This is a genomic window from Actinomadura geliboluensis, assembly GCF_043197915.1.
GTDB lineage: Bacteria > Actinomycetota > Actinomycetes > Streptosporangiales > Streptosporangiaceae > Spirillospora > Spirillospora geliboluensis.
The window spans coordinates 54,131-109,432 of record NZ_JBICUA010000018.1 but is presented as its reverse complement, the minus strand read 5'-3'; the positions used below and the strand labels follow the sequence as shown (position 1 = coordinate 109,432).

The following is a 55,302-nucleotide window of genomic DNA, read 5'->3' as shown; positions in this document are numbered from 1 at the left end:
GGTCGCGCTGCTTGGCGCGCACCAGCAGCGGGACGATGACGCTCGTCAGGATGCCGCCGAGCAGCAGGTCGTAGATCTGGTTGGGGATCGTGTTGGCGGTGTTGTAGGCGTTCGCCAGCAGCCCCGTGCCGAGCGCGGCGACGATGACGGCGGTGCGCAGGAACCCGGTGATGCGGGACGCGAGCGTGCCGATCGCCATGATCGCGCCGGAGCGCAGGATGCCGCCGGACGTGCCCTTCCCGCCGCCGTCCCCGTCGCCCTCACCGGGCGGGGGGACGGGTGTGTCGACGACCGTCTCCGCGACGGGCGCGCCGCCGGGGACGGGAAGGTCAATCGCCGTCTCGGCGGCGACGTTGCCCGCGCCGGGCGGTCTGCCCGTCGGCGGCGGGCTCGGGTATCCCGCCGGGTTCGGCGCGGTCCGCGGCGGCGGACCCTGCGGCCCCGGCCCCTGGGGGCCGTGCGGAGGCGGACCCGGGGGCCGCTGGGGCGGACCCTGGCGGGGCGCCTGCGGCGGACCCTGTGGATATCCCCGGCCCGGCGGCGGGCCCTGAGGTGGGGGGCCCTGAGGTGGGGGGCCCTGAGGCGGGGGACTCTGGGGTGGCGGACCCTGCGGCGGCCGGCCCTGCCCCGGATACCCCGGGGAACTCGGCGGCGGGTACCCCGGCCCCTGGGAACCCGGGACCTGGGAACCCTGTCCCCCGCTCCCCTGGTCCCGCCGATCCCATTCCGGTCGACCCGTCACCGGCTGCCTCCGCTTTCCGGCGGCGCCTCGCTCTGATGGCCCGCACTCCGACGCCCCCGAAGAGTACGGCAAGTCCGCCGCCGGTGATGAGCAGTGCGAGCCGCCCGTAGCCGGTGACGTTCACGGTGATGGACTCGCCGGTCCCGTACGTCCGGCGGGGCGAGCCCGGGGTGCGCAGCTCCAGCTGGACGTGGAAGTTGCCGTTGCCGGCCGCCTGCGCGGGGATCCACCGCTGGGCCTTCTGCCCGGGCTGCAGCTCGATGATCGCGTCCTCGGGCTCCAGCCGGCCGAGCCTGAGCTTGGCGCTGTTCTCCGAGGTGGCGACGAGGTGGACCTTGACGGCCTGGTCGGGCAGCCTGTTCTCGATGAGCACGGGCAGGCGGCCCGAACTGCCGCCCATCAGCACCCGCTTGCTCTTGGCGGTGACGATGCGGACCTGGTTCATGTCCGCCGCGAGCTCGTCCTTCAGCTGGTTGCGGGCCGCCCGCGCGTGCCGGGCCGACGTCCGCCACGCCGCCGACTCCAGGCGCAGCACTGACCGCTCGTAGGAGATCTTGGCCGGGCCGGTCATCACGGCCTGGAACGTCGCGGCCTCCTCGGCGATCTCCTGCACCTGCCGCAGGTGCGCGTCGCCGATCTCGTACTGCTGGTAGTCGTCGGAGTAGCCGTTGAAGACGCGGCCCTGCGGCGCGACCGACTCGATCTTGCTGAGCGGCACCGCGCGCAGCCAGCCGGCCTTCTTGGTGTACCTGAGCAGGTTCTTCGCGACCCCGCCGGCGGGGTTCCAGTAGCGGTCGGGGGCGACGACGAGGGTGCGCTGCCGGTTCGGCGCCTCCGCCGCGATCATCGCGGTCTCGGCCAGGAAGCGCTGCTCGCCGAGCAGCCCCCCGGAGGCCGTCTGGGACCCCTCGCTGACGATCTGGTTGATCTTCTCGTCGTAGAGGAGCGCCTTGCGGTCGCCGTAGTGGGTCGGGAGGGTCGTCGTCGCGTTCGGCAGCGCGCCGGCCGCCGGGTCCTGGAACTGGGAGCTGCTCATCAGGAACGAGCCGCCGTTCTTCAGGGCGTTCTTGGCGAGCTGGTCGACCGTGCCGGGACCGGCGGCGCCGGCCGGCGGCCAGGCGACACGGGCGTTCGCGGCGCGTCCGAGCACCTGCGTCGCGACGCCGGTGTTCCGCTCGGCGAACGCGTCGGCGATGTCGCGGGGCGTCTTGCGGCGGACGAGGGCCACGACGTCCGGGTCGGCGTAGGGGAGGACGAAGTACGGGTCCTTCTTGCTGGCGTTCTTCAGCGCGGTCAGCCAGGCCGCCGCGGCGGCGTTCTTGCCCTTCTGGACGCCCTTCTTCGCACCGGGCGCCCGGACCGTGTAGTCGCCGGCCGCCATCTGCCGGACGTCGTCCAGCAGCGCCGGGTCGATCGCCCAGGTGACGGGCGTGTCGGTGGCGGCCGCCGCGTCGACGAGCCCGTTCAGCCGCCCGCCGGCCGCCACGTCCGCGGCGAGGTCGTCGTCGAGGAACGTCCGGTCGTTGGTGCGGTGCATCTGGTCGGCGAGCGGCAGCACCCAGCCGACCGACACCGGGGTGAACCGGCGGTCCTTCGGCATGAACGTCAGGAAGGTCGTGATGCCGCCGACGACCTGCTGCGCGGAGTTCAGCACCTCGACGCCGACCGGGTAGACGCCGGGCGTGCCCGTCGGGGGGCGGAGGCCCAGCTGCTTGACCGTGGTCTTGAATGTCCAGCTCTGCTTCACGCCGGGCGCGGCGGCGCCGGGGAGCTGCTGGACCGGGCCGACGTTCGGCAGCGCGTTCGGTGCCGCGGCGGCGTACTGGTCGAGCTGGCTGCGGCTGGTGACGGGCTGCGCGCTGTACCGGAGCCGCAGGCTGAGCCCGGGCAGCTGGTGGTCGGTGCGGTTCTTCGCCAGCCCGGAGATCTCGATCCGCGACTTCTCGTTGACGCTCTTGGGGTCGACCTTGCTCAGCGCCATGGCCACCTGCGCGCGCGCCTTGCTCTGCGCGGCCGCCTGTGCGCGCGCCTGCGCAGGGGCGTGCCGGGCGAGGGCCGGGGACGCCAGCGTCGTCGGCGCCGCCATGGCCATACAGGGCAGCAGAGCGGCCAGCGCCACCGCGCGTTTGACCGTCCTCACGCCTTACCGGCCGCCTCAGGACGGCGGGCGAACATTTCCCGCACCACGGCTCGATGGTAGTCCGTCGCCGTGTTCGGTTTCTCCGCTCTCGGCACCGGATGTCGTCGTGCTCAGGCGCCGGAGCGGGCGGTCTCGGGTTCGCCGGCGGGCGGCGCCGCGGGAGCGGGGGCGGGCGGGGCCGCGGGGGACGGGAGGGACGCGGCGGGCAGCAGGTCCATCGGCTTCGCGTGGCACAGGGCGTACAGGGAGCCGCCCCGGATCCCGAGGGCGGTCGACGCCTCTCCGGTCGCGGTGTAGACGACGTCGTCGGTGTCCAGGCCGCCGGCCAGCAGCGGGTCGATGAGGAGCGGCATCGAGTCGGGCAGCAGCAGCGGGCAGACGAGCCCGGCCGCGTATTCGGTGACGGCGTTCACGAGGTCGGGGTGCGCGGGCCGGGCGGCGCGGGCGCCGACCGCGCGCCGGACCGCCTCGGCCGGGAGCCGCCGGCCCGCCGGGACGATCACGCCCGCCAGGAAGCGGCGGCCGCGCCGGCCGCCGTCGCTCGCGTGGGCGCCGTCGCGCCCGAGGACGCCGTCGCCCGCGCGTCCGCCCTCATATGCGTGGACACTCTCGCCCGCCCTGCCGCCCTCGCACGCGTAGACGCGCGTCACCAGGCACCGTTCCGCCGGGAGCCCGAGGGCCTTCGGGAGTTCGTCGGCGGTGGTCATCGCGACGGGCAGCCGCACGATCTCGTGCAGGATCTCCCATTCGAGCAGCGCGCGGTGGATGGCGAGAGCGTCCTTCATGTTGGGCTCCATCCCGCGGGGGTCTCCCCGCTCACCCCCGGAACTGGTTTCGCTGTGTCCCCGTGCTTCGCACTCTGTGGGGGATATCCCCACATACCCGGAACGAGTGGCCTAACTCGCGTCATACGTCACGTAAACCCTTGTGATGCGCCTCAGCCGCACGTGCGGCGGACCGGGGCCCTTGGGATCCCGCTACCGTTGTCGTGCGGGAGGTTCACCGGCGGTCGCGCTGGCGTCATCGGGGTGCCCAGAACGTAACCCGGAGATCGCGGCATGTGAAGGGGCGCGTCCGGCTCCGGCCCCGCAAAGGCTCTCGCGCGGACCCCCGCCGATCGCCATAAAGTCCTTTGTCAGCCCGTCAATCAAGGAAATACGCTCGATGGCCGTGCCCAACCAGAACGTGACCCCAGAGTCCTCGCGGCGCATCGCGATCGCCGAGCTGCTGCGCGGCATCGCGCCCGTCGCCGACGACCTCGGCGCCCTGTTCGCGGCGGCCGGTCACGAACTGGCGCTGGTCGGCGGGCCGGTGCGGGACGCGCTGCTGCGCCGTCCGACCAAGGACGTCGACCTCACCACCGACGCGCCGCCCGAGCGCACCCTGGAGATCATCCGCGACTGGGCGGACGCGCACTGGACGATCGGCATCGAGTTCGGCACGGTCGGCCTCCGCAAGAGCGGCGTCGAGCTGGAGATCACCACCTACCGCAGCGAGTCCTACGACCCGAAGTCCCGCAAGCCGGACGTCTCCTACGGGACGTCCCTCGTCGAGGACCTCCGCCGCCGCGACTTCGCGGTCAACGCGATGGCGGCGCGGCTGCCCGGCCACGAGTTCGTCGACCCGTTCGGCGGCCTCACCGACCTGCAGCGCAAGGTCCTGCGGACGCCCGGCAGGCCCGAGGACTCCTTCAGCGACGACCCGCTGCGGATGCTGCGCGCCGCCCGCTTCGCCTCGCAGCTCGGCTTCACCGTCGCGCCCGACGTCGTCCGCGCGATGAAGGACATGGCTGGCCGCATCGAGATCGTCTCCGCCGAGCGGATCCGGGACGAGCTGTCCAAGCTGATCTGCGGCCGCTACCCGCGGCAGGGCCTGGCGCTGCTGGTCGAGACCGGCCTCGCCGCGCACGTCCTGCCGGAGCTGCCGATGCTGCGCCTGGAGATCGACGAGCACCACCGGCACAAGGACGTCTACGAGCACTCGCTGATCGTCCTGGAGCAGGCGATCGCGCAGGAGCAGGACGGGCCCGACCTCGTGCTGCGCCTCGCGGCGCTGCTGCACGACATCGGCAAGCCGAAGACGCGCCGGTTCGAGGCGGGCGGCCGGGTGTCGTTCCACCACCACGAGGTCGTCGGCGCGAAGATGACCCGCAAGCGGCTGACCGCGCTGCGCTACCCGAAGGACGTCATCAACGAGGTGTCCCGGCTGGTGGAGCTGCACTTGCGCTTCCACGGCTACGGCACCGGCGAGTGGACCGACTCCGCCGTCCGCCGCTACGTCCGCGACGCCGGGCCGCTGCTGTCCCGGCTGCACAAGCTGACCCGCGCCGACTGCACCACCCGCAACAAGCGCAAGGCCGACCGGCTCCGCCGCACCTACGACGACCTGGAGCAGCGGATCGACCGGCTCGCGGAGGAGGAGGAGCTCGCCGCGATCCGGCCGGAGATCGACGGCAACGAGATCCAGGAGATCCTCGGCATCGGGCCGGGCCCGCTCGTGGGCCGGGCGTACAAGTTCCTCCTCGAACTCCGCCTCGACCGCGGCATGGTCGGCAAGGACGCCGCCGCGGCGGAACTCCGCCGCTGGGCCGCCGCCGAGGGCCTCCTCCCGGACGCCGGTGCCGACGCGGACGCGAAGGACGGCGTGACCTCCGACGCCGACGGGCCGCCCCCGTCCTCCGGGTCGGCCGTGAAGGGCGACGCGGACGGAGCGGCTCGCGCGGACGGGGAGGGCGAGGCGTGATTCCGCTGCAACTCGGGCGGATGAGCCCGCGGGAGACCGAGCGGATGCTGGCGTTCGACCAGGAGCACATCTGGCACCCGTACGCGCCGATGCCCGCGCCGGCGCCCGCGCTGCCGGTCGTGTCGGCGGACGGGGTGCGGCTGACGCTCGCCGACGGCACCGAGCTGATCGACGGGATGTCGTCGTGGTGGGCGGCCGTGCACGGGTACAACCACCCGAAGCTGAACGCGGCCGTGACCGGGCAGCTCGGCAAGATGGCGCACGTGATGTTCGGCGGGCTCACGCACCCGCCGGCCGTGCGGCTCGCGGAGCGCCTCGTCGAGCTCACGCCGGAGCCGCTGACGAAGGTGTTCTTCGCCGACTCCGGGTCGGTCGCGGTCGAGGTCGCGATCAAGATGGCGCTGCAGTACTGGCGGTCGCAGGGGCGCCCGGAGCGGCACCGGCTCCTCACCGTCCGGGGCGGCTACCACGGCGACACGTTCGGCGACATGGCCGTCTGCGACCCGGTCACCGGGATGCACCACCTGTTCGGCGACGTCCTGGCGAAGCACGTGTTCGCACCGCCGCCCCCGCTCGGCTACTCCGCCGAGCCCGACGAGGCGTACCTGGACGAGCTGTCCCGGCTCGCCGAGGAGCACACGGGCGAGCTGGCCGGGATCATCGTCGAGCCGATCGTGCAGGGCGCGGGCGGCATGCGCTTCTACGCGCCGGAGTACCTGCGGGCGCTGCGCGACGTCGCCGACGAGCACGGCCTGCTGCTGATCCTGGACGAGATCGCCACCGGGTTCGGCCGGACGGGCGAGCTGTGGGGTTGCGACCACGCGGAGGTCGCCCCGGACATCATGTGCGTTGGCAAGGCCCTGACCGGCGGATACATGACGATGGCCGCCACCCTGTGCACCGACGGCGTCGCGGAGGGCATCTCGTCCGGGGAGGCGGGCGTGCTGATGCACGGCCCCACCTACATGGCGAATCCGCTGGCCGCGGCCGTCGCGTCCGCGTCCATCGACCTGCTGCTGTCCCGCGACTGGCGTGACGAGGTCGACACCATCGAGGCGGTCCTGACCAGCGAGCTGCACGACGCCGCCGACTTCCCGGGGGTCGCGGACGTCCGCGTCCTCGGCGCGATCGGCGTCGTGGAGGCGCGGGAGCCGGTGGACGTCGCGGCCGTGCAGGAGATCGCCATGGCGCACGGTGTGTGGCTGCGCCCGTTCGGCAAGCTCGTCTACACGATGCCGCCGTACGTCTGCACGGAGGACGAGGTGCTGCACATCGCCGCCGCGATGCACGCCATCGCGGAATCCCTCTGACCGACGTCGGCTCCGGTCAGCGGAGGGCGTGCGCGGGCCGGCGGATGCGGGACGCCGCCGTCCGGTAGGCGACCGCCCCTGCGGCGTAGGCGGCGATCACCATGAGCAGCGTCGGTACGGCACGGCCATCGGACGGCAGCCAGGCGGCTGCGGCCGCCGCAGCGGCGGCGAACGTCGCGTTGAACAGCATGTCGTAGACGGCGAACACCCGGCCTCGGTACTCGTCGTCGATCAGCTCCTGCAGCGTCGTGTCGACGCACAGCTTGACGCCCTGCGACACGACGCCCAGCAGGAACGCGCCGGCCGCCCACGGGCGCTCCGTGAACGGCGTCCCGAGCAGGAGGAGGCTGAGCGCCGCCCCGGCGAGCAGCCACGCCGTCCACGCCTGCTTGCTGATCCGCCGCACCACCGCCGGGGTGATCAGCGCCGCCGCGAAGTATCCGGCGCCGGACACCCCGAGCATGAGCGCGAACACCTCCAGGCCCCGGTCGGGGTCGTCGGCGAAGTGGTTGCGGCACAGCAGCAGCGTCATGATCAGGATGACGCCGTACAGGAACCGGTGGAAGGAGATCGCGCCGAGCGCGAGCGCGGCCTGCGGGCGCCGCGCGATGTGCCTGCCCCCGGCCACCAGGCCGTGCAGGACGCCGCCGAGCGCGTCCCGGACGCCCGGCGCCGCCTCAGGCCGCTCGCCCGCCGCTGTGTGCGGCCCGAGCAGGCCCTTCGGCAGCGTCGTCGCGATCAGCCCGGCCAGCAGGAACAGCGCCGCCGCGGCCACCAGGATCAGCGCGGTGCCCTCGTGCCCCGCCCCGAACAGCCTGCGCAGCAGGTAGCCGATCCCCGCGCCGGCGAACGAGATGATCGTCCCGGACGTGACCGAGAAGGCGTTCGCCGTCACCAGCTGCTCGCGCCGCACCACGTGCGGCAGCGCCGCCGACAGCGCCGCGAGGAAGAACCGGTTGACGCCCAGCACGACGAGGACGCCGAGGAAGAAGCCGAGACCGTCCTGCCCGGCCGCGACCAGGGCCGCGACGAGCAGCACCAGCACGGCCCGCAGCACCGGCGTCCAGACGAGGATCTGCCGGCGCCGCCACCGGTCGATGAACACCCCGGCGAAGGGCCCGAGCACCGAGTACGGCAGCAGCGTCACCGCGAACGCGGCCGCGGCCTTGCCGGCCGTCGTCTGCCGTTCGGGGGAGAAGAACACGTAGCCGGCGAGGGCCACCTGGAACACGCCGTCGGTGAGCTGCGAGGCCAGCCGCGTCGCGTACAGCCGCTGGAAATCCCGTCCACGCAGGATCCCCCGCAACTCGCCCGCACGCATCTGATCAGGGTATGCGCTGCCACCACCCACCACGCCCTACCGTCGCGACGTCCTCGGCCCCGGGCGCTTCACCACTGAGCGAGTCGGCGAACGGCGCTGGACGCCGCCACCGTCCTCGATGGGGGCGTGGCGTCGGTCATTCGGAGTGGGAGGTGCTGCGTTCCAGGCCGTCGAGGAGGGCCTGGAGGCCGAACTCGAAGGTCTGGTCGGGGGACGCGGCGTAGCCCGTCGCCGCCGCGGTGTCCAGGCGGGCGCGCAGGCGCGGGAAGCGTTCGGCGATCTCCCTGGCCTGCGCCATGGCCGCGTCGACCTGCTCGCGGGCGCCGCCGTCCAGGTCGAGGCTGCGGGTGAGCGAGGCGGTCGCGGCGACGCCGGCAGCGTTGCCGAGGACGTAGGTGAACACCGCGGCGGCGGCCCGGTCGGCGTCCGCGCCGGTGAATCCCCCGGCCTCGTACACGGCGAGCTGGTGCTCGTCGTGGCGCGCCTTGCTCTCGCCGTAGACGAGGTGCGCGGCGAAGACCTGCACGAGCCAGGGGTGCCGCGTGAACATCCGGTACAGGTCGGCGGCCATGGCGGTGGCGGCGGCGCGCCAGCCGACGGCGTCCGGGTCGGGCAGGGTGAGCTCGCCCCAGACCTGGTCGGTGGCCAGCAGGACCAGGTTGTCCTTGCTCTTGACGTGCCAGTACACGGCGGTGGCGGCGGAGTCGAGCCGCTTGCCCAGGGCGCGCATGTTGAGGCCTTCGAGCCCTTCGTCGTCCAGCAGGGCGATGGCCGTGCGGACGATCTGGTCGCGGGAGAGGGTGTCGCGAGGCATGGACTCCACCGTAGGCACCACTTGCACATTGTTCAAGTCGTGGTTAGCGTTCTCCTCGTCCGCACTTGAACTAAGTGCAAGTATCTACGGGAGAGCCCCATGAGCACCTTCGCCGCCGTCATGCAGCTGCTGGTCGCCGCCGCGTTCGTCAGCATCCCGCTCGTCCGCCACCGCTACGGCCCCGCCGCCAAGGCCGCCGCCGTCGCCGAACTGCGCCGGCAGGGCGTCCGGCCCGAGGTGCTGGAGGAGAACCGGCTCCGCTTCGACGCGGGCGGCCACGAGACCGCCGCGCCGGCCGCCGTCGCCGCGGCCATGGCCGCCACCGCCGCCGCCAACCTCGCGGGCGCCGACCTCGCCAGGCCGCTGACCTGGGTCTTCTGCTCGCTGGTGCTGCTGATGAACGCCGCGATCGTCTACAGCAACCTCACCGCGGTGACATCCGTGCAGGCCGCCTTCCGCCGGAAGGGCGACCCGGAACTCGCGCGCGTCCGCGTCGCCCCTTTCCTCAAGGCCGCCGAGGACGCCTTCCCGAGCTGGGTGCGCCTCCAGACCTACGTCCGCAACACGGTGGTCTTCGGCGGGTCCGCCCTCGCCCTGGCCGCCGTCTCCTTCGGCTGACCTCAGTTGAGCCAGAGGCGGGTGTAGTCGTAGCCGGCCGTGGTGGGCAGGTAGAGGGCGCCGTGGACGCGGGACGAGTGGAAGAGCGTCTGGGACCGGTCGAGCAGCGGGACGATCGCCGCGTCCTCCATGATCTTCTGGTCGGCCTGCTGCCAGTACCCCGCCGCGCGGCCCGCGTCCGGAGCGGTCAGCGCCGCGTCGATGAGGGCGTTGACCTGCGGGTTGTCGTAACCGCCGTAGTTGGTGGAGTTCTGCCCGTAGGTGCGGCCGTCGAACAGCGGCTGGATGATCGAGCGGCCGTTGTTGCCGTACCAGTCCGGCACCCAGCCGGGGGCGGCGATGTCCCAGTCGCCCGCCCGGCCGCGCGCGGGCGTGCCGAGGGTGCCGGCGTAGAAGGAGCCGCCGGAGTCGGCGATGAGCTCGGCCTCGACCCCGCAGGCGTCGAGGTTCTGCGCGATCGACTGGGCGATGAGCTTGTGGACGCTGTTCGTCCGGTACGGGAACTTCAGCTTGAGCTCGGCGTGGCCCGTCCGGCCGAGCAGCTCCCGGCACTTGGCGGCATCGCCGGACTCGCCCGGCGTCGCGTAGTGCTCGATCGCGGCGTAGCCGGAGTTGCCCGGCGGGATCACCGTGTGCAGGGGCCGCGCCACCGACGGACCGCCGACGATCTTGATGAGGGCGCTGCGGTCGACCGCGTACTCCAGCGCCTGCCTGACCTCCCGCTTGCCGAGCGCGCCGCCGTTGTTGGGGCTGCGCGTGTTGAACACCAGGTACGGGCTGTTGTTCGGCGTCTCCCTGATCGCGAAGCGCGGGTCGTCGCGGAGCCGGGGGATCGCGGACGTCGGGACGGGCTGGTCCCAGGCGAGGTCGGCGGTGCCCTGCTCCAGCTGCTGCTGGACGGCCTCCGGCGAGTCCTGCCCGAGCGTGATCCGGATCTTGGCGACGTGCCGCTCGCGCAGCGGGTCTCCCGCCGCCCGCCACGCCGGGTTGCGGGAGAGCAGGTACGACAGGCCCGGCCGGTACTCGGTGATCTGGTACGGGCCGTTGGAGATCGTGTGCTGCCGGAGCTGCGGGCCGTCCGGGACGTAGGCGTCGTACTCCTTCGGCGCTGCGGCGGTGTACGGCAGCGCCAGCAGGTTGAGGAAGTCGCTGGCGGGGCGCCGCAGCTCGAACACGAGCGTCCGGTCGTCCTTGGCGCGCACGCCCGCTATCGCGTGGTCGCGCTGGTAGGCCGCCATCGCCGCCGGGTCCTTGGGGTCGACGTCGGCGAAGCCGCGGCAGAACTCGTCCATCCCCTTGATCGTCGAGGTGAAGTAGCCCTTGCCGGACGACGGTGCCGCCGGGTTGCAGAGCCGCTCGAACCCGCGGACGAAGTCCTGCGCGGTCACCGGGCGCGGCGGCTCGGTGTTCCACAGCACGCCCGTGCGCAGCCGCACCGTGTAGGTGCGGCGGTCCTTGGCGATGTCGCCGTTCTCGCGGGTCGGGAGGCGCTCGGCCACGTCCGGCCGGACGGGCACCGTCTCCTGGAAGTCGTTGGACGCCCGCGTGCCGAACAGCGTGCGGGCGAAGGTGCGGGCGAGCCCGTACGCGCCGACGCTCGCCACGGACGCCGGGTCGAGGTGCTCGACATCGGACGACCCGATGATCCGCAGCGTCCCGCCCTCGCGGACCTGCCCCGCGGCGGACGCGTCGTCACCTCCCCCGGCGCATCCGGCGAGGCCCACCATCAGCCCCGTCAGCCCCACTGTCACCTTGTACATCTGGCGTGCCGTCACGTTCTCACCTCGGACACTCGGAACCTGGCGCGCAGTCACCGGCGGTGTCACAGTAGGGCCACAGAGTGACAAAGGGCCGGTACATCACCGTTTTCTCTCTAGAAGTAAGGACGCCCTGACAGTGGAGTGTCCACTCTCAGGGCGTCCCTTGGGGATTTTGTGATCGGACTCTCAGGGAGTCGCGATCAGCGCCTCGGCGGGCCGTCGGGCCTGCTCGGCGGCCGGTCTCCCGGCTCGGCTCAGCGCTCGACCTCGCCGCGGATGAACTTCTCCACCGCGTCGTGCGCCTGGTCGTCGTTGTACTGCTCCGGCGGCGACTTCATGAAGTAGGAGCTGGCGGACAGGATCGGGCCGCCGATGCCGCGGTCCTTGGCGATCTTCGCGGCGCGCACCGCGTCGATGATCACGCCGGCGGAGTTCGGGGAGTCCCAGACCTCCAGCTTGTACTCCAGGTTGAGGGGCGTGTCGCCGAACGACTTGCCCTCCAGCCGGACGTAGGCCCACTTGCGGTCGTCCAGCCACGGCACGTGGTCGGACGGGCCGATGTGCACGTCGGCCTTCGCCATCTCGTGCGGGATCTGCGAGGTGACCGACTGCGTCTTGGAGATCTTCTTGGACTGGAGCCGCTTGCGCTCCAGCATGTTCATGAAGTCCATGTTGCCGCCGAAGTTGAGCTGGTAGGTGCGCAGCAGCTCAACGCCGCGGTCCTCGAAGAGGCGGGCCATGACGCGGTGCGTGATGGTGGCGCCGACCTGCGACTTGATGTCGTCGCCGACGATCGGGACGCCCGCGTCGGTGAACTTCTGCGCCCACTCGGGGTCGCTCGCGATGAACACCGGCAGCGCGTTCACGAACGCGACCTTGGCGTCGATCGCGCACTGGGCGTAGAAGCGGTCGGCCTCCTCCGAGCCCACCGGCAGGTACGACACCAGGACGTCGACCTCGGCGTCCTTCAGCGCCTGGACCACGTCGACCGGCTCGGCGTCCGACTCCTCGACCATGTCGAGGTAGTACTCGCCGAGGCCGTCGAAGGTGGGGCCGCGCTGGACGGTCACGCCGGTCGGCGGGACGTCGGCGAACTTGATCGTGTTGTTCTCGCTGGCGTGGATGGCCTCGGACAGGTCCATCCCGACCTTCTTGGCGTCCACGTCGAACGCCGCGACGAACTCGACGTCGCCCACGTGGTACTCGCCGAACTGGACGTGCATCAAGCCGGGGACTCGCGTCTCGGGGGCCGCGTCCTTGTAGAACTCGACACCTTGGACGAGTGAAGAGGCGCAGTTGCCCACACCCACGATGGCTACGCGCACCGAACCCATCCGGTTGCTCCTTCTCTCTAGCGGAACATGTGGTGTTTCACCCGCCCCCGAAGGCGGCGGGCCGCGGATCAGCGGCCCTCGTCCCGAGGCATGTCCTGATCAATTCGCTTGGCTGACTGTGCTTGCTGCTCCTGCTCGGCCCGCTCGCGTCCGATGAGCTCGTTGAGCCACCTGACCTCGCGCTCGACCGACTCCAGCCCGTGGTTCTGCAGCTCCAGGGTGTAGGAGTCGACGCGCTCGCGGGTCCGCGCCAGGGCGGCGCGGACGCTCTCCAGGCGCTCCTCCAGCCGGCTGCGCCGGCCTTCGAGGATCCGCAGCCGGACGTCGGCGCGGGTGTGCGAGAAGAAAGCGAAGTGAACGCCGAACCCCTCGTCCTCCCACGACGCCGGACCGGCCTCGGTCAGGAGCTGCTGGAGGCGCTCCTTGCCGTCGGCGGTGAGCTTATAAACGATCTTCGACCGGCGGCTCTGCAGTGCCAGCGGAGCGTTCGCCTCGTCGGGACGGTCCTCGACGATCATCCCGTCCGTGAGAAGCTGCTTCAGGCATGGATAGAGGGATCCGTAGGAGAACGCCCGGAACATCCCCAGCAGGGCGTTGAGCCGCTTGCGCAGCTCGTAGCCGTGCATGGGGGCCTCGTGCAGCAGGCCGAGCACGGCGAGCTCCAGCACGCCCGCGCCCTTCCTGGCCGCCATCCGGTTCCCTCTCTCGCAGAGACCGATGTCTCGATCCGATGTATCGAGCGAATGTATCGGCTCGATACATCGACAAGATACGTACGAGGCCCCGTCCTGGCAAGTGGAAGTCTTCGGCCGGTGTGATCGGGGCGGCCGTTGGGGCCGCGGTGACGATGCCTTGGGCCCGCCTCTGGCTCGGCTTGGGCCGCATCGAGCCGCGGGGATGCGGGAGGCGTACTGCACGGCATGACCGCCTGTCCCGCCCGCTCGCCGCCCGTCCGCCATCAGGGTGTCCGACCGTGAAGGTGATCTTGCGGGAGGCCAGGCCGGCGCGGCCGCCGAGGTCGGACGCCGAATACGCCGAATTCAGGGTGTATGCGGCGGAAATATGTCAAAGTTGCGCCAGGATCCACCTGGCCCGTCACACGGTCCCGGGCGGCGGACAGCACGGAAGGAGAACCCGGCCGCCTTCGTCGGAAGGGGCGTTGACCAGCCGGGATGGAACTTCACCATGCATGCGCTCCCCCCGCTCACCAGCCCGCACAGTACTCTTCGGACGGCGCACGAGTCGCAACAAGGGCCGGAGGCCGCCCCGGGCCACTGGCAACAACCGTTGTCCCCTGTCGATGAGGTCGCGTGAGTAATCCAAGCCAGCCCCGACCGGAACCCGGGTCGCAGTGGCCGGGCGGGCAGCAGAACCCCCGTCCCGGCGATCCCGGGCGTCCGGGTACCGATGACGCCCCCGGCGCGCCGCAGAGCCCCGGCTCCGCGGACGGTCCGGGCTTCCCGGGCGGCCACGCCGCCCCCGGCGGAGGAGCCCCCGCGCCGCTCGGCGGTGCCGCGCCGACCGCGCCGACTCCCGCGATCCCGCCGGCGCCGCCCGCCGGGGGCCGCCACGCGTCCCCGCCCTCTGGGCCGGCCGCGCTCGGCCAGCCCGCGACGGGCCAGCCCATGCCGGGCGGGCCGGTGGGCTCCGGTGCTTTCCCCGCGTCCGGCGGTCCGTCCGGTCCCGGTGGAGGCGCGCCCAGCGGATCTCCCGGGCAGGGCGGGTTCCCCAGCTCGGGCCCGCAGTACGGGACGGGCGGTCCCCTCGGCCAGGGCGGGTCCCCCGGGCCGGGCGCGCCCGGCGGGTTCGGAGCGTCCAGTGGCCCTTCGGGGCCCGGCGGTCTTCCCGCACAGCGCGGGGCGGGGCAGCAGGGCGGGTTCCCCATGGGCGGTGCGCAGCCCCCGCAGGGTGGACCGATGCAGCCTCCACAGGCCGGGCCGATGCAGTCGCCGCAGGGTGGACCGATGCAGCCGGGTGGGCCGTCCGGGCCCAACGGCGGTGCGCCGGGACGACCCTTCGGGCCCAGCGGGCCGGGGCCGATGAACGGGCCGCCCGGCATGGGCGGTCCCCCAGGGATGGGCGGTCCCCCCGGGATGGGCGCCGCGGCCGGAATGGGCATGGCGGGCGCGGCCGGTGCCGCGCCGAAGCCCGGCGTCAAGGACAAGCTCGGCGAGCTCGGGAAGGCCGGGCAGGAGCTCGGGGCGAAGCTCACCGCGAAGTTCCAGGGGAAGGGCGTCCGCGCGGCGAACCGGTCCGGCGGACCGGTCGGCCCCGCTGGACCCGGCGGCCCCGGATGGCCGGGAGGACCCGGCGGCCCCGGTGGTCCCGGTGGTCCGGGCGGGCCCGGGCGGCATGGGACGCCGCCGCCCCCGGGAAAGAAGGGGTTCCTCGGCCACCTGCGGTCCCGGGAGACCGGCTGGCGGCGGTTCATCCCGTCCTGGAAGATCGTGGCCGGCGTCTGCGGGCTCGGCTTCGCCGCGTTCATCACGCTGATCTGGGTCGCCTACACGAACACGCCCACGCCCGCCGAGCCGACGGTCGCGGGCGTCGAGGACCAGGCGTCGATCTTCTACTACACCGACGGCACCGAGATCGGACGGATCGGCAAGAAGCGGCAGAGCGTCGAGCTGAAGCAGGTCCCGACCTTCGTCCAGGACGCGGTCCTCGCCGCCGAGAACCGCAGCTTCCGCACCGACCCCGGCTTCTCGGTCAAGGGCACGACCCGCGCGGTCTGGGACAACCTGACCGGCGGTTCCGGCGGCGGTTCCACGATCACGCAGCAGCTCGCGAAGAACTACTACTCCGACCCGAACAACCGGACGGTCAACCGCAAGTTCAAAGAGCTGTTCATCTCGGTGAAGCTCGAGGACAAGTACACCAAGGACGAGATCCTCAAGCTCTACCTGAACACGATCTACCTCGGCCGCGACACCTACGGGATCCAGGCGGCCTCGCGCGAGTACTTCGGCAAGAACGTCTGGGAGCTGACGCCCGACCAGGCGGCCGTCCTCGGCGGCATCATCCAGAACCCGAACCGGGACGCGGGGGACGCGAAGAACAAGGCGTGGGTGACCGCGCGCTACCAGTACACGCTCAAGGGCATGGTCTCGATGGGCAAGCTGAGCGAGGCCGACGCCGCGAAGTACATGCAGCGGCTGCCGAAGATCAGCAAGCCGGGCAGCGACAAGCAGCTGTACGGCGGCCAGCGCGGCTACATGCTGACGCGCGCGATGGAGGAGCTGCGCCGGCAGGGCATCGACCGCAAGGAGCTCACGACCGAGGGCCTGCGCGTCTACACGACGTTCGACCGCAAGCGGATGGCGATGGCCAAGAAGGCGGCCGAGCAGACCGTCCCGCAGGTCGACCCGAAGAAGCTCGCGAAGAAGAAGATCCGCGTCGGGCTGGTGTCGGTGAACTCCGCCAACGGCGAGGTGGTCGCCTTCTACGGCGGCCCCGACTACCTGGACCAGTCGTTCAACAACGTGTGGCAGGGCTCGGCGCAGGCCGGGTCGGCGATGAAGCCGTACGTGCTGGCGACCGCCCTGAAGCAGAACTACAGCCTGAAGAGCCTGGTCGAGGGACGGTCGAAGACCCCGATCGGCCCGGACGGCAGCGTGGTCTCCAAGGGCGACCCGAACGCCGTGATCGTCCCGAACAGCCATGACGTCGGCCCGGCGATCGACCTGATCACCGCGACGAAGGACTCGGTGAACACCGCCTTCATCCAGCTGATGGGCAAGGTCGGCATCGAAGAGGCGATCAAGACCGAGACGGACGCCGGCATCGCGTCCGACCTGCTGACGCCGCACAAGTGCTGCCTGAACCTGGCGCTGGGCGTCAACAACATCCGGCCGATCGAGCAGGCCGCCGGGTACGCGGTGTTCGCCAACGGCGGCGTGTACTACCAGCCGCACGTGATCCGCGTCGTCCGCTACAGCGACAACAAGCGGGTCCGGCTGAAGCCGAAGGTCGAGAAGCACCGGGTGTTCAGCGCGAAGGTCGCGGCGGACGCCACGTACGCGATGCAGCAGGTCATCAAGAGCGGTACCGCGACGGCGGCGGCGCTACCGGACGGACGGCAGGCGGCCGGCAAGACCGGCACCACCGACCGGAACGTCTCGTCGTGGTTCGTCGGGTACGTCCCGCAGATCTCGACCGCCGTGACGATCTACAACGACGCGGTCGGCCCCGACGGCAAGAAGAAGTCGGTGATCCTGCCGGGAATCGGCGAGGTCGAGGGCGGCACGATCCCCGCCCGCATCTGGCGGTCCTACATGTCGAACGCGGTGCGCGGCATGGAGGCCGAGGCGTTCCCGCCGCCCGCGTGGGGCGGGATCGTGCAGAAGTGGGCGAAGCCGCCGGAGAAGAAAAAGAAGGACCGCCGGCCGCCGTGGTGCGACAACCCGATCGGCCAGCACGATCCGCGCTGCCAGGGCGACGGCGGCGACGGCCCCGGCGGGGACCTCCCGCCGTGCCAGTCGCCGTTCTCCAACGGCAACTGCGACCCGAACAAGCCGCCGAGCAACCCCCCGCCGCGCTGGTGGTGCCAGATGCACCGCGGCGATCCGGCCTGCCGCCGCGGCGGAGGCCGCACCTTCAGCACCGGGGAGTCGGAGCGCATCGCGCTCCTGGCGCCACTGGTCCCACTGGGACGGCCGCCGGAATGAACCGGCCGGCCGTCCGCACCCGAACCGTCCACTGGAAACGTGGGGGTGTGACATGAAGCATGATCGCGAATTGCCGCACGCCAGCGGCCCCGATCCCGCGCGCCCGGCAGGCCGGAGGAAGGGCAGCCTCGCCTCACCGGCCACCGCAGCCGCGGGTGCACAGTACGCTCGGACGACGCATAGCCGTCCCCCAGTTGATGAGGCCGCGTGAGTAACCCAAGCCGATACGGACCGGACCACGGAGAGAACGCCGGCCGGAGGGGCTCCCCCCGCCCCGGCTCCGCGGGCACGCCGTCCGGCGGGCAGCGCGGCGGGCCCCCCGGCCCGCCCACGCCCGGCAGGACGCCGCCCGGCAGGACGCCGCGTCCCGGTGGCAGGTCGGGCGGGCAGCGCGGCGGGCCTCCCCGGACGGGCGCGCCCGGCGGCGGGCGGCGCCGCGGGGCGCCGGCGGCGTCGCGGTCGGGGCCCGGCGGTCCGCCGCCGGTGCGCCGCGGTCCCGGCGGCCCGGGCGGCCCCGGTGGGCCGGGCGGCCCCGGAGGCCCGGGTGGCCCCGGCGGTCCCGGCGGGCGCGGTCCCGGTGGGCCCGGCGGTCCGGGCGGCCCCGGCGGCTTCTGGGACGACGAGGAGCGCGGCCGCGGCCGCGGCCGTCCCCGGCGCGAGAAGCGCCCGGGCGAACAGGAGAAGACCGGCTGGCGGCGCTACGTCCCGTCCTGGAAGATCATGGTCGCGGTCGTCAGCGTGATGATCCTCGGCATGGCCGTCCTCGTCGTGGTCGCCTATGCCAACACGCCGCTCCCGACCAAGGCGCAGCAGGACGCGCTCCGCCAGGAATCGGTGATCACCTACAGCGACGGGTCGACGCTCGCCCGGATCGGCACCCACCGCGAGGACATAGCGCTCGACAAGGTGCCCGACTTCGTGGTGAACGCGGTGCTCGCCGCGGAGGACCGCAACTTCTGGAGCGAGCCGGGCATCTCCCCGACCGGCATCGCGGGCGCGGTGTTCCGCGCCGCGACCGGCGGCGAGGTCGCCGGCGCCTCGACGATCACCCAGCAGCTGGCCCGCAACTACTGGGCGAACCTCAGCCAGGACCGCACGGTCAGCCGCAAGCTCAAGGAAATCCTCATCTCCATCCGGATGGGCAAGGAGATGGACAAGAAGAAGATCCTTGAGCTGTACCTCAACGTCGTCCCGTTCGGGCGCGACTCGTACGGCATCCAGGCGGCGTCCCGCGCCTACTTCCACAAGCCCGTCACCGAGATCAACGAGTACCAGGCGGCGATGCTCGCCGCGCTGATCCAGCGGCCCGGCTACTTCGCCACCTACGGCCCGACGTCCAACCCGGCCAAGCAGGCGCTGGTCAACCGCTGGAACTACGTCCTCGACGGGATGGTCGAGAAGGGCTGGCTCGACCAGACCAAGCGCTCCGCGGCGAAGTTCCCGCAGACGCAGAAGGAGTGGAGCGACGCGCCGGACGACCCGAACGCCGGCTACCTCCAGGCGCGCGTGGTCAACGAGCTGGAGTCGCTCGGCATCGACCGGCAGCGGCTCGCCACCGGCGGCCTCCGGATCAAGACCACATTCGACAAGGAACTGCAGGACTACACCAACAAGCTCGTCAAGCAGATCAAGAAGGAGAACAACCTCAAGTCGGACATCTGGTTCGGGCTCGCGTCGATCGACCCGAAGACGGGCGGCGTCGTCGCCGCCTACGGCGGTCCCGACTTCCGCAAGCAGGCGTTCGACAACTCCTTCCAGGGCAAGGTGCAGCCGGGTTCGTCCTTCAAGCCGATCGTGCTGGCGACCGCGCTCGACCAGGGCATCAGCCTGAAGACGACGATGGACGGCCGCTACAAGCGGACGATCAACGGCGCGACGTTCACCAACGACAGCACGTCCGAGAACGGCATCTACAACCTCAAGCAGATGACCGCGATGTCGATCAACACCGCGTACGTCGAGCTGGGGCAGAAGGTCCAGCTGTCGAACGTGATCGACATGGCCAAGAAGATGGGCATCCCGGAGAAGACCCCGAGCCTCGACCCGACCTACACCTCGCTGCCGCTCGGCGTCATCGACGCCAGCGCGGTCACGATGGCGTCGGTCTACTCGACGTTCGCGTCCGGCGGCGAGCACCGCGCCGCGCACGTGATCGCGAAGATCACGGACGCCAAGGGCCACACGGTCGTGAACAACGAGAACAAGCCGCTCGACAAGCTGCCCTGGCAGAAGCCGACGCGGGCCTTCTCCGAGGGCGTGGCCGCGGACGCCACGTCCGCGATGCAGGCGGTCGTCCAGACCGGCGGTACCGGTACCCGGGCGAGCCTCGGCTCCCGTCCGGTCGCCGGTAAGACCGGTACTACGGACGAGAACAAGTCCGCCTGGTTCGTCGGCTACACGCCGGAGCTGGCGACGTCGGCGGCGATGTGGCGGCAGGACAAGAACGGCAACCGCAAGTCGCTGATCGGCGTCGGCGGCTACAACCAGGTCTACGGTGGTACGGTCCCGGCCGAGCTGTTCAAGCGCTTCATGCTGAAGGCGCTCGAGGGCAAGGAGATCAGCCAGTTCCCGCCGCCCGCCAACGTGGGCCAGCTCGCCCCGTGGGCGAAGGCCAAGCCGGCCCCGTCCCCGACGAACTCGCCGAGCCCGACGACCTCGCCGAGCTGCCGGCCCGGGCAGCCGAACCAGCTGCCGGGCTGCCCGTCGTCCACGCCGTCCACGCCGACCTCTCCGACGCCGCCGGCGCCCGAGAACCAGCCCTGCGACATGTTCGGCAGGCCGGACGGCTGCAACCCGAACCTGCCGCCCGAGGGCGACAAGGGCTGGTGGTGCGCGAAACCGCAGAACCGCAACCACCCGGCCTGCCGGGACCAGGAACCCCCGAACCCGGAGACCGAGAGCGGCGCGTAGCATCGCCCGACACCGGGCGGACGGCCCGGAGCCCTCGCGGCTCCGGGCCGTCCCCTTTTCTCCGGCGGGCATCCCCTTTTCTCCGGTCGGCATCCGGTCGCGTGATCGCCGGTGCCGTCCGGGACGAATAGTCTTGCTGTCCATGTCGTCGTCTTCTGAGGGGCTCGCGATGTCCGCTGGCAGCGACGCGGCGGACGGCCGCCCCGGATCGCACCCGCCCGGCCGGCTGATGCGGCTCGCGCCGGTGCTGACGGGCCTCACCGCCCTGGTGTGCCTCCTCGGCTGGCTGCAGAAGCAGCCCTGCGCGTCGGCGCGGTTCGACTTCCTCAAGACGACGACGAACGCCTGCTATACCGACATCTACCCGCTCTACTACGTGCGCGGGCTGAGCGACGGCAAGCTCCCCTACTTCGACGCGCTGCAAGGGTCCGACATCCACTACGTCGAGTACCCGGTGCTCAGCGGCGGCTTCATGCAGCTGGTGGCGTGGCTCGTCCGTCCCTTCGGGGAGGACGGGCGCGGGATGGCGTTCTACAACGTCACGGCGCTCCTCCTCGCCGTCCTCGCGGTCGTGGCCGTCCTCGCCACGGCGTACGCGGCGGGGCGCCGCTCGCTGCGCGTCGGCCTGATGGTGGCGCTGTCCCCCGCGCTCCTGCTCACCGCCTACATCAACTGGGACCTGCTCGCGGTCGCGCTGTCGGCGCTCGCGGTCGCCGCCTGGTCGGCGCGCCGCCCGGCGCTCGCGGGCGCGCTGCTCGGGCTGGCGATCGCCGCGAAGTTCTACCCGCTGCTGTTCCTCGGCCCGCTCGTCCTGCTGTGCGTCCGCGCCGGGCAGTGGCGCGCGATGGGCCGGCTCCTCGCCGGCACCGCGGGCGCGTGGCTGCTGGTCAACCTGCCGGTGATGGTCTTCGCGTGGGACGGCTGGCTGGAGTTCTACACCTTCAGCCAGAAGCGCGGCGTCGACTGGGGCTCGATCTTCTTCGTGCTGCAGGACCACGGGCTGCCGGAACCCGCCGGCGACACCGACCTGCTCAACCTGCTCGGCACCGGGACGTTCCTCGTCCTCGCCGCCGGCATCGCCGTCCTCGCGCTCGCCGCGCCGCGCCGCCCCCGGCTCGCGCAGCTGCTGTTCCTGGTGCTCGTCGCGTTCATGCTGCCGAACAAGGTGTGGTCGCCGCAGTACGTCCTGTGGCTGCTGCCGCTCGCGGTGTTGGCCCGTCCTAAGCTGCCCGCGTTCGTCGCATGGCAGATCGGCGAGATCATCTACTTCTTCGGCATCTGGTGGTTCCTGCTGTCGGTGTCCGGGCAGACGCAGGGCGCGAACCTGTCCGACACCATGTCGGCTGTGCTGAGCATGGACGCACCCGAAGGCGGCATCAGCCAGGACGTGTACTCGCTGGCTCTGCTGGCCCGGTTCGTGACCGTCCTGGTGCTCGCCGCCCTTGTGGTCTGGGACATCTTGCGGCCGTCCGGTGACATCGTCCGGGCGGACGGCGTGGACGACCCGGCGGGCGGCGTCCTCGACGGCGCCGCGGACGTGGTGTCGCTGGGACGCTGGCGCGGCGCTCACCACCGCGCCGGCGTCCCAGCACCGTCCTGACCCGCCGGTGACGCTCGCTCGGCTCAGGTGAGCCGGTTGCGCAGCGCCTCGGCGAACCACTCGAACGACGGAGTCATCGCGGGCCAGCTCGGCCAGCCGTTGATGACGGCGATCAGCTGCCAGTACCGCTCCGCGCGCGGGTCGGTACCGATCTCGATCTGCTGGAGCAGCTCCCGCCGGAACTCGGCGCCGTCCGCGGCGCCGTAGGCCGCCGCGTAGGCGGCCACCAGCTCGTCGACGACCGGACGGGCCGCGTCCGAGGCGGGCTCGATCCCGTCCGCGATCGCCGCCGCGATCTTCTCCCCCGTCACCCGGCCGAGGCCCTCCGGGTCCTCCGGGTAGCCGCCCTTCTCGATCTGGGCGGCCTGGTACTCGGCCATCCGCCGCACCGACGCCCGGAACCCCGGGTCGCCGACCAGCTCGGCCAGCTCGACCCAGGCGTCGACCTGCTCGGGCGCGGGGTCGTCCGGCAGCTCCGGAAGCCCGGACCGCATCTTCGCCTCGAAGTCGGGGTTCACGTCGAGCCCGGCGAACGACTCGTCGATGAAGTCGGTGATGATCCGCCGGCGCTCCTCGTCGGACAGCCGGGCCAGCTTGTTCATGATCTCGATCTCCTCCGGGGTGGATCCGCGTTTCGCCACCGCTCGCAGCACGGCCCGGCGCAGCCGGAGCGTCCGGATCTGCACGTCCAGCGCCTCCGCGTGCGCCGCCGCGACCTCCCCGACCCCGATCTCGCGGGCCAGCACCCGCTGGATCGTGCCGAGGTCGACGCCGAGGTCGCGCAGCGTCCGCACCAGGTCGAGGCACGCGGCGGCCTCCGCGTCGTACAGCCGGTAGCCGGCTTCGGTACGGCAGGTGGGCGGCACGACGCCTTCGTCGGAGTAGAACCGGATCGTCCGCACCGAGAGCCCGGTGCGCCGCGCCAACTCCCCGATCGTGTACAAGGCGTCGCCGTCCATGCCCCTCACCCTGTGCCCTCCACCCGCTGGAGACTCAAGCCCAATACTCTCCCCGGCCGGTGGATACTCCGGGTCACCGGGCGTCACGGTACGTCCGCCGCGTACTCCGCCACCGCATCGTTCCTGGTCAGCGCGTCGCATCGGCGCCACGAGGAGGGTGTGCGACGATCGCGGGCGTCGCGCGGGACGTTTCGTGGTCGGAATCTGCCTGTGCGGGGGGATTTCCCGCCGTATGCCGGGGAACTGCTCGCGGCGGGCGGGGGTCGGCCCGGCCCCCCGTGGACGGATCGCGGGGACGGATCGCGGGGACGCGGGAACAGCCGGGGAGAGGACGTGGACGCGAACCAAGCACTGAACGAGCTGCTCGCGGGACGGCTGGAGCCGGGCGTCTACCAGTGGCGGACGGCCCCGGTGCCGGGCGCGGTCGGCGACACCGGCTGGACGGAGCGGGCCGAGGAGGCCGGCTGGCGCGGCTTCCACCTCGACGGCCGCCGCGCCCGCGACAAGGCCGGGTTCCTCCGGGTGTGCGCCGCGGTGTTCGAGGCGCCGGCGCTGGCCGACGGCGACTGGGACGACCTCTCCGCCGTCCTCAAGGACCTGTCGTGGGCGCCCGCGAAGCACGGCTACCTGGTGCTGTACGAGTCCTGGGCCGAACTGGCCGACACCGACCACAAGTCGCTGCGGATGGTCCTCGACGTGTTCGGCGACGCGGTCAAGGCGTGGCGCGCCACGTCCACCCCCATGACGGTGCTGATGTCCAGCGTAGGGGTGGAGGTGGCGGGCGTCCCTCGGCTGGCCTGAGCGGTCAGTACGTGCTGCCGGTGCTCGCGGCGAACATCGCGATGCCGAGGATGTAGAAGAGCAGGATCAGCAGCCAGCCGGCGCTGATCAGGTAGCCGAGGATCAGGCCGGTGACGGCCATGCCGTGGCCGCCCTCGCCGGTCCGCTTGATCTGGCTCAGCGACACGTGCCCGAAGATGACCGCCAGGACGGACGTGACACCGCACGCGAAGAACCCGATCAGCCCGCACACCAGCGACGCCGTCGCCATCCCGTTGGTCGGCGGGGCGACCGGCATCGAAGCCCCGTAGTAGTGGTGCTGCACGGCCGGGGGCTGGGAGTAGGACTGCGCGTAGGGGTCCTGCGACCCGTAGCCGTAGGGGTCGTAAGGGGGCTGTGCCATGTGCTTCCCGATCGGTTCGCGCGCCCGCCGCCGGAGAGGACGCGCGTGCGCTGAGGGCTGGATTCCGGATTATGCCAGTGTGACGTGACCTTCGGATTTTGTCGTCAGGCTGGTTGCACCCGGGTTAGATGCCGCGCACGCTGCGCGGGTTCCAGCGACTCCACCCCTCAGAGCTTCGAACGCAGCCAGGCGATGTCGTCGGCCTGCCCCGCCGCGGGCGTCTCCACGACCACCGGGGCGCCCGCGGCCCTGACCACGGTGAGGATCAGCTCGGGGTCGATGCTGCCGCTGCCGAGGTTGGTGTGCCTGTCGGCGCCCGACCCGAACGCGTCCCGGCTGTCGTTGCAGTGCACCAGGTCGACGCGGCCGGTGATGGCCTTGATCCGGTCGACGGCGTCCACCAGCTCCTCGCCGGCCGCGTGCGCGTGGCAGGTGTCGAGGCAGAAGCCGAGCTTGCCGTCCAGCCCCGGAACCCCGGACAGCACCTCCCACAGCCGGGCGATGCGGTCGAACTTGCGCGCCATGGCGTTCCCGCCGCCCGCGGTGTTCTCGATGTAGACCGGAATCGGACACTCGACCCGCTCGAACACCTTCCGCCAGTTCTCGAAGCCCGTCTCGGGGTCGTCGTCCTTCAGCACGTGCCCGCCGTGCACGATCAGCGCCTTCGCCCCGATGGACGCCGCCGCCTCCAGCTGCTGCGTGAGGTTCTTGCGGCTTGGGATGCGGATCCGGTTGTTGGACGTCGCGACGTTGATCGTGTACGGAGCGTGCACGTACACGTCCACGCCGGAACCCGCCAGCGCCTCGACGCCCTCCGGCAGGACGGGCTTCTTCCAGCCCTGCGGGTCGCCCAGGAAGAACTGGACGACGTCCGCCCCGACCGCGCGGGCGTTGTCGAGCGGGTGCTGCTGGTCGACGTGGGCTCCGATGCGCATGCCGACGAGCCTATCCGCGCCCTCCGACACCCGGGACGGGTCAGAGCGAGAAGCCCCCGTTGCTCAGCGCGAAGCCGGTGCCGACGAACGCGGTGATCATGCCGATCACGTTCAGCCACCGCTCGTTGGTCGTCGCCGAGATCAGCTGCGAGTACAGCGAGAGCGGCAGCCCGATCACGCCCAGCACGGCACCGGGGAAGTGCGTCTCGGGGAACCAGCCCAGGAACAGGGCCGCGACCCCGATGGTGATGGCCGCGACCGCCAGGACGCCCTGCAGCCGGCGGGCCTCCTGCTTGGTGCCGGCACGGGCCGGCGTCCGCCGGGCGTCGGTTGCCTCCTGTGGCATCGGATCCTCCTCAGGTGGTGCTCCCGCGCTTGGGGCGCATGGTGAACGCGGGACCGGACGGACCATGCCCATAAAGGAATTCCCAGCCCGAGCAAAGATCAACCGGTGTGGGCGGTCGGAAAATGTCGGCGGCACCCGGTACTGTCGAACATGGATTCGAGAACACCGGCTCGGTCCGGCCCCCGAGGGGAAGCGGGGGAGAGCAGGAGGTTGCACACCGTGACGAAAGCGGAGTTGGGGCTCATCGGCGACGCGGAGCTCGTCGAGGAGCTGTCCCTGCTGACGACCCAGACCGCCCGCATGCGCGCCCGCATGGCCGACATCATGGCCGAACTGGAACGCCGCCGCTGCACTAGACCCACCCACCCGGCCCACCAACGCCACTGAAGGCGGCACGAGCTGGTCCCCTGCGTTCCGCTGGCTCTCCACTACGGGAACCCGCGCCCAGTCGGCTTGTGGGGGGCGACCCCCACACCCCCGACAAGGGCGGTACGAGCCGGTCCCCTGCGTTCCGCTGGCGCTCCACTCCGGGAACCGGCGCCCAGTCGGCTTGTGGGGGGCGACCCCCACACCCCCGACAAGGGCGGTACGAGCCGGCTCCCTGCGTTCCGCTGGCGCTCCACTCCGGGAACCGGCTCGTACGCTGCCGACTGTTGGTAGCCTGTATCGGTCTCGCGGCAGGTGCGCCCGGCAATCCGGGGTCCAGTGCCGCCGCGGCGGACGCAAGAGCCCTCCTGTCACGGAGAGACCGTGACCGCACCAGTCCAGAGGAGGTAGGGACACAGCATGCGTCGTTACGAACTCATGACCATCCTCGACCCCGCCATCGACGAGCGCACCGCGAACGCGGCGCTCGAGCCGTTCCTGAAGGTCGTCCGGGACGGCGGCGGCAGCGTCGAGAACGTCGACGTCTGGGGCCGCAAGCGCCTGGCGTACGAGATCCAGAAGAAGTCCGAAGGCATCTACGCGGTGATCGACCTTTCGGCCGAGCCTGCCACGGTCAAGGAGCTCGACCGGCAGCTCAACCTGAGCGAGTCGATCCTCCGCACCAAGGTCATCCGCCCCGAGGTCCACTGAGCCAGGCTCAGCCCTCTCATCAGCCGGAGCGAGCCCCATGGCAGGCGACACCGTAATCACGATCGTCGGGAACCTCGTCGAGGACCCGAATCTCCGCTTCACCCCGAGCGGCCAGGCCGTCGCGTCCTTCCGCATCGCCTCGACCCCGCGGTTCTTCGACCGCCAGTCGGGCGACTGGAAGGACGGCGAAGCCCTGTTCCTGACCTGCAACGTCTGGCGGCAGGCCGCCGAGAACGTCGCCGAGACCCTGCAGCGCGGCATGCGGGTCATCGTCCAGGGACGCCTCAAGCAGCGGTCGTACGAGACCCGCGAGGGTGAGAAGCGCACCGTCTTCGAGATCGAGGTCGACGAGGTCGGCCCGTCGCTGCGCAACGCCACCGCCAAGGTCAACAAGACCCAGCGGCAGGGCGGTGGCGGCGGCTTCGGCGGCGGTGGCGGCCAGGGCGGCGGCGGATTCGGCGGCGGCGGCCAGGACGGCGGCTTCGGAGGCGGCGGCGGCCAGCAGGGCGGCGGCGGCGGCTTCGGAGGCGGCCAGCAGGGCGGCGCCCCGGCGGACCCGTGGGCCACCGGCGGCGGTGGCGGCGGCTACTCCGACGACCCGCCGTTCTAGGACCCGACGCTCCGGCGCGACCACGACACCATCCAGTACACGTCCATTCCCGCGTGAGCGGGGCTCTCCCAAAGGAGCACCACGATGGCGAAGCCACCTCCCCGCAAGCCGAAGAAGAAGGTTTGCGTTTTCTGCCAGGAGAAGATCTCCTACGTCGACTACAAGGACACGGTCCTGCTGCGGAAGTTCATCTCCGACCGCGGCAAGATCCGTGCTCGGCGGGTGACCGGCAACTGCACCCAGCACCAGCGGGACGTCGCCACGGCGATCAAGAACGCCCGCGAGATGGCGCTGCTGCCGTACACCAGCACCGCGCGCTGAGGCAGGGGGAAAGATCATGAAGCTCATCCTGACCCAGCAGGTCTCCGGGCTCGGCGAGCCCGGTGACGTCATCGAGGTCCGCGACGGCTACGGCCGCAACTACCTCGTCCCGCGCGGGTTCGCGATCAAGTGGACCCGGGGCGCGGAGAAGGAGATCGACTCCATCAAGAAGGCGCGTTCGGCTCGCGAGATCGCGACCGTCGAGCACGCCAAGGAGGTCGCCGACCAGCTCGGCGGCCTGCGCGTCACGCTGCGCACCCGGACCGGCAGCAACGGCCGCCTGTTCGGCGCGGTGACCGCCGCCGACATCGCCGCCGCGGTCCGCGCCGCCGACGGCCCCGACCTGGACCGCCGCCGCATCGAGATCGGCAACCCGATCAAGACCGTCGGCACCCACCGGGTCAGCGTGCGGCTGCACAGCGACGTCAGCGCCACGATCGACGTCAACGTCGTCGAGGGCTGACGCACCACCGCACCACCGAACGGCCCCCGAGCTCACAGGCTCGGGGGCCGTTTCGCGTCCACCCTCCGCTCGCCTCTGCGGCAGCTCCTCGCCTCCCGCCTCCCGCTGTCTCCGTGAGCGGGGGGCGGCTTTGGATCCCGCAATCTCTTGCACAAGAGCAGGGCGAACGCGGTCCAAAGGGAGGGATCGTGCGCTGGGTTTCATGTGAAACGTCCCTGAACCGCCCTGTGTTTGGGTGATCGTCAGAGCGGCCATGACGTTCCGTGATCAGTTGATCCGGAATGAGGGGGACGGTGTGATCGCGCATTCGGGGGACGGCGCGGACGACCGGGACCGGCGAGGCCTGCCGGTGACGCGGCGGGCGATCATCGGCGGCCTGGCGGGGGCCGGCCTGCTGGAGATGCTCTCCATGGCGTCGCCACTCCGGAACGGGGCCATGGCGGACGAGGGGATCATGGCCCCCGGCCACTTCAGGGCGGAGGCCCCGCACATCTACACGCGCGCGCAGTGGAACGCGAGATCGCCGAGGCGGGAGGCCAAGGTCCTGAAGCGGGCGCCGGACCACATCATCGTGCACCACACCGCCACGGCCAACACCAGCGACCTGTCGCTGTCCCACGCGTTCAACCTGTCGCGGTACATCCAGAACTTCCACATGGACAAGAACGGCTGGGACGACGCCGGCCAGCAGCTCACCATCAGCCGCGGCGGCATCGTGATGGAGGGCCGCAACCGCAGCCTGAAGGCGATCCGCGACGGCGAACTCGCGGTGGGGGCGCAGGTCCTGCACCACAACCAGCACACGATCGGCATCGAGAACGAGGGGACGTACACGTCGCGGGCGGTTCCCGGCAAGCTGTGGGGTTCGCTGCTGGAGGTGTGCGTGTGGCTGTGCCGGCAGTACAACCTGGACCCGGCCGAGGCGATCGTCGGGCACCGCGACTACAACAAGACGTCATGCCCGGGCGACAGGCTCTACGCGCGGCTGCCCGAACTACGGCGTGCGGTCGCCGAACGCCTGGAGACGTCCAACCCGAGCCAGAGCAACGCCAACGACGGTTCCATCCTGTCGGTGCTGCCGTCCCTCGACGGCCTGACCTGACCCTTCCCGTAGACGAGCGTCCGCCGGCGCGATGCCGACCGGGGTGCGATGGTGGCTCAGGGGATGCGTGCGGGACGGTTGTCGGGCGGCGGTTCTGGCTTGAGCGGCACGAGGTGGGCTTGTCAGGGGCGGACGGTGGTCATGTGTCGGGGGTCGTGTAGCGGGTGCGGCGGCGGGCTATCTCGGGGTCGATGCCCTCGATCAAGGACCAGATGCCCGCGACGCGTTCCACCAGGGTCTCCGGAGGCAGCCCGGCCAGGCCCTCGGCCGCCAGGTCGTCGATCGCCTGCGTCAGCCGGGCCATCCGCTCGCCGTGTGTGGAACACATGTTCGAATCGTAGCGGGTGGGGTCGATGGTACGGGTGCGATTCCCAGGATTTTGCCTGGGCGGTCAGCGGACGGCTCCGGTGACCATCCAGCGGTCGCCGCGTGCGCGCAGGCCGAGGGTGACCATCCGGGTCAGCATCCACAGGCCGATCGCGAGCCACAGCCCGATGATGCCCGCGTCCGCCCGGAACAGGACGATCGCGGCGGGGAGGAAGACGATCGTCGCGATCAGCGTGGTCGCGGCGAGGTAGGCGCCGTCGCCGGCGCCGATCAGGATGCCGTCCAGGACGAACACCACGCCCGCCACCGGCTGCAGCACCGCGACCAGGAGCAGCGAGGCGAGCAGGAGGTCGCGGACGTCGCCGTCCCCGGTGAACAGGCCGGGCAGCCACGGGCGCACGGCGAGGATGAGCAGGCCGAACACGATGCCGCAGCCGACGCCCCACCAGACCATCCGGCGCGTGATCGCCCGGGTGCCCCGGACGTCGGACGCGCCCAGGTAGCGTCCGGTGATGGCCTGCCCGGCGATCGCGATGGCGTCGAGTGCGAACGCCAGCAGCGTCCACACCTGGAAGCCGACCTGGTAGGCGGCGATCTCCTCGTCCCCCATCCGGGCGGCGATCGACGTGCCCACGATGAGGACGATGCGGAGCGCCGCCGTCCGCACCAGGAGGCCGAAGCCCGCCGTGGCGGACGTCCGCAGCCCGTCCAGGTCGGGGCGGGCGGAGGCCCCATGGCGGCGTGCCGCGCGCAGGACGACGGCCGTGTAGACGACCGCGCTGCCCGTCTGGGCGAGGACGGTGCCCCAGGCCGACCCGGCGATCCCCCAGCCCAGGACGATCACGAACAGCACGTTGAGCAGCAGGTTCGCCGTGAACCCGCCGATGGAGACGGCGAGCGGCGTTCGCGTGTCCTGCAGGCCGCGCAGAACGCCGGTACCAGCGAGGACCAGCAGCATGGACGGGATGCCGAAGAGGCTCACCCGGAGGTAGGTCACGGCGTACGGGGTCACAGAGGGGGACGCACCGAACGCGTCCACGATCCATGGGACGAGCGGCCAGCCGGCGACGATCAGCACCGCGCCGATGGCGACCGCCAGCCACATGCCGTCGATGCCCTGCCTGATCGCGGCCCGCATGTCGCCGGCGCCGACCTGCCGCGCGACCCCGGCGGTGGTGCCGTAGGCGAGGAAGACGCAGAGGTAGACGAGGGTGTTGAGGGCCTGGCCGGCGACTCCGAGCCCGCCGAGCTGGGCGGTGCCGAGATGCCCGACGATCGCCGAGTCCGAGAGCAGGAACAGCGGCTCGGCCACGAGCGCGCCGAAGGCCGGCACGGCGAGGCGCAGGATCTCGCGGTCGTGCGCGGTCGCGAGCCGCCGGGAAGTCGTCACCGCGCCGAGGCTACCACCGGGGTAACTCTCCTAAGAACTTCAAGCCTTACATGGGCGGGGACGGCCGACTTTCTTTCCCGCACAGCCGGTGGACGACATTGCCGCAGGTCAGCCACATGGACCGGGAGTCGTCCACGGGAAATCCACAAAGTTGTCCACAGGTCGTGCACAACCCTAACGGCGTGTCTGCACAGGCAGTCCACAGGGTTGTCCACAGGCTGCTTTGCCCCCGGCCGCGCGGCCTCGCGAGAATGTCCGACGCGTCAGGTAGACGTGAGATGAACGGTCGGCGATGGGCGGACGGGGCCGCCGGCGGCCGAGATGAAGGGGGTGCGACGGTGAGCGTGGCCGACATCGGACCGCAGGAGCACGAGTTCGAACGCACCCCGCCGCACGACATCTCGGCGGAGCAGGGCGTCCTCGGCGGCATGCTGCTCTCCCAGGACGCCATCGCCGAGGTCGTCGAGCTGCTGCGCACCCCCGACTTCTACCGGCCCGCGCACCAGATCATCTACGACGTCATCCTCGACCTCTACGGCCGGGGCGACCCGGCCGACGCCGTCACCGTCGCCGGCGAGCTCACCAAGAACGGCGAGATCGCCCGGATCGGCGGCGCCCCCTACCTGCACACCCTGATCTCCCTGGTACCCACCGCGGCCAACGCCGGGTACTACGCCAAGATCGTCCACGAGCGGGCGATCCTGCGCCGCCTGGTGGAGACCGGCACCCGGATCGTCCAGATGGGCTACGCGGCGGACGGCGCCGACGCCGACGAGGTCCTCGACCGCGCCCAGGCCGAGGTCTTCGCCATCGCCGAGAAGCGCGCCGGCGAGGACTACGTCGCCCTGTCGGAGATCATGCCCGGCGCGCTGGACGAGATCGAGGCCATCGGCAGCCGCGGCGGCCAGATGGTCGGCTGCCCCACCGGCTTCGCCGACCTCGACGCCCTCACCAACGGCCTCCACCCCGGCCAGATGATCGTCGTGGCGGCGAGGCCCGCCATGGGCAAGGCTTTGAGCGTGAATGCCCCACTTCCCACCCCTTCGGGGTGGACAACCATGGGGCAGGTGTCCGTCGGTGACCACCTGATCGGAGCCGACGGCAAACCGACCCGCGTGGTCGCCGCGACGGACGTGATGTACGGCCGTCCCTGCTACGAGGTCGAGTTCTCAGACGGGGAAGTCATCGTCGCCGACGCCCAGCACCAGTGGCGCACGACCACGGTGATGGGCGGCGACGCTCCATCTTCGTCCGATGCCGCGTCGCAGCTCGCGAGCGGGGGCGGGGCCGCCGCCGACACCGGAACGGCCCGCGCCGGCCACGTCCGCGAAGACGTGGTCTCGAGCAGCGCACCGATGGACATCGGAACGATCTTCCCCATGGTCCTCTCCGGGGAGCGCGGTGGCTCGATCGATGCCTTCGGTCCCCTCGCCGCCACCGGAAGTCGCGCCTCCGGCCGCGACCGGTCGAAGGGGAACGCCCGGTGCGGTGGGCCGAGCGAATGCTCCCCGAAGCGGACGGACCGGCGCCGCGGCCGCCTCGACAGGGGCTTCGTGCGGCCATCCGAGATCACCAGTGCGGACACCGAGACGCGCAAGGCGGCCCATCGCCGTCACCACGCCATCGCCGTCCCGCCGCAGGTCGTGCGGGCCGGGCGCATCCACTCGCGGATCCGGACGACCGAGCAGGTGTTCGCGTCGCTCCGGCACGCGGGCCGTCCCGCCCACACCGTGGAGGTCGCCGGCGCCTTCGACCTCCCGGAGGCCGAACTGCCCGTCGATCCGTACGTCCTGGGCGTGCTGCTCGGCGCCGGGGAGGCCGGAACCGACGGCATCGCCTGCCTCGACCGCGAGGTCATCGCTCAACTGGAGGCGACCGGCGCGCAGGTCGTCGAGGAGGCCGTCCCCGGCTGCTACCTGCTCCCCGGGACGCGCCGCCGCCTCGGCCCGTCCGACGGCAGGCAGATCCCCGCCCAGTACATGCGGGCGTCCGCGGCGCAGCGGCGGGCGCTGCTCGCCGGGCTGCTCGACGTCCGGGGCCACGTGGCCGCCGATGGACGCGTCGAGCTCGCCTTCTCCTCCGCCGGGCTCGCCGCAGAGGTGCACGAACTCATCCTCAGCCTCGGCCACCGCGCCGAGCTGACGACGACCGGCCCGGCAGATGAGGCCGTTCACGAGATCGGCTTCACGCCCGCCGAGACGGTGTTCAGGCTGCCGCGCAAGGCGGCACGGCAACCGAAGAGCGTCTCCCCCGAGGCCCGGGTGCGCTACATCGTGGACGTCCGGCCCGTGGAGAGCGTGCCCGTCCGGTGCGTGCAGGTCGACAACGACGACCACATGTACCTGGCGGGGCGGCACTGCGTCCCGACGCACAACTCGACGCTCGCGCTCGACTTCGCCCGCGCCGCGTCCATCAAGCACGGCCTGACCTCGGCGTTCTTCAGCCTGGAGATGGGCCGCAACGAGATCACGATGCGGCTGCTGTCCGCCGAGGCGCGGGTGGCGCTGCACGCGATGCGGTCCGGCACCATGCAAGATGAGGACTGGACGCGCCTCGCCCGCCGCATGAGCGAGGTCGCCGAGGCGCCGCTGTTCATCGACGACTCGCCCAACATGTCGATGATGGAGATCCGCGCGAAGTGCCGCCGCCTCAAGCAGCAGCACGACCTGCGGCTCGTCATCATCGACTACCTGCAGCTGATGACGTCCGGCAAGCGGGTGGAGAGCCGCCAGGTCGAGGTCTCGGAGTTCTCCCGCTCGCTGAAGCTCCTCGCCAAGGAACTCGGCGTCCCGGTCATCGCGCTGTCGCAGCTCAACCGAGGTCCCGAGCAGCGAACGGACAAAAAGCCCATGGTGTCCGACCTGCGCGAATCGGGATGCGTCACGGCATCCACCCGGATCATGCGTGCGGACACCAACGAAGAAGTCACCATGGGCGAGCTCGTGGCGAGCGGTGCGAGAGACGTCCCGGTCTGGGCGCTCGACGACCGGCTGAAGTACGTTCCCCGGACCATGACGCATGCCTTCTCCAGCGGACGCAAGGAGGCCTTCCGCGTCAAGTTGGCTTCCGGTAAGGAGATCGAGGCCACCGCCAACCACCCCTTCCTGACCCACCACGGTTGGACACCGCTCGGGGAGTTGGGGCCCGGTTCGCGCATCGCCGCCTCCAGGCATGTGCCGCCACCGCTGCAGCCCACCGCATGGCCTGAGGCGCGCGTGGTCATGCTCGCCCACCTCATCGGTGACGGATCATTCGTCAAGCGCCAGCCGATCCGCTATGCCAGTAAGGACGAGGCGTGCCTTCAGGCCGTCACCGAAGCGGCCCGGCATTTCGGTATCACCGCCGTACGAGACGAGCACGAGGCCGCGCGGGTCACCACGCTCAGGCTGCCGGCGCCGTACCGCCTGACCCACGGCCGACGGAACCCGATCGCCGAGTGGCTCGACCAGTTGGGGCTCTTCGGGCTGCGTTCGCACGAGAAGTTCGTCCCGGCACCGGTCTTCGCCTTGCCGAAGGAGCAGGTGGCGCTTTTCCTGAGGCATCTGTGGGCCACGGACGGTTGCGTGCACTGGGATTCCAAGAATGGCCAATGCCGCGTCTACTATGCGTCCACGAGCAGGCGGCTCGTAGACGACATCTCGGCCCTGCTGCTGCGATTCGGGATCCTCTCACGCGTCAAGACCGTCAAGAAGGGCTCCCATCGCCCCGGATATCAGCTTCACCTCTACGGTGCGGAGAACCAACTCGCGTTCTTTGAAGCCGTCAACGTCCACGGTGCGCGCGGCGTCGTAGCCGCGTCCGCCGCCGAGTGCCTTCGAAAGATCAAAGCGAATACCAACCGTGACACCGTTCCTCGAGAAGTGTGGGCCGATGTCCGAGCTATTCTCGCCGATCGCGATATGACGCACCGGGAATTCTATGCCGCAATCGGCACCCAGTTCTCCGGAAGTGCGCTGTGGAAGCGCGCCCCCAGCCGAGAGCGCCTCAACCGGGTCGCGAAGGTACTGGGCAGCGCCGAGTTGGAACTGCTGTGCACCAATGACGTGTTCTGGGACGAGATAGTGGAGATCGAGAGCATCGGGGAGCAGGAAGTCTACGATGCCACCGTGCTCGGTCTCCACAATTTCGTGGCGAACGGAATCTCTCTGCACAACAGCATCGAGCAGGACGCCGACATGGTGATCCTGCTGCACCGCGAGGACGCCTATGAGAAGGAGTCGCCGCGCGCCGGTGAGGCCGACCTGATCGTCGCCAAGCACCGCAACGGCCCGACCGCCACCGTCACCGTCGCGTTCCAGGGCCACTACAGCCGCTTCGTCGACATGGCCCAGTAGTCCTTCAACCGCGGGGCCAGAGCCGTGGTTCCTGCCGGCCGCGCCGGACGATGCCGGAGCTAGTGGTCGGAGCTGGACGGGCAGGGGGCGGGGGTGCGGCGGGTGAGGACGGCGAGGGCCTGTTCGCACCAGCGGAGGTTCTCGCGTTCGAACGCCAGGCCGCGCATCAGGGTGAGGTAGGGGCCGATGCGCTCGGCGGTGGCGAGGTGCTCCTCCTCGGTGCGGCCGTCCAGCAGGCGGGCGCGGAGGCGTTCGAAGCGGGCGACCTTGGATTCGGCCCAGGTCATGCGTTCGCGGATGGCGTTCATGACGGCGCGGACGTCGCCCGCGTCCACCGCCTGGACCTGGACCATCAGCTCCTCGCGGATCGCGCCGGGGCGCGGCGGGGTGGCGGTGAAGTCGTGGAGCGCGCGGCGGCCGGCGGCGGTGAGGGAGTAGAGGCGCTTGTTGGGGCGGCGCTCCTGCTGGACGACGCGCGCCCGGATCAGGCCCTCGCCCGCCATCCTGTCCAGTTCCCGGTAGAGCTGCTGCGGGGTCGCCATCCAGAAGTTGGCCACCCCGGCGTCGAAGCTCTTCGCCAGGTCGTATCCCGATGCCTCGCCCTCCAGGAGCGTGGCCAGGACCGCGTTGCGCAGCGACATGGGTCCGAGCGTAGCGGCGGCGCGGAGCGCGGGTTCCCCGGTGGTCGCGGGTCTACGGGGCCACTGGCTCCCCGGCCTCCTCGGTCGTGGGTTCGCGGGCCTGGAGGGCGGCGCCCTCGACGTCGAGGCGGGGCAGGAGCCGGTCCAGCCAGGAGGGGAGCCACCAGGCGCCCTTGCCCGCCAGCGCGAGGACGGCCGGGACGAGCGTCATCCGCACCAGGAAGGCGTCCGCCAGGATCCCGGCGGCCAATCCGAGGGCGATCGGCTTCAGGGTGAGGTCGTCGGTGGTGACGAAACCCGCGAAGACGGACAGCATGATCAGCGCGGCGGCGGTGATGACCCTGCCGCTGTGCCGCGCGCCGGTCAGCACGGCGTCGTGCGGCAGGCCGGTGCGGACGTACTCCTCGCGGATCCGCGACACCAGGAACACCTGGTAGTCCATCGCCAGGCCGAACAGCACGGCGATCACGACGATCGGCATGAAGCTGAACACCGGCCCGGTGGTGGCGACGCCGAACAGGCTCGGCAGCACGCCGTCCTGGAAGACGGCGACGACCGCGCCGAACGCGGCGCCCGCCGACAGCAGGAAACCGGCCGCGGCCTTCACCGGTACGACGACCGAGCGGAAGACGAGCAGCAGGAGCAGCAGGGAGAGTCCGACGACGAGCGCGGTGAAGGGCGGCAGCGAGCCCTTGAGCCGGTCGGAGACGTCGATCGCGGCGGGGGTCGAGCCGGTGACCAGGACCTCGGCGTCCGCGGCGGCGCCGAGGCGGGGGGTGCGTGAGCGGATGTCCCGGACGAGCCGCCGCGTCGCCTCGCTGCGGGGGCCTTGCGCGGGGACGAGGGTGACCACGGCGGTGCGGCCGTCGGTGCCGGGTTCGGGAGCGCCGACCGACACCACGCCGGGCAGGTGCAGTCCCGCCGCGACGGTGCCCGCCGCCCGCACCGGGTCCGCGTCGCGGGTGCGCACCAGGACCAGGAGCCGGCCGTTGCTGCCGGGCCCGAAGGCGCCGGAGATCAGGTCGTAGGCCTTCCGCTGGGTCGACGCGGGGTCGGCGGTCCCGTTGTCGGGCATCGCCAGGTCGAGTTTCACCGCCGGGAGCGCCATCGCCGCCAGTGCCAGCAGGACGACCGGGATGGTGACGAGCGGCCGGCGGGTGACGAGGCGGGCCCAGCGCAGGCCGCCGCCGCCCGGTCCCCCGGGCCGCGCGTCCGGCCCCGCGCGCCGGGCGGTGCGCGAGCCCGGTGCGGGACGCAGCCGCTCCCCGGCGAGGCCGAGCAGTGCGGGCAGCAGGGTGATCGCGGCGGCGACCGCCATCAGGACCGTCAGCGCGGCGGCGAGGCCCATGACGGTCAGGAACGGGATGCCGACCACGGCCAGCCCGCCGAGCGCGATGACCACGGTGAGTCCGGCGAAGACGACCGCCGTGCCCGCGGTGGCGGTGGCGCGCGCCGCCGACTCCTCGGCGTCCATGCCCGCGGCGAGCTGGGTGCGGTGCCGGGAGCCGACGAACAGCGCGTAGTCGATGCCGACGGCGAGGCCGATCATCAGCGCCAGGCTCGGGGCGGTGGAGGAGACGGTCGCGATGCTGGACGCCAGCAGTACGCCGAGCAGCCCGATCGCGAGCCCGGTGATCGCGGTCAGCAGGGTCAGCCCGGCGGCGAGGAGCGAGCCGAAGGTGAGGACGAGCACGGCGACGGCGACCGCGACGCCGATCCCCTCGCCGATGCCCGCGTGCATGCCGGCGGTGCTGTAGACGGACCCGCCGACCTCGGCGCGCAGGCCGTCCGCGCGGGCCTTGGCGGCGATGTCCTCCAGGGCGGTGACGCTGGAGTCGTCCAGCGCGTCCCGCTTGATGGGGTACAGCACCTGGGCGAGCGCGGTGCGGCGGTCGGCGGAGACGGCGCCGTTCTGGAACGGGTCGGTCGCCTCGGCCACCTGCGGCGCGGCGGCCGCCTCCCGCACCGCGGCCCCGATCCCGGCGCGGTGGACGGGGTCGTCGACGGTCGCGCCGGGCGGGGCGGCGAAGACCAGCTGCGCGGTGACCCCGGTCGCCGCCGGGAGGGCGCGTTCGAGGACGTCGATGCCCCGCTGCGACTCGGCCCCGGGGATGGTGGCCTCGCTGTCCAGGTGGGAGCCGGCGGCGACGAGGCCGCCGGCGGTGAGGGCCAGCAGGAGGAGCCAGCCGGCCAGGAATCGCGCGCGGTGGCGGAACGCGGTCCGGCCGAGCCGGTGGAGCAGGGTCGCCAACGGAGGGTCCTTTCAGCTGCTCGCGGGGGGCGGGAGCAGCGCGGTCAGCACGGCGGTGAAGGCTCGTTCGATGACGTCGGCGGTGACGGACTCGGGGTCGGCGAGGTGCTCGTTGACCAGGCCGTTGGTGAGGCAGTGCAGGATCAGCCCGGCGAGTTCCGGCGGGACGGCCGGGCGGGTGCCGGTGCGCTCGGTCACCTCGGCGAACGAGCGGGCGGCGGTGTCGCGCTGCGCGCGGCGCATCGGGGCGAGCACGGCGCGGGTCGGCGCGTCGCGGGCGGCGCGGGCGGCGAACTCCAGGCCGAGCTGCCCGCGCCCGGTGTCGCCGGCGATCCGGGCGGCGATCAGTTCCGCGATCCGCGCGATCAGGGCGCCGAGGTCGTCGGTGCCGCCGATCTCGGCGGCGACGGCGGCGAACTCGTCCTCGGCGCCGGTGCCGAGGACGGCGCCGAACAGCTCCTGCTTGCCGCCGAAGTTGGAGTAGACGGCGCCCTTGGTGAACCCGGCGGCGTGGGCGATGTCCTCCAGCCGCGCGTCGGCGTAGCCGCGTTCGGTGAACACTCGCAGCGCCTCGGCCAGCAGCCGCCGGCGCACCTCCTCGCGTGGCACCCGCCTCGCGGGCCCTGGGTTGTCGGTCATGGACGCACCGTAGCATACTCAAAGTATTGAATACTTTCGGTATCGTATGGAGGCACCGTGACCCCCTCGTTCCGCCGCGCCCTGCCGCTCGCCGCTGGGGCGCTGCTCGCGTCCGCGTCCCTGGCCGGCTGCGGCGCCTCGGCCGCCGACGCCGCCCCCGAGAAGCGCGGCTTCGGGCCCGTCGGCGCCCGGCTCACCATCGCCAAGGACGCCGGCGACCTGGACATCCGGCCGGCCGACGTGCGCGAGGTGCGGGTGACGCGACGGTTCGACCGGTGGGCGCTGATCGGCGGCAAGCCGTCCGCGACATGGCGGCTCAGCGGCGGCCGGCTCACCCTCGCCACCGACTGCGACACCCTGGTCGGCGGCTGCGACGTCCGCTACGAGGTGCTGGTGCCGCGCGGGCTGGCGGTCAGCGTCGAGGGGCAGAACGGGACGATCACGGCGAAGGGGTTCAGTGCCGCGCTGCGCGTCCGCAGCGCCAACGGCGCGATCGTGGTGGACGGCGCCGCCGGGCCGCTCGACCTGCGCAGCGAGAACGGGGAGCTGCGCTCCCGCGCGACCCGGTCGCGGGAGGTCTCGGCGGAGTCGCGGAACGGCGGGGTGGACCTGTCCTTCGCGGACGTGCCGAGGCGGGTGGCCGTGACGACCGAGAGCGGCGAGGTGCGGGTGACGGTGCCGCGCGCCGCCTACAAGGTCAGCACCGCCACCGAGAGCGGCGACGTCCGCGCCGACGTGCCCGCGGACGCGTCCTCCCCCCGGTCGATCAGTGCCCGCACCGAGAGCGGAGCGATCACCCTTCGGACGCCGGGCGGCTGACCCGCCGCGCCGGGTGCCCGGCGGGCCGGCGTGTGATCTGCGCCATCGACGCGGGCTCTGGACGAGTGGTCGAGTGCGCGATTAGTGTCATCCGCACCTAGTCAACTAGTTTCCTATCGGGGGGCGCTCCCATGCATCCGTTCCGCCGGGCCGTCGAGGCCGGTGACATCGCCGCGCTGGAGTCGTTGTTCGCGGAGGACGCCGTGTTCACGAGTCCGGTCGTGTTCAAGCCGTACGCGGGGAAGGCGATCACCGCGGCGATCGTGCGGGGCGCGGCGCGGGTGTTCCAGGACATCCGCTACGTGCGGGAGATCGTCAGCGCGGACGGCCGCGACCACGCGCTGGTGTTCCAGGCGACGGTGAACGGGCTCCAGGTGCACGGATGCGACTTCCTGCACCTCGACGAGGACGGGCTGATCGACGACCTCACCGTGATGGTGCGGCCGCTGTCGGCGGCGACGGCGCTGGCCGAGGCGATGGGCGCCCAGTTCGACCGGATCCAGCAGGAGGCCCTCGGCGCGCAGGCCGTGGAGTCGCCGTAGGGCGTCGGTGGCCGGGGTTACGCTGCGGGCATGCGCGCAGACGAGCGTCCCGCCCGGGTCGAGGACGTGCACGAGCTGGCCGCGGGCATGCCCCATGTGACGATCGCCCATGCGGCGGGCGGCAACCCCGTCTACCAGGTCGGGGGCAGGTCGTTCGTGTTCTTCCGCAACCCGCGCCCCGACGCGGTGGACCCGGGCACGGGCGAGCGGTACCCGGACGTGATCGTGTTCTGGGTGCCGTCCGAGTCGGACAAGCTGGCGCTCGTCCAGGACGAGGCGTCGCCGTTCTTCACGACCCCGCACTTCGACGGCCACCCCTCGGTGCTGCTGCGGGGAAGCCGGATCGGTGAGCTCACGTTGCGGGAGCTCACCGAGGTCGTCCAGGACGCGTGGCTCTCGCGGGCTTCGCGGACGCGGGCGCAGAAATGGCTGCGTGACCACCCGGCCGGGGCGTCCTAGCGGGGTGACACGGCGCGGAGCATCCGGAGTTGGCCGATCTCGGCGGCGTTCTTCATCAGTTCGGCGTTCACCCAGGCGAGGGTGTGGGCGACGGTGAATCCGGAGTCGTCCGGCCAGGGGAAAGGCGCGGGGGCGTCCAGGTCGGCGTCGGTGAGGCGGTCGAGGACGGTCAGCCATTCGCCGCGCAGGGCCCGCAGCCATTCGACGGCTTCGCCCGCGCCCGGCCACGCGATCTCGGTGCGTTCGCGCGGCGTCCGGCCTTGGAGATGGTCGGTGGTGACGCCCCACCACCAGCCGATGTGCCAGCTCAGCCAGGCGATGGTGGGCACGGGGACGGGGTCGGGTTCGGTGTCGGCCCAGTCCGCCGTCCACATTCCGTCGGCGGCTTGACGCATCGTCCAGCAGGTGGAGGCGGGTTCCCACAGGAAGTCCTCGGGGACGAGGCGCTCCAGGTGGTACTCGAACAGCGACCAGGTCAGGTCGAACTGCCAGCGCGGCAGATCGAGCGCGGTGGGGGTCAACGGGCGGGCCGGTCGAAGATGAGTTCGCGGCCGTCCTCTTCGTCCCACTGCTCGCCGATGAAGGTGAAGCCCCCGCCCGCGATCGTGGCGAGGGACGCCTGGTTGTCGGGGCTGATCGTGGCGCGGACGGTGGTGACGGACGGGTCGGCGGCGGCGCGCTCCTGGAGGGCGGCGAGCATGGCGCGCGCGTAGCCCTTGCGGCGGTGCGCCGGGTCGACGGAGTAGGCGATCGTGACCGTGCCGTTCTCGGGCGCGCCGTGGAATCCGGCGTGGCCGACGACCTCCCCGTCCGGTTCGGCGACGGCGGCGCGCACGATCCACGGGGCGTGGGACGGGTCGCGCGCGATCTGGTCGAGGCGGAAGCGCCAGAGCGACTTCGCCTCGTCGGTCGTGAAGTACCCGGTGAGGGGGATGCCGGCGGCGGCGCTCGCCTTCGCGAGGTCTCCGTCGAGCAGTGCGGTCATCGCGGCGGCCGGCAGTTCGACGAGCCGGATCACGGGTGGCATAGGCGCCTCCTTGAGCGGGGAGGCGCCAAGCCTACGGCCGGGTTTCGGCCGGTCGCGACTGATTTACCGGCCCGGCACGTGGTGGTCGGCGAGGCGGGTGAGCAGGCCGGTGAACTGCTCGCGTTCGGCCGGGGACAGCGGGGCGAGGAGGTCGTCCTGGATGCCGGTGAGCACCTCGTCCAGCTCGCGGAGGTGGCGGGCGCCGGCCGCGGTGAGCGTGATGACGTTGCGGCGCCGGTCGGACGGGTCGGGGGAGCGGTCGACCAGGTCCTTGGCGGCGAGCTCGTTCAGCGCGGCGACGACGTCGCTGCGGTCGATGCCGGTGTGGCGGCCGAGGGCGGCCTGGCTGGACGGCCCGTACTCGTCGAGGGCGGCGAGCAGCCGGTAGTGGTAGCCGCGGGCGCCGGCGCGGGCGAAGCCGGCGCCGACCAGGCGGTGGCTCTGCGCGGCGACCAGGCTGATCAGCCAGCTCGGGGCGTGCCGGAGGCGGGCGGGCGTCCGGGCGTCGGCCGTCGTCATGCCGTCCAGTCTAGCGGGTTGTTGGGGGCGCCAATGATCGCTATTGTTGGCTTAGCCAATGTTGGGTACGCCAATAAATGGAGCGGATCATGGACGACCATCAGCAGCTCGCCACGCTGGTCAGCCGCCTCGGGCGGTGGCTGGACGACAAGAGCCCCGGCGACGGGCGCGCCCTCTTCACCGAGGACGCGGAGGCGCACACCCTCGGCGGCATCTCCAAGGGCATCGACGCCCTCGTCGCGCAGGCGCGCCGCAACCACGAGGTGCCGACCCAGCACTTCATCACCGATCCGCTCGTCGACCTGGACGGCGACGGCGACCGCGCAACGGTCAGCGCGAACCTCCTCGTCGTGTTCGTCCACGAGAACGGGCCGCGCATGCTGGGCGAGCGCTACGAGCTGGAGACCGTCCGGACGCGGGACGGCTGGCGCATCTCCCGCGTCCAGGTCCGCCCGATCTGGGAGATCGAGCACGCCCTGTCCCCGAGCTAGGGGGACGTGAGGTCGTCTGAGAGGGCGCGTAGGCGGGCACGGGCTTCGGGGTCGTATGCCTGCTCGTCCGCGCGAGCCTCTTGGAGGCCGTCGAAGAAGCGGCCGGAGACGCCGTCCAGTGCCGGATCGGTGACGAGGCGATGCGTCGCCTCCACGCCCTCCTCCAGCGTGCTGACCGGCGACGGGACCATCTTGGTCGGCATGAACGTGGCCGGGTGCAGGGCGTTCGCGGTGACGCCCGTCCCGGCCAGCTCGCCGGCGAGGTCGATGGTGAACAGGACCTGGGCGAGCTTGCTCTGGCAGTACGCCCCGAAGCTCCGGTAGCGGCGGGTGAGCATGACGTCGTCGAAGTCGATCGCCTGCTGGCCGAGGCTGCTGACGTTCACGACGCGGGCCGGCGCCGACGCGACCAGGGTCGGCAGCAGCAGCCGGGTCAGCAGGTAGCCGGACAGGTAGTTCACCGCGAACGTCAGCTCGTGGCCGTCCGCGCTCGCCTGCCACGAGTCGGGCCCGCCGATGCCCGCGTTGTTGACCAGCACGTCCAGGCGCGGGTGGTCGGCGCGGACGGCCTCGGCGAGCGCGCGGGTCTCGGCGAGCGACGACAGGTCCGCCCGGTACCAGGACGCCCGGCCGCCGATCTCCTGAAGGGTCGCCTTGCCGCGCTGGTCGTCCCGCCCGTGGACGAGCACCGTCGCGCCTTCGGCGGCCAGCCGGGCGGCCAGGGCGCGACCGAGGCCGTCGGTCGCGCCCGTGATGAGGATGGTCTGCTGATCGATGGGACGCATGCTCCCCATCGTGCTCGGTGGAGCGGGGCGGCAATCCCGCTAGGGGCGGTCGAGGAAGTCCTGGACGAGCTTCACGAACTCGTGCGGCCGCTCCATCATGACGACGTGCCCGGTGTCCAGCTCGGTGTACTCGCTGCCCGCGATGCCGGCGGCCAGTTCCCGGTGGTTCTCGACCGGAATCGTCTGGTCCGCGGTGCAGCCGATCACCAGCGTCGGCGCCTCGATCTTCGGGAGCAGCTCCCGGATGTCGACCCGCCGGACGAGGTCCAGCTGGCGCAGCATGCCGTCCGTGGGGCGCATGAAGCCGTGGAGCTGCTCGGCACCCTCCGTCCCGATCGCGTTCAGGAAGGCGCGGCTCGCGGAGGTGACCGTCCCGAGCCTGGCGAAGCCCTCGGGGCTGCCGGTGAGCGTGAGCCACAGCGCGATCAGCTGCCGGACGTACTCGTCCTCGCTGTGCGCGAACCCCGCGACGGGGATCAGGCGCCGGACGAGGTCGGGGCGCAGCGCGGCCGCGGCGGCGGCCGTCGGCGCGCCCAGCGAGAAGCCCAGCAGGTCCACCGGGCCGGTGCCGAGGTCCTCGATCACGGCGATGACCTGGTGCGCGAGCGCCTCGATGGTGATCGGCGAGCCGTCGTCTTCGGCGGGATCGGACCCGGCCAGATCGGGCAGGACCACGGTGCGCCCGCCGGTGAAGCGGTCGGTGAGCATGTCCCACATGGCCGAGCCGGGGCCGACGCCGTGGACGAGGACGAGGGCGGGCCCGGAGCCCTCCGTGCGATAGGCGATGCGGGCGTTTCCAACGGTCAGGTTCGTCATGCCCCCGACCCTGCCGCCGTGCGGCCCGGATGAGGAGCGGACCGTTCTGACTAGGACAAGCGGTCCCAGGCTCGGGCGGGGCCGAGCGGGGACCATGGAGGCATGGACATGAACCGGCGCGACCTCGCCGACTTCCTCCGCCGCTCCCGGGATCGGCTGCGGCCGCGGGACGTCGGCCTGGCGGAGGGGCCGCGGCGGCGCACGCCGGGGCTGCGCCGCGAGGAGGTGTCGCAGCTCGCGGGCATGTCCGCGGACTACTACATGCGCCTTGAGCAGGCCCGCAGCCCGCAGCCGTCCACCCAGCTCCTCGCCGCGCTCGCCCGCGCGCTGCGGCTGACCGCGGACGAGCGCGACCACCTGTACGTCCTCGCCGGGCACCGGCCGCCCGCCGGGCCCTTCGCCGGCGCGCACGTCCGGCCGGGCCTGCTGTACCTCCTCGACCGGCTGACCGAGACGCCCGCGCAGATCATCGGCGACCTCGGCGACCTGCTCGCGCAGAACGCCCTGTCCGAGGCCCTGTTCGGCTGCGTCTGCACCGTGGACGGGCCCGACCGCAACATCGTCTGGCGGTGGTTCACCGACCCGTTCGTCCGGGAGGCGTACCCGCCGGAGGAGCGCGACCACTACAGCCGCCTGCACGTCGCCGACCTGCGCGCCGCCGTCGCGCGGCGCGGCGCCGACGAGGCGGCGCGGGCCGTCGTGCGGCGGCTCCGCGCGGCCAGTGAGGAGTTCGCCGGGCTGTGGGATCTGCACGAGGTCGCCGTCCGCCGCACGAGCCGGATGAGGGTGGTGCATCCGCAGGTCGGGCCGATCGAGTTCGACGCGGAGGTCCTGCTCACGCCAGCCGAGGACCAGCGCCTCGTCGCCTTCACCCCGCCGCCGGGCAGTTCCACGGCCGACGCCCTCGCGCTGCTGCGCGTCATCGGCCCCGAGACCGCCCACCGCAGCCACATCTGAGGCCGCGGTGGCCGGTCAGGCGGGGGCGCGGCGCAGCCGCCAGAGGGACGTCGTCTCGGCGGCGCGGGCCGCGTGGAGCGGGTCGTCGGGGTCGGCGGCGCGCGGGTGGACGGGCCTGGTGTCGAGCTTCCCGGCCACCTCCAGGCCGGACGCGTCGAACAGCGCGCGGAGGTCGTCGCGAGTGCGGAGCCCGAGGTGTTCGGCCAGGTCGGACAGGATCAGCCAGCCTTCGCCGCCGGGTTCGAGATGGTCGGCGAGGCCGGTGAGGAAGCCGCGCAGCATCCGCCCGCCCGGGTCGTAGACGGCGTGTTCGAGGGGCGAGCTGGGCTTGGCGGGCACCCAGGGCGGGTTGCACACGATGAGCCCGGCCCGTCCTTCCGGGAAAAGGTCGGCTTGGACGACCTCGACCTGCTTCCCGACGTCCAGACGGTCGACGTTCTCCTGGGCGCAGGCAAGCGCGCGCGGGTCGAGGTCAGTGGCGACGACGTGCTCCACACCGCGACGGGCTATAACCGCCGCCAGAACACCTGTGCCGGTGCCGATGTCGAACGCCGTCTTGGTGGACGGGAGCGGCGCCTCGTTGACGAGGTCGACGTACTCTCCTCTGACCGGTGAGAAGACGCCGTAGTGCGGGTGTATCCGGTCGCCGCCCAGCGCTGCAATGGGCACGCCCTTCACACGCCATTCATGCGCGCCGATCAGCCCGAGCAACTCGCGCAGCGACGTCACGTAGGGCTGGTGGTCCGGCCCGTACGCCTCTGTACAGGCGTCCTGGACGGACGGTGCGCGACGTAGCGGGATCACGTGCCCCGGGTCGAACGGTATGAGCAGCATGCCCAGCGTCCGCGCGCGCTGGGCCCGTGCCTGGCGGTGCAGGTGGAATGCCTGGACCTGGGACGGTTCCGGCTTGCGCCTGGCCCGGCGCGGCGGCCGGTCGATCCGGCGCGCCATCGCTGTGAGGAGCTGCCGCGCGTTCTGGAAGTCGCCGCGCCACAGCAGGGCGGTGCCTTCGCAGGCCAGCCGGTAGGCGTCGTCCGCGCGGGTCTCGTCGTCCGCGACCACGACGCGGCGCGGCGGCGGCGCGCCGCTCTCCGACCGCCAGCGGACGCGATGGTCCCGGCCGTCCTCCTGCCAGGAGATCTCGTCCACACCTGTACGGTATCGGCGTGCGTCTTCCTGGGCCATTGCATGTGCTGAACGAGGGCCTCGCCTTCGTCCTGGAGGTCGCGGCCATCGTCGCGCTGGCCTGGTGGGGTTTCACCACGGGCGGCAACGTCGTCGTCAATGTCGTCTTGGGAATCGGGACGCCGGTGGGCGCGATGGTCCTGTGGGGCCTGTTCGCTGCGCCGCGCGCCCGGTTCAAGGTCGCGCTGCCGTTCGTCCTTCTGGTCAAGGCCATCGTCTTCGGTGCGGGTGCCCTGGCGTTCTATGGCGTGGACCATGCGACGCTGGCCATCGTGTTCGCCGTTATAACCGTCCTCAACACCGCGCTGGCCACGCTGGACCGCGAAGCCCACTTCCGTACGGCGGCCGATCAAGGCTCCTAGGCGACGCCTAGGCGAGGTCGGCGCTGGAGCGGCAGATGGACGTCTCGGCGAGCTTGTGCAGGGCGGCCTCCGACGGCGACCCTGGTTCGGCCGCGTAGAGCATCAGACGGCTCAGGTCCGGGTCGCCCGGCAGGTGCAAGGTCTCGAACGGCAGGACGAGCCGTCCGACCTCCGGGTGGTCGATACGGGCCTCGCCGTGCGTCAGGTCCGATACGTGGTGCGCCGACCACATCTGGTGGAAATCAGGGCTCCGCACCCGCAGGCACTCGATGACCGCGCGCAGGTTCGGGTCGTCCGGGTCCTGACCGGAACGGAACCGAAGGTAGGCGGCGTTGCGCCGGGCAACGGTCGGCCAGTTGTCGCCCAGCCGCGCCTTGTAGTCGGGGTTGAGGTGGATCTGGTGCGACCAGGTCCGCTCGTCCGGCGGGACGCTCGCCAGGTCGACGAACACGGCGGCGGTGAGCCGGTTCCACGCGACCACGTTCGTGTAGTGCCCGACCACGTACGCGGGCGCGTGGGTGAACGAGTCGAGCAGGTGCTGCAGGGGAGCCCGCAGGCGCGGCGGCGCGGTGATGGGGGCGCGGCGCGGCGGGTGCGCGAGGCGGTGCAGGTGGGCGTGCTCGTCGCCGTCGAGCCGCAGCGCCCGCGAGATCGCGTCCAGGACGTCGGCGGACACGCCGTCGGCCGTCCCCTGCTCCAGCCGGATGTAGTACGCGACGCTGACGCCGGCGAGCTGCGCCAGCTCCTCGCGCCGCAGGCCGGGCACGCGGCGCCGCGTCCCGTAGGAGGGCAGGCCGGCCTCCTCGGGGCGCAGCCGCGCACGCCGCGACTTGAGGAACTCGCCCAGCTCGCCGTTCCGTGCCATGCCGCAAAGGCTATCCAGCCCCGAGCCTGCTACTGGGAGTGGTACGAACGAGCGGGGTCTGGGTAGGCGCGCCCAACGCAGCGATGGTCTCTTGCATGACCGCATTGACCACCGCCGTTTCCGCTCCTGAGCGGATGTCGTCGCGGCACAAGCTGATCCTGACTCTTCTTCTCGGCGCGCAGTTCATGCTCGCCATCGACTTCTCCATCCTCAACGTGGCGCTGCCGGTCGTCGGCAAGGGCCTGGGCTTCGGGCTGGACGAGCTGCAGTGGATCGCCACGGCGTTCGCCCTTCCCGCCGCCGGGTTCACGCTGCTGTTCGGCCGTGTGGCCGATCTGTTCGGACGCCGCCGGATGCTGCTCGCGGGCATGGCGCTCTTGGCCGGAGGGTCGTTGATCGGCGGGATGGCCACGTCACCGGCGATGCTGCTCACGGGCCGGGTTCTGCAGGGGCTCGCCACGGCGATCGCCACACCGGCGGCCCTGTCGCTGATCACGACGTCCTTCCCAGAGGGCCCGCTCCGGACCCGCGCGCTGGGGCTCAGCGGCGCTCTCATGTCCGCCGGGTTCACGGTCGGCGCGATCCTCGGCGGCGTCCTCACCGACCTGCTGAGCTGGCGCTGGGCGTTCCTGGTCAACGTCCCGGTGGCGGTGCTGATCCTCGCGGTCACACCCGCCGTCATCGCGGAGAGCCGCTCCCGGGACGGGGCGAGCCTGGACGTTCCGGGCGCGGTGACGGTGACCGGCGGGCTGCTCGCCCTCGTCTACGGCATCACCTCCGCCGGGTCGGCCGGCTGGAGTTCGCCGCCCGCGCTCGGCGCCCTCGCCGCCGCCGTGCTGCTGCTGGCCGCGTTCGTGCTGGTCGAGCGGCGCTCACCGGCCCCGCTCGCGCCGCTGCGCGTGCTGACCCGCCGGACGGTCGCCTGGGGCAACGCGGCCGGGTTCGTCGCGTTCGCCACCGAGACGTCGCTGGTGTTCCTGATGACCCTCTACCTGCAGAAGGTCCTGGACTTCACGGCGCTCACGACCGGGCTCGCGCTCGGCGTCCTCGGCGCCGGGACGTTCGCCGGCGGCGTCGCCGCACCCCGGATCATGGGCCGGCTCGGCGGCCGGGGCACGCTGGTCGCCGGGCTCGTCCTCCAGGCCGCCGCGACCGCCGCGCTGCTCGGCCTCGGGGAGTCGCGCGGCTCCCTCGGGCTGCTGCTCGCCGCGACCGCGATCGGCGGTTTCGGGAACCTCGTCGCGATCGTCGCGTTCATGGGGACCGCGACGTCCGGGCTGCCGGACGGCGAGCAGGGCCTCGCGACCGGCCTCGCCACGATGACGCAGCAGGTCGCCATCACCCTCGGCATCCCGGTGATGAGCGCGGTGGCCACGGCGAACGCGTCCGTCCTCGGCGGACTCCGCCTCGCGACCGCGGTGAACGCCCTGATCGCCCTCGCGGGCGCGGCCCTCGTCGGGTCGTTCCTGCGCCGCTCCGGCGACCGGTGAAGGAGACCGCCATGGACCTCGAACTCGACGGCAGGGTGTACATCGTGACGGGCGCGTCCGCCGGGATCGGCGCGGCCGCCGCCCGGCTGCTCGCCGACGAGGGCGCGCACGTCGTCGGCGTCGCGCGCTCGTCCGCCGACGTGGCCGCCGACCTCACCGACCCCGCCGCCGCGCAGCGCGTCGTCGACGCCGCCCTGGCGCGCCACGGGCGGCTGGACGGCCTGGTCAACAACGCCGGCGCCCTCGAATCCCGGATCGGCTTCCTTGACGTGACCGATGACCAGTGGCACGCGACGTTCGAGCTGAACTTCCACGCGGCGGTGCGGATGGCCCGCGCCGCGCTGCCGGCCTTGATCGACCAGGGAGCGGGGAGCATCGTGCACGTTTCCAGCGAAGCCGGGCGGTTCCCTGACACCCCGCTGGTCGACTACGCCGCGTCCAAGACGGCCCTTCTGTCGGTGTCCAAGACGCTGGCGGGGGAGTTCGGCCGCTGCGGCATCCGCTCCAACGTCGTCACGCCCGGCCCCACACGGACACGGTTGTGGGACGAGCCCGGAGGGTTCGCCGAGCAACTGGCCGCCCAGTACGACCTTCCGGTGGAGGAGGCGATCGAGCGGTTCGTTCACGAAGAACGGCGGCTCCCAACAGGACGCCTTGGCACGCCCCAGGACGTCGCCCGTGTCATCGCCTACCTGCTGTCCCCGCTGGCCGTCCAGGTCACGGGCGCCGAATGGACGGTGGATGGAGGAGCACTACGCCAGATCTGAGGGGCCGGCCACCGCGTGCCGGACGCCGCGCAGGCGTCCGGCACCTCCCCGCTCGCTCGCCTTCAGGCCGGGACCATGTCGAGGAACCCGGTCACCCGCTCGAACCGGCCGTCGTCCCCGAAGACCGCCACGTCGAAGCCGGCGGCGATCGCCTCCCCGCCCTCGGGGCCGAGCTCCCAGGTGAAGCGGGCCACGTTGTGGTGGGCGTCCACGGTGCCCGCCGGACGGAACACCAGGCCGGGGAACTGCTGCTGCGCGGCGCCGATGAACGCGTCGATGGCGTCCCGCCCCTCGGCCGCGCCGAGCGGGTCCACGTAGACCGGGTTCTCCGTCCACAGTTCGTCGATCGCGGCGCGGCGCTCGGCCGGGTCCTTCTCGTTCCAGATCGCCAGGTACCGCTCGACCCGCTGCTGAACGTCGTTCATGTCATGACTCCCGTCTGATCGACCGGGTTCGTCCCCCGGTGCCCCTCACGCTGCCAGCGCCCCGGCGGAAGATCGATTACTTGGGAGGTCATGTACCTGCGACGTCATGCCCGTCCGGCACCCGTCCCTCACTCGACGGTGATCGCGGCGACGGCGGCGCGGGCGAGACGCTCGGCCTCCTGGACGGCCTCGTCACGGGAGTCCCGCTTCTCCGGGGGCGCGTAGACGAGCCAAGCGACGACGTTGGCTTTGCGCGCGGAGACCTGGATCTGATGGACACGGGTGCCGTCCTGGTAGGCGGCGGTGACGATCGTGGCCTCGTCGCCGATGCCCGGCAGTTTGCGGGCGCCCTCATCGTCCAGCGTGGGCCCGCCAGGGCCCTCACGGAACCGCTCCTCGGCGCGCTCTATCCCGCCGTCCATGCCAATGGCGTACCTGAAGAGCGTGTACTTGAGCGACAGCGAATCGCCGAACCGGCACTTCTCTTCGTCGTCGTTCGGAAGCCGCTGTGGTGCCTGTTTGGGGAACATCACCTTGGCGGTGGGCTCGATCACGCGGCACGCGTTGGGAAGACGCGCCGCCTCCTCGCGTCCGGGCCAGGAGGAGTGGTGCCAGACCGGATCAAAGGCCACGAAGAGGGCCGCCCACGCCGCGAGAATCGCCAGATGGGTGCAGGCGTAGCGCCACGTCAGGAGCGACCGTCCGCGCACCGCGCCGGTCCCGGCCCGGCGGGACAGTTCGGCGAGGGCGGCGTCGAACTCGCGATCACGCCCGAAGCGCAGCCGGACGGGCGCCGCCAGGGTCACCTCGGTGGAGCCGTCGGCCGCCACCACCGACTCCGTCCACAGGCGGCGGCGCAGTTCAAGCCGCTCGATGCCGTCCCAGGTCAGTGACTTCTCCCCGACCGGGTCGTCCTTGCTGCGCAGCCCGCGCGGATCGAGCGTCACCCGGCCCACCGCGAGCGGTATCGCGCGCCCTGCGGCGGCCAGTCCCATGAAGGCGATGCACAGGCTGGGGACGAATGCCTCGACCATGAACAGATACACCGCGATGCCGACGAGCACGGCGCCGAACACGATCAGCGCACGGGCCGCGTGGCGGAGTGTGCGCGGCGGCCTCAGCACCACCTCGCCGGATGCGGCGGATCCCGCTGATCCGTCGGCGTCGTGGGACGGTAACAAGCCGCCGTCGGGCTGGTTCTCCATGGTTTCCCCTCGCCGGTGCCGGTCGGGGGACGATCGTAGTACCGGTGATGATGATGTCGTTTTCTCGCTAGTGAGGGCGTATCGCCATCGGTGATGCTGGAGGCATGCACGATGACGTGGAGAGGTGCGTGCGGGCCGTCCAGTCGAAGGACGCCCGCTTCGACGGGTGGTTCTTCACCGGGGTGGTGACCACCGGGATCTACTGCCGTCCAAGCTGCCCGGTGGTCCCGCCCAAGCCCGAGAACATGCGCTTCTACCCCAGTGCGGCCGCGGCCCAGCAGGCCGGTTTCCGGGCCTGCAAGCGCTGCCGGCCCGACACCTCCCCCGGCTCGCCCGAGTGGAACCACAGGGCGGACGTCGTCGCACGCGCCATGCGCCTCATCGCGGACGGTGTCGTCGACCGGGAGGGCGTGCCGGGCCTTGCCGGACGCCTCGGCTACAGCACGCGCCAGATAGAGCGGCAGCTCAACGCCGAACTGGGCGCGGGCCCGCTCGCCCTGGCACGAGCCCAGCGCGCCCAGACAGCACGGCTGCTCATCGAAACGACACCCCTGCCGATGGGGGACGTCGCGTTCGCGGCGGGGTTCGCGAGTATCCGCGCCTTCAACGACACCGTGCGCGAGGTGTTCGCGCTTACGCCCACCGCACTGCGCGACCGTGTCGCCAAGGGGCATCCCCCTGCCGGGTCAGGTGTTCTCGCTCTGCGGTTGCCGTTCCGTACGCCGCTCTGCCCGGACAACCTGTTCGGCCATCTCACCGCCACCGCGGTGCCAGGTGTCGAGGAACGGCGGGACGGCGCGTTCCGCCGCGCCATGCGCCTGCCCCACGGACACGGCATCGCGACCCTCCGGCCCCAGCCCGACCATGTCGCCTGCACGCTCAGCCTCAGCGACCTCCGCGACCTGACCATCGCGATCAGCCGCTGCCGCTGGATGCTCGACCTGGACGCCGACCCCGTCGCCGTGGACGACCTGCTCCGCGCCGACCCCGTCCTGGCGCCGCTGGTCGACAAGGCCCCCGGACGACGCGTCCCCCGGACCGTGGACGGTCCCGAGTTCGCCGTGCGGGCCGTCCTGGGGCAGCAGGTCTCCACGGCCGCCGCCCGCACCCATGCGGGCCGCCTGGTCACCGCCTACGGCGACCCCATAGACGACCCAGGCGGCGGCCTCACGCACCTGTTCCCGACACCGTCCGCACTGGCGCAACTCGACCCGGAGACGCTCGCCTTCCCCAAGACCCGGCGCACCACCCTCACAACCCTTGTCAGCGCACTCGCCAGCGGCGAGATCGACTTGGGCGTAGGGAGCGACTGGGAAGAGGCCCGCGCGCGCTTGGCCGAGCTACCCGGCTTCGGCCCGTGGACCATCGAGACCATCGCGATGCGTGCTCTCGGTGACCCGGACGCGTTCATCCCCAGCGACCTGGGGGTCCGGGCCGCCGCCAAGTATCTGGACCTCCCCTCGACACCGGCCGCCCTCGCCAAGCGCGCCGCTCCATGGCGTCCTTGGCGCGCCTACGCCGTCCAGTACCTGTGGGCGACGAGCGACCATCCCATCAACCTGCTTCCAGCACACTGAGGAACCTCATGACTTCACACGTCGTCCTGGACAGCCCCGTCGGCCCCCTCACCGTGGTGGCCGTAGACGGTGGCCTGGCCGGGCTCTACATGGAGAAGCAGCGCCACCTTCCGCCCGAAGAGACCTTCGGCGCACCCGGTGACCCTGATGCAGAACCCTTCGCGACAGTCGCCAAGCAACTCACCGCGTACTTCGCCGGGGAACTGACCGAATTCGACGTTCCGCTCAACCTTCGCGGGACGCCCTTCCAGCAGCGGGTCTGGGCGGCGCTCCAGGAGATCCCCTACGGCCGGACCACGACGTACGGCGAACTCGCCGTCGAGATCGGCAGCCCGTCCGCGTCCCGCGCGGTCGGCCTCGCGAACGGGCGCAACCCGGTCAGCGTCATCGTCCCCTGCCACCGCGTCGTCGGCTCCACCGGCTCCCTCACCGGCTACGGAGGCGGCCTCGACCGCAAGCGCTACCTGCTCGACTTCGAGCGCAAGACGCGCACCGCGGCCGAGGAGGCGACTCTCTTCTGACGCGTTCTGTCAGACCCTCCGGCTACCGTGCAGGGCGTAGACGCTCACCGATGGAAGGCTGACCGAGGTGGAGTTCCGAGTCGACCGGCAGACGCTCGCCGACGCCGTCGCATGGGCGGCGCGGACGCTCCCGACGCGTCCCGCCCTCCCCGTCCTCGCGGGCATGCTCATCGAGGTGACCGAAAAGGGCGAGCTCACGCTCGCCGGGTTCGACTACGAGGTGTCGGCCCACGCCCGTGAGGACGCCGACGTCGCCGAGCCGGGCCGGGCGCTCGTCCCGGGCCGGCTCCTCGCGGACATCGTCCGGAACCTGCCGCCGCACCCCGTGGAGGTTTTCACCAAGGGCTCCGAGGTGGTGGTCCGCTGCGGCCCCGCCGAGTTCGGCCTGCTGACGCTGCCCGTCGAGGACTACCCCACCCTCCCCGAGCCGCCCGCCCGCGCCGGCACCGTGCCCGGCGACCTGTTCGCCGCCGCCGTCGCCCAGGTCACCCCGGCCGCCGGGCGCGACGACACGCTGCCCATGCTCACCGGCGTCCGCGTCGACATCGAGGGCGACACGATGTGGCTGGCCTGCACCGACCGCTACCGCATCGCCGCCCGCGAGCTGACCTGGTCGCCCGACGACCCCGCCTTCACCGCCGGCGTCGTCGTGCCCGCCCGCACCCTCGCCGACACCGCCAAGGCGATCAAGCGCGGCGCGGAGGTCGCGATCGACCTCGGCGGCGCCGGCGACACCCTCATCGGCGTCTCCGGCGGCGGCCGCCGCATGACCAGCCGCCTGCTGGACGACCAGTACATCAACTACCGGTCGCGGCTCACCGGCACCTGGACGTCCGTCGCCGAGATCCGTGTCGCGCCGTTCGTCGAGGCGATCAAGCGCGCCGCCCTCGTCACCGAGCGCGGCACCCCGATCCGGCTGGCCTTCACCGCCGACGAGGTGCGCATCCGCGCCGCCACGGGCGACTCCGCCCGCGCCAACGAGGCCCTGCCCGCGTCCCTCACCGGCGACGACATCGACATCGCGTTCGCCCCCCAGTTCCTCCTGGACGGCCTCGCCGGCATCGACACCGAGTACGCCCGCCTCGAATGCGCCGGCCCCACCAAGGCCGCCCTCCTCACCGCCATCCCCGACAAGAAGGACGACGAGGAAGCCCCCGAAGAAACCGACACCGGCTACCGCTATCTGGCCATGCCCGTCCGCCTGACCTCCTGACCCGCCGCACGCGTCGGCCGGGGCACGGACCGCAGGACGGCGGCCATCAGCGTCAAGCCGACCGCGATGCTCACCAGGTGCTGCACGACGGCCACCGACGTGTATTCGGCGGTCGCGAAGCCCCCGGGCCGGAGGATCGCCATCGGCAGCTTCCAGCCGCTCCACGCGAACAGCGACCCCGAAGCCGCGAAGGCCAGCGTCATCGGAACCCACCGCGGCAGCCGGGCGGGCCGACCGCCCGTGAGCGCCCACACGCTCCATGCGCCGAGCAGGGCCCACAGCGCCGAACTCCCGTTCAGCAGCCGCCCGTTCAGATCCCAGTGATCGCGGTGGGCCGGGTCGAGGCCGACCGTTCCGCCCAGCGCCCAGTACGTCCAGAGCAGCCCCAGCGCGACGGCCGCCGCCCCCGCCACCGCGACCACCGGCGACGGACGGCCATGCCCGTCCCCGACCCGGCCGGCGAACGCCCTCGGCCATCGCTCCCGCAGGTAGATCGGCACTGCCACGGCCAGCCCGGCGGCCATCCCGATGAAGCCGATCGTGAGGAAGACCGTCTCCCACTGCGGAACCGAGCCGGAGTCATCCGATCCCGAACCGTCCCCACCCGAGCCGCCCCCGAACGCGCCGATCACCCCGCTGACCAGCGCGTACGGAAGCATCGGAACCAGGAAGCCCGACCCCACCCACGAGAAGAAGACCACCGGTGCGGCGGGCAGCCGGCGCCCCCAGGGCCGGGCCAGC

General features: G+C 71.8%; 52 protein-coding genes (2 of these 52 only partly in view). 25 read left to right on the top strand and 27 right to left on the bottom strand.

What is annotated here, in order from left to right; genetic code table 11:
* The 3 genes from murJ to ACGFI1_RS40840 form a co-directional block, all read right to left on the bottom strand.
* Positions 1–217: the start of a murein biosynthesis integral membrane protein MurJ gene (gene murJ / locus ACGFI1_RS40850; RefSeq protein WP_387069155.1), read on the bottom strand. Its footprint begins 1,400 nt before the window's first position; the window shows 217 of its 1,617 coding nt (coding positions 1–217); its start codon is at positions 215–217; its stop codon lies off the left edge, out of view.
* 112 nt (positions 218–329) lie between these two features.
* Complete coding sequence (locus tag ACGFI1_RS40845) at positions 330–2,882, bottom strand: DUF6049 family protein (RefSeq protein ID WP_392793030.1); 2,553 nt, start codon at positions 2,880–2,882, stop codon at positions 330–332.
* 110 nt (positions 2,883–2,992) lie between these two features.
* A complete protein-coding gene (locus ACGFI1_RS40840) occupies positions 2,993–3,667 on the bottom strand; it encodes a YbaK/EbsC family protein (protein ID WP_387068773.1) in 675 nt (224 codons plus the stop codon).
* 379 nt (positions 3,668–4,046) lie between these two features.
* Between ACGFI1_RS40840 and ACGFI1_RS40835 the strand changes: the two genes are divergently transcribed.
* Both ACGFI1_RS40835 and bioA read left to right on the top strand, forming a co-directional pair.
* Positions 4,047–5,624 (top strand): CCA tRNA nucleotidyltransferase, encoded by a 1,578-nt coding sequence (locus ACGFI1_RS40835; RefSeq protein ID WP_392793028.1) that lies wholly within the window; start codon positions 4,047–4,049, stop codon positions 5,622–5,624.
* On the top strand, positions 5,621–6,934 hold the full coding sequence (gene bioA / locus ACGFI1_RS40830) for an adenosylmethionine--8-amino-7-oxononanoate transaminase (protein WP_392793026.1): 1,314 nt from the start codon (positions 5,621–5,623) through the stop codon (positions 6,932–6,934). The genes ACGFI1_RS40835 and bioA overlap by 4 nt, the downstream gene beginning before the upstream one ends.
* A gap of 16 nt (positions 6,935–6,950) precedes the next feature.
* On the opposite strand, the gene ACGFI1_RS40825 is transcribed toward bioA, so the two are convergent.
* Together ACGFI1_RS40825 and ACGFI1_RS40820 are read right to left on the bottom strand one after the other, a co-directional pair.
* Entirely contained in the window at positions 6,951–8,255 is a 1,305-nt protein-coding gene (locus ACGFI1_RS40825) for an MFS transporter (protein ID WP_392793024.1), read from the bottom strand.
* A 136-nt stretch (positions 8,256–8,391) separates the two neighbouring features.
* On the bottom strand, positions 8,392–9,069 hold the full coding sequence (locus tag ACGFI1_RS40820; protein WP_392793022.1) for a TetR/AcrR family transcriptional regulator: 678 nt from the start codon (positions 9,067–9,069) through the stop codon (positions 8,392–8,394).
* Between the two features lie 99 nt (positions 9,070–9,168).
* Here ACGFI1_RS40820 and ACGFI1_RS40815 point away from each other — a divergent pair, with 99 nt between their 5' ends.
* On the top strand, positions 9,169–9,687 hold the full coding sequence (locus ACGFI1_RS40815) for a hypothetical protein (protein ID WP_392793020.1): 519 nt from the start codon (positions 9,169–9,171) through the stop codon (positions 9,685–9,687).
* Between the two features lie 2 nt (positions 9,688–9,689).
* Here the strand turns inward: ACGFI1_RS40815 and ACGFI1_RS40810 are convergent, their stop codons facing one another.
* From ACGFI1_RS40810 to ACGFI1_RS40800, 3 genes are all read right to left on the bottom strand, one after another.
* On the bottom strand, positions 9,690–11,462 hold the full coding sequence (locus ACGFI1_RS40810) for an ABC transporter substrate-binding protein (RefSeq protein WP_392793018.1): 1,773 nt from the start codon (positions 11,460–11,462) through the stop codon (positions 9,690–9,692).
* Positions 11,463–11,701: 239 nt separating this feature from the next.
* Positions 11,702–12,781 carry an inositol-3-phosphate synthase gene (locus ACGFI1_RS40805; RefSeq protein ID WP_138636279.1) on the bottom strand — a complete coding sequence of 360 codons (1,080 nt, stop codon included), beginning with the start codon at positions 12,779–12,781 and terminating at the stop codon, positions 11,702–11,704.
* 68 nt (positions 12,782–12,849) lie between these two features.
* Positions 12,850–13,473 (bottom strand): PadR family transcriptional regulator, encoded by a 624-nt coding sequence (locus ACGFI1_RS40800; protein ID WP_138636278.1) that lies wholly within the window; start codon positions 13,471–13,473, stop codon positions 12,850–12,852.
* Positions 13,474–14,856: 1,383 nt separating this feature from the next.
* Here ACGFI1_RS40800 and ACGFI1_RS40795 point away from each other — a divergent pair.
* The 3 genes from ACGFI1_RS40795 (at position 14,857) to ACGFI1_RS40785 (ending at position 21,958) form a co-directional block, all read left to right on the top strand.
* On the top strand, positions 14,857–17,448 hold the full coding sequence (locus ACGFI1_RS40795) for a transglycosylase domain-containing protein (RefSeq protein WP_392793016.1): 2,592 nt from the start codon (positions 14,857–14,859) through the stop codon (positions 17,446–17,448).
* Between the two features lie 483 nt (positions 17,449–17,931).
* Positions 17,932–20,358 (top strand): transglycosylase domain-containing protein, encoded by a 2,427-nt coding sequence (locus tag ACGFI1_RS40790; RefSeq protein WP_386874880.1) that lies wholly within the window; start codon positions 17,932–17,934, stop codon positions 20,356–20,358.
* Between the two features lie 169 nt (positions 20,359–20,527).
* Positions 20,528–21,958: a glycosyltransferase family 87 protein gene (locus ACGFI1_RS40785; RefSeq protein WP_392793014.1), complete on the top strand. Its 1,431-nt coding sequence runs from the start codon at positions 20,528–20,530 to the stop codon at positions 21,956–21,958.
* A gap of 23 nt (positions 21,959–21,981) precedes the next feature.
* Here ACGFI1_RS40785 and ACGFI1_RS40780 read toward each other — a convergent pair whose 3' ends face one another.
* Positions 21,982–22,917 (bottom strand): MerR family transcriptional regulator, encoded by a 936-nt coding sequence (locus tag ACGFI1_RS40780; protein WP_392793013.1) that lies wholly within the window; start codon positions 22,915–22,917, stop codon positions 21,982–21,984.
* Between the two features lie 333 nt (positions 22,918–23,250).
* On the opposite strand from ACGFI1_RS40780, the gene ACGFI1_RS40775 reads away from it, so the two are divergent.
* Complete coding sequence (locus ACGFI1_RS40775) at positions 23,251–23,718, top strand: barstar family protein (protein WP_387068754.1); 468 nt, start codon at positions 23,251–23,253, stop codon at positions 23,716–23,718.
* A gap of 4 nt (positions 23,719–23,722) precedes the next feature.
* On the opposite strand, the gene ACGFI1_RS40770 is transcribed toward ACGFI1_RS40775, so the two are convergent.
* The 3 genes from ACGFI1_RS40770 to ACGFI1_RS40760 all read right to left on the bottom strand — a co-directional run bounded on the left by ACGFI1_RS40770 (position 23,723) and on the right by ACGFI1_RS40760 (position 25,381).
* A complete protein-coding gene (locus ACGFI1_RS40770) occupies positions 23,723–24,100 on the bottom strand; it encodes a DUF4190 domain-containing protein (protein WP_138636274.1) in 378 nt (125 codons plus the stop codon).
* A gap of 167 nt (positions 24,101–24,267) precedes the next feature.
* Positions 24,268–25,035, bottom strand: coding sequence for a deoxyribonuclease IV (locus tag ACGFI1_RS40765; RefSeq protein WP_138636273.1), 768 nt, complete (start codon positions 25,033–25,035; stop codon positions 24,268–24,270).
* Positions 25,036–25,075: 40 nt separating this feature from the next.
* Positions 25,076–25,381, bottom strand: coding sequence for a hypothetical protein (locus tag ACGFI1_RS40760; RefSeq protein WP_386874884.1), 306 nt, complete (start codon positions 25,379–25,381; stop codon positions 25,076–25,078).
* Positions 25,382–25,600: 219 nt separating this feature from the next.
* On the opposite strand from ACGFI1_RS40760, the gene ACGFI1_RS40755 reads away from it, so the two are divergent.
* The 6 genes from ACGFI1_RS40755 (at position 25,601) to ACGFI1_RS40730 (ending at position 28,954) form a co-directional block, all read left to right on the top strand.
* Positions 25,601–25,768 (top strand): hypothetical protein, encoded by a 168-nt coding sequence (locus ACGFI1_RS40755; protein ID WP_301173818.1) that lies wholly within the window; start codon positions 25,601–25,603, stop codon positions 25,766–25,768.
* 399 nt (positions 25,769–26,167) lie between these two features.
* Complete coding sequence (gene rpsF / locus ACGFI1_RS40750) at positions 26,168–26,458, top strand: 30S ribosomal protein S6 (protein ID WP_138636747.1); 291 nt, start codon at positions 26,168–26,170, stop codon at positions 26,456–26,458.
* Positions 26,459–26,495: 37 nt separating this feature from the next.
* On the top strand, positions 26,496–27,068 hold the full coding sequence (locus ACGFI1_RS40745) for a single-stranded DNA-binding protein (protein ID WP_392793011.1): 573 nt from the start codon (positions 26,496–26,498) through the stop codon (positions 27,066–27,068).
* Positions 27,069–27,152: 84 nt separating this feature from the next.
* Positions 27,153–27,389, top strand: a complete 237-nt coding sequence (rpsR, locus tag ACGFI1_RS40740; RefSeq protein WP_026403973.1) for a 30S ribosomal protein S18 — start codon at positions 27,153–27,155, stop codon at positions 27,387–27,389.
* Positions 27,390–27,405: 16 nt separating this feature from the next.
* Positions 27,406–27,852: a 50S ribosomal protein L9 gene (rplI, locus tag ACGFI1_RS40735; protein WP_138636749.1), complete on the top strand. Its 447-nt coding sequence runs from the start codon at positions 27,406–27,408 to the stop codon at positions 27,850–27,852.
* A 295-nt stretch (positions 27,853–28,147) separates the two neighbouring features.
* On the top strand, positions 28,148–28,954 hold the full coding sequence (locus tag ACGFI1_RS40730) for a peptidoglycan recognition protein family protein (RefSeq protein WP_392793009.1): 807 nt from the start codon (positions 28,148–28,150) through the stop codon (positions 28,952–28,954).
* 139 nt (positions 28,955–29,093) lie between these two features.
* On the opposite strand, the gene ACGFI1_RS40725 is transcribed toward ACGFI1_RS40730, so the two are convergent.
* Positions 29,094–29,282: a hypothetical protein gene (locus ACGFI1_RS40725; RefSeq protein WP_131944373.1), complete on the bottom strand. Its 189-nt coding sequence runs from the start codon at positions 29,280–29,282 to the stop codon at positions 29,094–29,096.
* 63 nt (positions 29,283–29,345) lie between these two features.
* Complete coding sequence (locus ACGFI1_RS40720) at positions 29,346–30,671, bottom strand: MATE family efflux transporter (protein ID WP_392793008.1); 1,326 nt, start codon at positions 30,669–30,671, stop codon at positions 29,346–29,348.
* Positions 30,672–31,009: 338 nt separating this feature from the next.
* Here ACGFI1_RS40720 and ACGFI1_RS40715 point away from each other — a divergent pair, with 338 nt between their 5' ends.
* Positions 31,010–35,005: a replicative DNA helicase gene (locus tag ACGFI1_RS40715; RefSeq protein ID WP_392793007.1), complete on the top strand. Its 3,996-nt coding sequence runs from the start codon at positions 31,010–31,012 to the stop codon at positions 35,003–35,005.
* 59 nt (positions 35,006–35,064) lie between these two features.
* On the opposite strand, the gene ACGFI1_RS40710 is transcribed toward ACGFI1_RS40715, so the two are convergent.
* From ACGFI1_RS40710 to ACGFI1_RS40700, 3 genes are read right to left on the bottom strand one after another with little or no spacing between them, the layout of a single operon-like run.
* Complete coding sequence (locus ACGFI1_RS40710) at positions 35,065–35,646, bottom strand: PadR family transcriptional regulator (RefSeq protein ID WP_392793005.1); 582 nt, start codon at positions 35,644–35,646, stop codon at positions 35,065–35,067.
* A 52-nt stretch (positions 35,647–35,698) separates the two neighbouring features.
* On the bottom strand, positions 35,699–37,897 hold the full coding sequence (locus tag ACGFI1_RS40705) for an MMPL family transporter (RefSeq protein WP_392793003.1): 2,199 nt from the start codon (positions 37,895–37,897) through the stop codon (positions 35,699–35,701).
* 12 nt (positions 37,898–37,909) lie between these two features.
* A complete protein-coding gene (locus ACGFI1_RS40700; protein WP_386874892.1) occupies positions 37,910–38,536 on the bottom strand; it encodes a TetR/AcrR family transcriptional regulator in 627 nt (208 codons plus the stop codon).
* A gap of 57 nt (positions 38,537–38,593) precedes the next feature.
* On the opposite strand from ACGFI1_RS40700, the gene ACGFI1_RS40695 reads away from it, so the two are divergent.
* The 3 genes from ACGFI1_RS40695 to ACGFI1_RS40685 all read left to right on the top strand — a co-directional run bounded on the left by ACGFI1_RS40695 (position 38,594) and on the right by ACGFI1_RS40685 (position 40,356).
* Positions 38,594–39,355 carry a DUF4097 family beta strand repeat-containing protein gene (locus tag ACGFI1_RS40695; RefSeq protein ID WP_392793001.1) on the top strand — a complete coding sequence of 254 codons (762 nt, stop codon included), beginning with the start codon at positions 38,594–38,596 and terminating at the stop codon, positions 39,353–39,355.
* Between the two features lie 131 nt (positions 39,356–39,486).
* Complete coding sequence (locus ACGFI1_RS40690; protein ID WP_364549408.1) at positions 39,487–39,897, top strand: nuclear transport factor 2 family protein; 411 nt, start codon at positions 39,487–39,489, stop codon at positions 39,895–39,897.
* 30 nt (positions 39,898–39,927) lie between these two features.
* On the top strand, positions 39,928–40,356 hold the full coding sequence (locus ACGFI1_RS40685; RefSeq protein WP_138636755.1) for an MmcQ/YjbR family DNA-binding protein: 429 nt from the start codon (positions 39,928–39,930) through the stop codon (positions 40,354–40,356).
* On the opposite strand, the gene ACGFI1_RS40680 is transcribed toward ACGFI1_RS40685, so the two are convergent.
* The 3 genes from ACGFI1_RS40680 to ACGFI1_RS40670 form a co-directional block, all read right to left on the bottom strand.
* Positions 40,353–40,877, bottom strand: coding sequence for a DinB family protein (locus ACGFI1_RS40680; protein WP_392792999.1), 525 nt, complete (start codon positions 40,875–40,877; stop codon positions 40,353–40,355). The genes ACGFI1_RS40685 and ACGFI1_RS40680 overlap by 4 nt on opposite strands.
* Complete coding sequence (locus ACGFI1_RS40675) at positions 40,874–41,383, bottom strand: GNAT family N-acetyltransferase (protein ID WP_392792998.1); 510 nt, start codon at positions 41,381–41,383, stop codon at positions 40,874–40,876. The genes ACGFI1_RS40680 and ACGFI1_RS40675 overlap by 4 nt, the downstream gene beginning before the upstream one ends.
* A 63-nt stretch (positions 41,384–41,446) precedes the next feature.
* Positions 41,447–41,902 carry a MarR family winged helix-turn-helix transcriptional regulator gene (locus tag ACGFI1_RS40670; protein WP_138636757.1) on the bottom strand — a complete coding sequence of 152 codons (456 nt, stop codon included), beginning with the start codon at positions 41,900–41,902 and terminating at the stop codon, positions 41,447–41,449.
* Between the two features lie 89 nt (positions 41,903–41,991).
* Here ACGFI1_RS40670 and ACGFI1_RS40665 point away from each other — a divergent pair, with 89 nt between their 5' ends.
* Positions 41,992–42,393: a nuclear transport factor 2 family protein gene (locus tag ACGFI1_RS40665; protein ID WP_392792996.1), complete on the top strand. Its 402-nt coding sequence runs from the start codon at positions 41,992–41,994 to the stop codon at positions 42,391–42,393.
* Here the strand turns inward: ACGFI1_RS40665 and ACGFI1_RS40660 are convergent.
* Both ACGFI1_RS40660 and ACGFI1_RS40655 read right to left on the bottom strand, forming a co-directional pair.
* Positions 42,390–43,178 (bottom strand): SDR family NAD(P)-dependent oxidoreductase, encoded by a 789-nt coding sequence (locus ACGFI1_RS40660; RefSeq protein ID WP_392792994.1) that lies wholly within the window; start codon positions 43,176–43,178, stop codon positions 42,390–42,392. The two genes, ACGFI1_RS40665 and ACGFI1_RS40660, sit on opposite strands and share 4 nt — an antisense overlap.
* 39 nt (positions 43,179–43,217) lie before the next feature.
* Positions 43,218–43,994, bottom strand: a complete 777-nt coding sequence (locus tag ACGFI1_RS40655; RefSeq protein ID WP_386874899.1) for an alpha/beta fold hydrolase — start codon at positions 43,992–43,994, stop codon at positions 43,218–43,220.
* 102 nt (positions 43,995–44,096) lie between these two features.
* Here ACGFI1_RS40655 and ACGFI1_RS40650 point away from each other — a divergent pair, with 102 nt between their 5' ends.
* Positions 44,097–44,951: an MmyB family transcriptional regulator gene (locus ACGFI1_RS40650; RefSeq protein ID WP_392792993.1), complete on the top strand. Its 855-nt coding sequence runs from the start codon at positions 44,097–44,099 to the stop codon at positions 44,949–44,951.
* A gap of 15 nt (positions 44,952–44,966) precedes the next feature.
* Here ACGFI1_RS40650 and ACGFI1_RS40645 read toward each other — a convergent pair whose 3' ends face one another.
* Positions 44,967–46,100 carry a 50S ribosomal protein L11 methyltransferase gene (locus tag ACGFI1_RS40645; RefSeq protein WP_392792991.1) on the bottom strand — a complete coding sequence of 378 codons (1,134 nt, stop codon included), beginning with the start codon at positions 46,098–46,100 and terminating at the stop codon, positions 44,967–44,969.
* Between the two features lie 17 nt (positions 46,101–46,117).
* Here ACGFI1_RS40645 and ACGFI1_RS40640 point away from each other — a divergent pair, with 17 nt between their 5' ends.
* A complete protein-coding gene (locus ACGFI1_RS40640; RefSeq protein ID WP_392792989.1) occupies positions 46,118–46,498 on the top strand; it encodes a YrdB family protein in 381 nt (126 codons plus the stop codon).
* A 7-nt stretch (positions 46,499–46,505) separates the two neighbouring features.
* On the opposite strand, the gene ACGFI1_RS40635 is transcribed toward ACGFI1_RS40640, so the two are convergent.
* Positions 46,506–47,363, bottom strand: a complete 858-nt coding sequence (locus ACGFI1_RS40635) for a helix-turn-helix transcriptional regulator (protein WP_392792987.1) — start codon at positions 47,361–47,363, stop codon at positions 46,506–46,508.
* A gap of 95 nt (positions 47,364–47,458) precedes the next feature.
* Between ACGFI1_RS40635 and ACGFI1_RS40630 the strand changes: the two genes are divergently transcribed.
* Together ACGFI1_RS40630 and ACGFI1_RS40625 are read left to right on the top strand one after the other, a co-directional pair.
* Positions 47,459–48,853, top strand: coding sequence for an MFS transporter (locus tag ACGFI1_RS40630; RefSeq protein ID WP_392792985.1), 1,395 nt, complete (start codon positions 47,459–47,461; stop codon positions 48,851–48,853).
* 11 nt (positions 48,854–48,864) lie between these two features.
* Positions 48,865–49,620 (top strand): SDR family NAD(P)-dependent oxidoreductase, encoded by a 756-nt coding sequence (locus ACGFI1_RS40625; protein WP_386874905.1) that lies wholly within the window; start codon positions 48,865–48,867, stop codon positions 49,618–49,620.
* Between the two features lie 62 nt (positions 49,621–49,682).
* On the opposite strand, the gene ACGFI1_RS40620 is transcribed toward ACGFI1_RS40625, so the two are convergent.
* Positions 49,683–50,045, bottom strand: a complete 363-nt coding sequence (locus tag ACGFI1_RS40620) for a nuclear transport factor 2 family protein (protein ID WP_392792984.1) — start codon at positions 50,043–50,045, stop codon at positions 49,683–49,685.
* 128 nt (positions 50,046–50,173) lie between these two features.
* Complete coding sequence (locus ACGFI1_RS40615) at positions 50,174–51,250, bottom strand: hypothetical protein (RefSeq protein ID WP_392792982.1); 1,077 nt, start codon at positions 51,248–51,250, stop codon at positions 50,174–50,176.
* A gap of 104 nt (positions 51,251–51,354) precedes the next feature.
* Between ACGFI1_RS40615 and ACGFI1_RS40610 the strand changes: the two genes are divergently transcribed.
* The 3 genes from ACGFI1_RS40610 to dnaN all read left to right on the top strand — a co-directional run bounded on the left by ACGFI1_RS40610 (position 51,355) and on the right by dnaN (position 54,561).
* Positions 51,355–52,827, top strand: a complete 1,473-nt coding sequence (locus ACGFI1_RS40610) for an AlkA N-terminal domain-containing protein (protein ID WP_392792981.1) — start codon at positions 51,355–51,357, stop codon at positions 52,825–52,827.
* Between the two features lie 8 nt (positions 52,828–52,835).
* Positions 52,836–53,348, top strand: a complete 513-nt coding sequence (locus tag ACGFI1_RS40605; protein ID WP_138636770.1) for a methylated-DNA--[protein]-cysteine S-methyltransferase — start codon at positions 52,836–52,838, stop codon at positions 53,346–53,348.
* 67 nt (positions 53,349–53,415) lie between these two features.
* The gene (dnaN, locus tag ACGFI1_RS40600) at positions 53,416–54,561 is read left to right on the top strand and encodes a DNA polymerase III subunit beta (RefSeq protein ID WP_392792979.1); all 1,146 of its coding nucleotides are present in this window, start codon (positions 53,416–53,418) and stop codon (positions 54,559–54,561) included.
* On the opposite strand, the gene ACGFI1_RS40595 is transcribed toward dnaN, so the two are convergent.
* Positions 54,528–55,302, bottom strand: partial view of a hypothetical protein gene (locus ACGFI1_RS40595; RefSeq protein WP_392792977.1) — the 3' portion only. 146 nt of this gene lie beyond the right edge of the window; only the last 775 of its 921 coding nucleotides appear in the window; its start codon lies off the right edge, out of view; it ends in the stop codon at positions 54,528–54,530. The genes dnaN and ACGFI1_RS40595 overlap by 34 nt on opposite strands.

Excerpts from the sequence above, each read along its gene's own strand:
- ACGFI1_RS40795 (WP_392793016.1), top strand. The coding sequence starts at position 14,857 with ATGGGCGGTCCCCCCGGGATGGGCGCCGCGGCCGGAATGGGCATGGCG.
- ACGFI1_RS40725 (WP_131944373.1), bottom strand. The coding sequence starts at position 29,282 with ATGTGTTCCACACACGGCGAGCGGATGGCCCGGCTGACGCAGGCGATC.
- ACGFI1_RS40690 (WP_364549408.1), top strand. The coding sequence starts at position 39,487 with ATGCATCCGTTCCGCCGGGCCGTCGAGGCCGGTGACATCGCCGCGCTG.
- ACGFI1_RS40835 (WP_392793028.1), top strand. The coding sequence starts at position 4,047 with ATGGCCGTGCCCAACCAGAACGTGACCCCAGAGTCCTCGCGGCGCATC.
- ACGFI1_RS40820 (WP_392793022.1), bottom strand. The coding sequence starts at position 9,069 with ATGCCTCGCGACACCCTCTCCCGCGACCAGATCGTCCGCACGGCCATC.
- ACGFI1_RS40615 (WP_392792982.1), bottom strand. The coding sequence starts at position 51,250 with ATGGAGAACCAGCCCGACGGCGGCTTGTTACCGTCCCACGACGCCGAC.
- ACGFI1_RS40655 (WP_386874899.1), bottom strand. The coding sequence starts at position 43,994 with ATGACGAACCTGACCGTTGGAAACGCCCGCATCGCCTATCGCACGGAG.
- ACGFI1_RS40760 (WP_386874884.1), bottom strand. The coding sequence starts at position 25,381 with ATGCCACAGGAGGCAACCGACGCCCGGCGGACGCCGGCCCGTGCCGGC.
- ACGFI1_RS40710 (WP_392793005.1), bottom strand. The coding sequence starts at position 35,646 with ATGTCGCTGCGCAACGCGGTCCTGGCCACGCTCCTGGAGGGCGAGGCA.
- ACGFI1_RS40620 (WP_392792984.1), bottom strand. The coding sequence starts at position 50,045 with ATGAACGACGTTCAGCAGCGGGTCGAGCGGTACCTGGCGATCTGGAAC.
- ACGFI1_RS40800 (WP_138636278.1), bottom strand. The coding sequence starts at position 13,473 with ATGGCGGCCAGGAAGGGCGCGGGCGTGCTGGAGCTCGCCGTGCTCGGC.
- rplI (WP_138636749.1), top strand. The coding sequence starts at position 27,406 with ATGAAGCTCATCCTGACCCAGCAGGTCTCCGGGCTCGGCGAGCCCGGT.
- ACGFI1_RS40635 (WP_392792987.1), bottom strand. The coding sequence starts at position 47,363 with ATGGCACGGAACGGCGAGCTGGGCGAGTTCCTCAAGTCGCGGCGTGCG.
- ACGFI1_RS40660 (WP_392792994.1), bottom strand. The coding sequence starts at position 43,178 with ATGCGTCCCATCGATCAGCAGACCATCCTCATCACGGGCGCGACCGAC.
- ACGFI1_RS40685 (WP_138636755.1), top strand. The coding sequence starts at position 39,928 with ATGCGCGCAGACGAGCGTCCCGCCCGGGTCGAGGACGTGCACGAGCTG.
- ACGFI1_RS40605 (WP_138636770.1), top strand. The coding sequence starts at position 52,836 with ATGACTTCACACGTCGTCCTGGACAGCCCCGTCGGCCCCCTCACCGTG.
- ACGFI1_RS40675 (WP_392792998.1), bottom strand. The coding sequence starts at position 41,383 with ATGCCACCCGTGATCCGGCTCGTCGAACTGCCGGCCGCCGCGATGACC.
- ACGFI1_RS40825 (WP_392793024.1), bottom strand. The coding sequence starts at position 8,255 with ATGCGTGCGGGCGAGTTGCGGGGGATCCTGCGTGGACGGGATTTCCAG.
- ACGFI1_RS40610 (WP_392792981.1), top strand. The coding sequence starts at position 51,355 with ATGCACGATGACGTGGAGAGGTGCGTGCGGGCCGTCCAGTCGAAGGAC.
- rpsF (WP_138636747.1), top strand. The coding sequence starts at position 26,168 with ATGCGTCGTTACGAACTCATGACCATCCTCGACCCCGCCATCGACGAG.
- ACGFI1_RS40770 (WP_138636274.1), bottom strand. The coding sequence starts at position 24,100 with ATGGCACAGCCCCCTTACGACCCCTACGGCTACGGGTCGCAGGACCCC.
- ACGFI1_RS40670 (WP_138636757.1), bottom strand. The coding sequence starts at position 41,902 with ATGACGACGGCCGACGCCCGGACGCCCGCCCGCCTCCGGCACGCCCCG.
- ACGFI1_RS40785 (WP_392793014.1), top strand. The coding sequence starts at position 20,528 with ATGTCCGCTGGCAGCGACGCGGCGGACGGCCGCCCCGGATCGCACCCG.
- ACGFI1_RS40840 (WP_387068773.1), bottom strand. The coding sequence starts at position 3,667 with ATGAAGGACGCTCTCGCCATCCACCGCGCGCTGCTCGAATGGGAGATC.
- ACGFI1_RS40625 (WP_386874905.1), top strand. The coding sequence starts at position 48,865 with ATGGACCTCGAACTCGACGGCAGGGTGTACATCGTGACGGGCGCGTCC.
- ACGFI1_RS40780 (WP_392793013.1), bottom strand. The coding sequence starts at position 22,917 with ATGGACGGCGACGCCTTGTACACGATCGGGGAGTTGGCGCGGCGCACC.
- ACGFI1_RS40815 (WP_392793020.1), top strand. The coding sequence starts at position 9,169 with ATGAGCACCTTCGCCGCCGTCATGCAGCTGCTGGTCGCCGCCGCGTTC.
- ACGFI1_RS40650 (WP_392792993.1), top strand. The coding sequence starts at position 44,097 with ATGGACATGAACCGGCGCGACCTCGCCGACTTCCTCCGCCGCTCCCGG.
- ACGFI1_RS40745 (WP_392793011.1), top strand. The coding sequence starts at position 26,496 with ATGGCAGGCGACACCGTAATCACGATCGTCGGGAACCTCGTCGAGGAC.
- rpsR (WP_026403973.1), top strand. The coding sequence starts at position 27,153 with ATGGCGAAGCCACCTCCCCGCAAGCCGAAGAAGAAGGTTTGCGTTTTC.
- ACGFI1_RS40765 (WP_138636273.1), bottom strand. The coding sequence starts at position 25,035 with ATGCGCATCGGAGCCCACGTCGACCAGCAGCACCCGCTCGACAACGCC.
- ACGFI1_RS40805 (WP_138636279.1), bottom strand. The coding sequence starts at position 12,781 with ATGGGTTCGGTGCGCGTAGCCATCGTGGGTGTGGGCAACTGCGCCTCT.
- ACGFI1_RS40665 (WP_392792996.1), top strand. The coding sequence starts at position 41,992 with ATGGACGACCATCAGCAGCTCGCCACGCTGGTCAGCCGCCTCGGGCGG.
- ACGFI1_RS40700 (WP_386874892.1), bottom strand. The coding sequence starts at position 38,536 with ATGACCGACAACCCAGGGCCCGCGAGGCGGGTGCCACGCGAGGAGGTG.
- ACGFI1_RS40630 (WP_392792985.1), top strand. The coding sequence starts at position 47,459 with ATGACCGCATTGACCACCGCCGTTTCCGCTCCTGAGCGGATGTCGTCG.